Origin of the sequence: Luteipulveratus mongoliensis (genome assembly GCF_001190945.1) — a bacterium.
Lineage (GTDB): Bacteria > Actinomycetota > Actinomycetes > Actinomycetales > Dermatophilaceae > Luteipulveratus > Luteipulveratus mongoliensis.
Window position 1 is genome coordinate 2,714,057 of record NZ_CP011112.1, and the last position, 55,160, is coordinate 2,769,216.

General features: G+C 67.6%; 60 protein-coding genes, 2 tRNA genes and 1 pseudogene (2 of these 63 running past the window's edge). 35 read left to right on the top strand and 28 right to left on the bottom strand.

Translation table 11 applies throughout. From position 1 onward, the window contains the following. Both scpA and meaB read left to right on the top strand, forming a co-directional pair. On the top strand, window positions 1-1,208 hold the 3' portion of the coding sequence (scpA, locus tag VV02_RS12940) for a methylmalonyl-CoA mutase (protein ID WP_083450136.1). It extends 1,024 nt beyond the left edge of the window; 1,208 of the gene's 2,232 nt are visible here — the last part of the coding sequence; its start codon lies beyond the left edge, outside the window; it ends in the stop codon at window positions 1,206-1,208. After that, a complete protein-coding gene (gene meaB / locus VV02_RS12945; protein WP_052592005.1) occupies window positions 1,205-2,185 on the top strand; it encodes a methylmalonyl Co-A mutase-associated GTPase MeaB in 981 nt (326 codons plus the stop codon). Before scpA ends, meaB begins: the two co-directional genes overlap by 4 nt. Before the next feature lie 7 nt (window positions 2,186-2,192). Here the strand turns inward: meaB and VV02_RS12950 are convergent, their stop codons facing one another. The 3 genes from VV02_RS12950 to VV02_RS12960 all read right to left on the bottom strand — a co-directional run bounded on the left by VV02_RS12950 (window position 2,193) and on the right by VV02_RS12960 (window position 5,355). Beyond that, a complete protein-coding gene (locus tag VV02_RS12950) occupies window positions 2,193-3,002 on the bottom strand; it encodes a maleylpyruvate isomerase family mycothiol-dependent enzyme (protein WP_052592007.1) in 810 nt (269 codons plus the stop codon). Between the two features lie 70 nt (window positions 3,003-3,072). Next, entirely contained in the window at window positions 3,073-3,723 is a 651-nt protein-coding gene (locus VV02_RS12955) for an alpha-ketoglutarate-dependent dioxygenase AlkB (protein ID WP_052592011.1), read from the bottom strand. A 54-nt stretch (window positions 3,724-3,777) separates the two neighbouring features. Beyond that, on the bottom strand, window positions 3,778-5,355 hold the full coding sequence (locus VV02_RS12960) for a phytoene desaturase family protein (RefSeq protein WP_052592013.1): 1,578 nt from the start codon (window positions 5,353-5,355) through the stop codon (window positions 3,778-3,780). A gap of 76 nt (window positions 5,356-5,431) precedes the next feature. On the opposite strand from VV02_RS12960, the gene recO reads away from it, so the two are divergent. Both recO and VV02_RS12970 read left to right on the top strand, forming a co-directional pair. Beyond that, entirely contained in the window at window positions 5,432-6,223 is a 792-nt protein-coding gene (gene recO, locus VV02_RS12965; protein WP_052596964.1) for a DNA repair protein RecO, read from the top strand. After that, window positions 6,220-7,032, top strand: a complete 813-nt coding sequence (locus tag VV02_RS12970) for an isoprenyl transferase (protein ID WP_169787686.1) — start codon at window positions 6,220-6,222, stop codon at window positions 7,030-7,032. Before recO ends, VV02_RS12970 begins: the two co-directional genes overlap by 4 nt. Before the next feature lie 40 nt (window positions 7,033-7,072). Here the strand turns inward: VV02_RS12970 and VV02_RS12975 are convergent, their stop codons facing one another. Genes VV02_RS12975 through VV02_RS12995 form a run of 5 tightly spaced genes read right to left on the bottom strand, consistent with a single transcriptional unit; the run spans window position 7,073 to window position 10,633 of the window. Then, the gene (locus VV02_RS12975; RefSeq protein WP_052592017.1) at window positions 7,073-7,489 is read right to left on the bottom strand and encodes a Fur family transcriptional regulator; all 417 of its coding nucleotides are present in this window, start codon (window positions 7,487-7,489) and stop codon (window positions 7,073-7,075) included. Then, entirely contained in the window at window positions 7,486-8,478 is a 993-nt protein-coding gene (locus tag VV02_RS12980; RefSeq protein ID WP_052592019.1) for a metal ABC transporter permease, read from the bottom strand. Before VV02_RS12980 ends, VV02_RS12975 begins: the two co-directional genes overlap by 4 nt. After that, window positions 8,471-9,289 carry a metal ABC transporter ATP-binding protein gene (locus tag VV02_RS12985; RefSeq protein WP_052592021.1) on the bottom strand — a complete coding sequence of 273 codons (819 nt, stop codon included), beginning with the start codon at window positions 9,287-9,289 and terminating at the stop codon, window positions 8,471-8,473. The genes VV02_RS12980 and VV02_RS12985 overlap by 8 nt, the downstream gene beginning before the upstream one ends. Continuing rightward, a complete protein-coding gene (locus VV02_RS12990; protein ID WP_083450137.1) occupies window positions 9,286-10,254 on the bottom strand; it encodes a metal ABC transporter solute-binding protein, Zn/Mn family in 969 nt (322 codons plus the stop codon). Before VV02_RS12990 ends, VV02_RS12985 begins: the two co-directional genes overlap by 4 nt. A 43-nt stretch (window positions 10,255-10,297) precedes the next feature. Next, on the bottom strand, window positions 10,298-10,633 hold the full coding sequence (locus VV02_RS12995) for a DUF6703 family protein (protein WP_157063396.1): 336 nt from the start codon (window positions 10,631-10,633) through the stop codon (window positions 10,298-10,300). Window positions 10,634-10,791: 158 nt separating this feature from the next. Here VV02_RS12995 and VV02_RS13000 point away from each other — a divergent pair, with 158 nt between their 5' ends. The 7 genes from VV02_RS13000 to VV02_RS13030 all read left to right on the top strand — a co-directional run bounded on the left by VV02_RS13000 (window position 10,792) and on the right by VV02_RS13030 (window position 18,255). Then, window positions 10,792-11,961, top strand: a complete 1,170-nt coding sequence (locus VV02_RS13000) for a S1 family peptidase (protein WP_052592027.1) — start codon at window positions 10,792-10,794, stop codon at window positions 11,959-11,961. A gap of 172 nt (window positions 11,962-12,133) precedes the next feature. After that, window positions 12,134-13,075, top strand: a complete 942-nt coding sequence (locus VV02_RS13005) for an ABC transporter ATP-binding protein (protein ID WP_052592029.1) — start codon at window positions 12,134-12,136, stop codon at window positions 13,073-13,075. Window position 13,076: 1 nt separating this feature from the next. Continuing rightward, entirely contained in the window at window positions 13,077-13,877 is an 801-nt protein-coding gene (locus VV02_RS13010) for an ABC transporter permease (RefSeq protein ID WP_052592031.1), read from the top strand. 28 nt (window positions 13,878-13,905) lie between these two features. Continuing rightward, window positions 13,906-15,201: a sensor histidine kinase gene (locus tag VV02_RS13015; RefSeq protein ID WP_052592033.1), complete on the top strand. Its 1,296-nt coding sequence runs from the start codon at window positions 13,906-13,908 to the stop codon at window positions 15,199-15,201. Beyond that, a complete protein-coding gene (locus VV02_RS13020; protein ID WP_052592035.1) occupies window positions 15,198-15,806 on the top strand; it encodes a response regulator transcription factor in 609 nt (202 codons plus the stop codon). Before VV02_RS13015 ends, VV02_RS13020 begins: the two co-directional genes overlap by 4 nt. A 46-nt stretch (window positions 15,807-15,852) precedes the next feature. Next, window positions 15,853-17,136 (top strand): tRNA dihydrouridine synthase DusB, encoded by a 1,284-nt coding sequence (dusB, locus tag VV02_RS13025; RefSeq protein WP_052592037.1) that lies wholly within the window; start codon window positions 15,853-15,855, stop codon window positions 17,134-17,136. 231 nt (window positions 17,137-17,367) lie between these two features. Beyond that, the gene (locus VV02_RS13030; protein WP_083450138.1) at window positions 17,368-18,255 is read left to right on the top strand and encodes an endonuclease domain-containing protein; all 888 of its coding nucleotides are present in this window, start codon (window positions 17,368-17,370) and stop codon (window positions 18,253-18,255) included. A 162-nt stretch (window positions 18,256-18,417) separates the two neighbouring features. Here VV02_RS13030 and VV02_RS13035 read toward each other — a convergent pair whose 3' ends face one another. Then, window positions 18,418-19,281 (bottom strand): sulfurtransferase, encoded by an 864-nt coding sequence (locus VV02_RS13035; protein WP_052592041.1) that lies wholly within the window; start codon window positions 19,279-19,281, stop codon window positions 18,418-18,420. Between the two features lie 93 nt (window positions 19,282-19,374). On the opposite strand from VV02_RS13035, the gene VV02_RS13040 reads away from it, so the two are divergent. From VV02_RS13040 to VV02_RS13075, 8 genes are all read left to right on the top strand, one after another. Next, window positions 19,375-19,650: a DUF2277 domain-containing protein gene (locus tag VV02_RS13040; protein ID WP_052592043.1), complete on the top strand. Its 276-nt coding sequence runs from the start codon at window positions 19,375-19,377 to the stop codon at window positions 19,648-19,650. Window position 19,651: 1 nt separating this feature from the next. Beyond that, window positions 19,652-20,074 carry a DUF3806 domain-containing protein gene (locus VV02_RS13045; protein WP_052592045.1) on the top strand — a complete coding sequence of 141 codons (423 nt, stop codon included), beginning with the start codon at window positions 19,652-19,654 and terminating at the stop codon, window positions 20,072-20,074. Beyond that, a complete protein-coding gene (locus VV02_RS13050) occupies window positions 20,071-20,562 on the top strand; it encodes a hypothetical protein (protein WP_245633069.1) in 492 nt (163 codons plus the stop codon). The genes VV02_RS13045 and VV02_RS13050 overlap by 4 nt, the downstream gene beginning before the upstream one ends. Beyond that, entirely contained in the window at window positions 20,559-21,800 is a 1,242-nt protein-coding gene (locus tag VV02_RS13055; protein ID WP_052592047.1) for a deoxyguanosinetriphosphate triphosphohydrolase, read from the top strand. The genes VV02_RS13050 and VV02_RS13055 overlap by 4 nt, the downstream gene beginning before the upstream one ends. 10 nt (window positions 21,801-21,810) lie before the next feature. Then, window positions 21,811-22,839 (top strand): NAD(P)H-dependent flavin oxidoreductase, encoded by a 1,029-nt coding sequence (locus tag VV02_RS13060; RefSeq protein ID WP_245633070.1) that lies wholly within the window; start codon window positions 21,811-21,813, stop codon window positions 22,837-22,839. A 26-nt stretch (window positions 22,840-22,865) separates the two neighbouring features. Continuing rightward, complete coding sequence (gene dnaG, locus VV02_RS13065; protein ID WP_052592048.1) at window positions 22,866-24,758, top strand: DNA primase; 1,893 nt, start codon at window positions 22,866-22,868, stop codon at window positions 24,756-24,758. Window positions 24,759-24,801: 43 nt separating this feature from the next. Then, window positions 24,802-25,323, top strand: coding sequence for a hypothetical protein (locus tag VV02_RS13070; RefSeq protein ID WP_052592049.1), 522 nt, complete (start codon window positions 24,802-24,804; stop codon window positions 25,321-25,323). Window positions 25,324-25,421: 98 nt separating this feature from the next. Further along, window positions 25,422-25,494, top strand: a tRNA-Asn gene (locus tag VV02_RS13075). An 85-nt stretch (window positions 25,495-25,579) separates the two neighbouring features. On the opposite strand, the gene VV02_RS13080 is transcribed toward VV02_RS13075, so the two are convergent. Together VV02_RS13080 and VV02_RS13085 are read right to left on the bottom strand one after the other, a co-directional pair. After that, window positions 25,580-26,746, bottom strand: coding sequence for a tyrosine-type recombinase/integrase (locus VV02_RS13080; protein ID WP_052592051.1), 1,167 nt, complete (start codon window positions 26,744-26,746; stop codon window positions 25,580-25,582). Window positions 26,747-26,777: 31 nt separating this feature from the next. Beyond that, window positions 26,778-27,260, bottom strand: coding sequence for a hypothetical protein (locus tag VV02_RS13085; RefSeq protein ID WP_157063397.1), 483 nt, complete (start codon window positions 27,258-27,260; stop codon window positions 26,778-26,780). A gap of 190 nt (window positions 27,261-27,450) precedes the next feature. Between VV02_RS13085 and VV02_RS13090 the strand changes: the two genes are divergently transcribed. From VV02_RS13090 to VV02_RS13100, 3 genes are all read left to right on the top strand, one after another. Beyond that, complete coding sequence (locus VV02_RS13090; protein WP_052592055.1) at window positions 27,451-27,642, top strand: hypothetical protein; 192 nt, start codon at window positions 27,451-27,453, stop codon at window positions 27,640-27,642. Window positions 27,643-27,680: 38 nt separating this feature from the next. Next, the gene (locus VV02_RS13095; protein ID WP_052592058.1) at window positions 27,681-27,953 is read left to right on the top strand and encodes a hypothetical protein; all 273 of its coding nucleotides are present in this window, start codon (window positions 27,681-27,683) and stop codon (window positions 27,951-27,953) included. Window positions 27,954-28,900: 947 nt separating this feature from the next. Further along, entirely contained in the window at window positions 28,901-30,064 is a 1,164-nt protein-coding gene (locus VV02_RS13100) for a hypothetical protein (protein ID WP_052592060.1), read from the top strand. Window positions 30,065-30,473: 409 nt separating this feature from the next. Here the strand turns inward: VV02_RS13100 and VV02_RS13105 are convergent, their stop codons facing one another. Further along, complete coding sequence (locus tag VV02_RS13105; RefSeq protein WP_157063398.1) at window positions 30,474-30,755, bottom strand: hypothetical protein; 282 nt, start codon at window positions 30,753-30,755, stop codon at window positions 30,474-30,476. A 518-nt stretch (window positions 30,756-31,273) separates the two neighbouring features. Further along, window positions 31,274-31,903, bottom strand: a complete 630-nt coding sequence (locus VV02_RS13110; protein WP_052592064.1) for a hypothetical protein — start codon at window positions 31,901-31,903, stop codon at window positions 31,274-31,276. Window positions 31,904-32,405: 502 nt separating this feature from the next. Between VV02_RS13110 and VV02_RS27345 the strand changes: the two genes are divergently transcribed. Then, the gene (locus tag VV02_RS27345) at window positions 32,406-32,540 is read left to right on the top strand and encodes a hypothetical protein (RefSeq protein ID WP_281177306.1); all 135 of its coding nucleotides are present in this window, start codon (window positions 32,406-32,408) and stop codon (window positions 32,538-32,540) included. Between the two features lie 64 nt (window positions 32,541-32,604). On the opposite strand, the gene VV02_RS13115 is transcribed toward VV02_RS27345, so the two are convergent. Beyond that, a complete protein-coding gene (locus VV02_RS13115) occupies window positions 32,605-33,294 on the bottom strand; it encodes a hypothetical protein (RefSeq protein ID WP_052592066.1) in 690 nt (229 codons plus the stop codon). 201 nt (window positions 33,295-33,495) lie between these two features. Further along, a complete protein-coding gene (locus VV02_RS13120; RefSeq protein WP_052592067.1) occupies window positions 33,496-34,023 on the bottom strand; it encodes a hypothetical protein in 528 nt (175 codons plus the stop codon). Window positions 34,024-34,128: 105 nt separating this feature from the next. Here VV02_RS13120 and VV02_RS13125 point away from each other — a divergent pair, with 105 nt between their 5' ends. From VV02_RS13125 to VV02_RS13140, 4 genes and pseudogenes are all read left to right on the top strand, one after another. Then, window positions 34,129-34,329, top strand: coding sequence for a hypothetical protein (locus tag VV02_RS13125; protein ID WP_052592068.1), 201 nt, complete (start codon window positions 34,129-34,131; stop codon window positions 34,327-34,329). Between the two features lie 27 nt (window positions 34,330-34,356). Continuing rightward, window positions 34,357-34,680: pseudogene (locus VV02_RS13130) on the top strand (recombinase family protein); the annotation flags it as partial. Between the two features lie 63 nt (window positions 34,681-34,743). Beyond that, window positions 34,744-35,301 carry a hypothetical protein gene (locus tag VV02_RS13135; RefSeq protein WP_052592070.1) on the top strand — a complete coding sequence of 186 codons (558 nt, stop codon included), beginning with the start codon at window positions 34,744-34,746 and terminating at the stop codon, window positions 35,299-35,301. Further along, entirely contained in the window at window positions 35,285-35,578 is a 294-nt protein-coding gene (locus VV02_RS13140; RefSeq protein ID WP_157063399.1) for a hypothetical protein, read from the top strand. Before VV02_RS13135 ends, VV02_RS13140 begins: the two co-directional genes overlap by 17 nt. Here VV02_RS13140 and VV02_RS13145 read toward each other — a convergent pair. Beyond that, on the bottom strand, window positions 35,531-36,535 hold the full coding sequence (locus tag VV02_RS13145) for an IS481 family transposase (RefSeq protein WP_052592074.1): 1,005 nt from the start codon (window positions 36,533-36,535) through the stop codon (window positions 35,531-35,533). The two genes, VV02_RS13140 and VV02_RS13145, sit on opposite strands and share 48 nt — an antisense overlap. Before the next feature lie 178 nt (window positions 36,536-36,713). Between VV02_RS13145 and VV02_RS13150 the strand changes: the two genes are divergently transcribed. Further along, window positions 36,714-37,259, top strand: a complete 546-nt coding sequence (locus VV02_RS13150; RefSeq protein WP_052592076.1) for a hypothetical protein — start codon at window positions 36,714-36,716, stop codon at window positions 37,257-37,259. A 102-nt stretch (window positions 37,260-37,361) separates the two neighbouring features. Here the strand turns inward: VV02_RS13150 and VV02_RS13155 are convergent, their stop codons facing one another. Then, window positions 37,362-38,243 (bottom strand): hypothetical protein, encoded by an 882-nt coding sequence (locus VV02_RS13155; RefSeq protein WP_052592078.1) that lies wholly within the window; start codon window positions 38,241-38,243, stop codon window positions 37,362-37,364. 463 nt (window positions 38,244-38,706) lie between these two features. Between VV02_RS13155 and VV02_RS13160 the strand changes: the two genes are divergently transcribed. Further along, entirely contained in the window at window positions 38,707-39,015 is a 309-nt protein-coding gene (locus VV02_RS13160; RefSeq protein ID WP_052592080.1) for a hypothetical protein, read from the top strand. A gap of 90 nt (window positions 39,016-39,105) precedes the next feature. Here the strand turns inward: VV02_RS13160 and VV02_RS13165 are convergent, their stop codons facing one another. The 4 genes from VV02_RS13165 to VV02_RS13180 all read right to left on the bottom strand — a co-directional run bounded on the left by VV02_RS13165 (window position 39,106) and on the right by VV02_RS13180 (window position 42,446). Next, window positions 39,106-40,023 carry an amino acid ABC transporter permease gene (locus VV02_RS13165; RefSeq protein ID WP_083450140.1) on the bottom strand — a complete coding sequence of 306 codons (918 nt, stop codon included), beginning with the start codon at window positions 40,021-40,023 and terminating at the stop codon, window positions 39,106-39,108. Further along, window positions 40,020-40,700, bottom strand: coding sequence for an amino acid ABC transporter permease (locus VV02_RS13170; protein WP_052592082.1), 681 nt, complete (start codon window positions 40,698-40,700; stop codon window positions 40,020-40,022). The genes VV02_RS13165 and VV02_RS13170 overlap by 4 nt, the downstream gene beginning before the upstream one ends. 81 nt (window positions 40,701-40,781) lie before the next feature. Continuing rightward, window positions 40,782-41,621, bottom strand: a complete 840-nt coding sequence (locus VV02_RS13175; RefSeq protein ID WP_052592084.1) for a glutamate ABC transporter substrate-binding protein — start codon at window positions 41,619-41,621, stop codon at window positions 40,782-40,784. 24 nt (window positions 41,622-41,645) lie between these two features. Next, entirely contained in the window at window positions 41,646-42,446 is an 801-nt protein-coding gene (locus tag VV02_RS13180; RefSeq protein WP_083450141.1) for an amino acid ABC transporter ATP-binding protein, read from the bottom strand. A gap of 191 nt (window positions 42,447-42,637) precedes the next feature. On the opposite strand from VV02_RS13180, the gene VV02_RS13185 reads away from it, so the two are divergent. Beyond that, window positions 42,638-42,711, top strand: a tRNA-Ile gene (locus VV02_RS13185). Here VV02_RS13185 and VV02_RS26035 read toward each other — a convergent pair. After that, a complete protein-coding gene (locus VV02_RS26035) occupies window positions 42,709-43,227 on the bottom strand; it encodes a hypothetical protein (protein WP_083450142.1) in 519 nt (172 codons plus the stop codon). The genes VV02_RS13185 and VV02_RS26035 overlap by 3 nt on opposite strands. A gap of 393 nt (window positions 43,228-43,620) precedes the next feature. On the opposite strand from VV02_RS26035, the gene VV02_RS13190 reads away from it, so the two are divergent. From VV02_RS13190 to VV02_RS13200, 3 genes are all read left to right on the top strand, one after another. Continuing rightward, window positions 43,621-44,079, top strand: coding sequence for a hypothetical protein (locus VV02_RS13190; RefSeq protein ID WP_157063400.1), 459 nt, complete (start codon window positions 43,621-43,623; stop codon window positions 44,077-44,079). Between the two features lie 1,437 nt (window positions 44,080-45,516). Further along, window positions 45,517-46,977 (top strand): serine/threonine-protein kinase, encoded by a 1,461-nt coding sequence (locus tag VV02_RS13195; protein WP_052592090.1) that lies wholly within the window; start codon window positions 45,517-45,519, stop codon window positions 46,975-46,977. Between the two features lie 147 nt (window positions 46,978-47,124). Next, on the top strand, window positions 47,125-47,640 hold the full coding sequence (locus tag VV02_RS13200; RefSeq protein ID WP_083450144.1) for a DUF3145 domain-containing protein: 516 nt from the start codon (window positions 47,125-47,127) through the stop codon (window positions 47,638-47,640). Window positions 47,641-47,718: 78 nt separating this feature from the next. On the opposite strand, the gene VV02_RS13205 is transcribed toward VV02_RS13200, so the two are convergent. The 6 genes from VV02_RS13205 to VV02_RS13230 all read right to left on the bottom strand — a co-directional run bounded on the left by VV02_RS13205 (window position 47,719) and on the right by VV02_RS13230 (window position 54,399). Further along, complete coding sequence (locus VV02_RS13205; protein WP_179945361.1) at window positions 47,719-49,170, bottom strand: acyl-CoA carboxylase subunit beta; 1,452 nt, start codon at window positions 49,168-49,170, stop codon at window positions 47,719-47,721. Further along, window positions 49,170-50,414: a beta-ketoacyl-ACP synthase II gene (fabF, locus tag VV02_RS13210; protein WP_052592092.1), complete on the bottom strand. Its 1,245-nt coding sequence runs from the start codon at window positions 50,412-50,414 to the stop codon at window positions 49,170-49,172. Before fabF ends, VV02_RS13205 begins: the two co-directional genes overlap by 1 nt. Before the next feature lie 91 nt (window positions 50,415-50,505). After that, window positions 50,506-50,754, bottom strand: coding sequence for an acyl carrier protein (locus tag VV02_RS13215; protein ID WP_052592094.1), 249 nt, complete (start codon window positions 50,752-50,754; stop codon window positions 50,506-50,508). Between the two features lie 110 nt (window positions 50,755-50,864). Next, window positions 50,865-51,899, bottom strand: coding sequence for a beta-ketoacyl-ACP synthase III (locus tag VV02_RS13220; RefSeq protein WP_052592097.1), 1,035 nt, complete (start codon window positions 51,897-51,899; stop codon window positions 50,865-50,867). Window positions 51,900-51,902: 3 nt separating this feature from the next. Continuing rightward, entirely contained in the window at window positions 51,903-53,078 is a 1,176-nt protein-coding gene (locus VV02_RS13225) for an acyltransferase domain-containing protein (protein ID WP_052592100.1), read from the bottom strand. Window positions 53,079-53,172: 94 nt separating this feature from the next. Then, the gene (locus VV02_RS13230; protein WP_052592102.1) at window positions 53,173-54,399 is read right to left on the bottom strand and encodes a PucR family transcriptional regulator; all 1,227 of its coding nucleotides are present in this window, start codon (window positions 54,397-54,399) and stop codon (window positions 53,173-53,175) included. 75 nt (window positions 54,400-54,474) lie between these two features. Here VV02_RS13230 and VV02_RS13235 point away from each other — a divergent pair, with 75 nt between their 5' ends. After that, entirely contained in the window at window positions 54,475-54,879 is a 405-nt protein-coding gene (locus tag VV02_RS13235) for a hypothetical protein (RefSeq protein WP_157063401.1), read from the top strand. A gap of 2 nt (window positions 54,880-54,881) precedes the next feature. Continuing rightward, window positions 54,882-55,160: the 5' portion of a hypothetical protein gene (locus tag VV02_RS13240; RefSeq protein ID WP_052592106.1), read on the top strand. Its footprint extends 231 nt past the window's final position; 279 of the gene's 510 nt are visible here — the first part of the coding sequence; it begins with the start codon at window positions 54,882-54,884; its stop codon lies beyond the right edge, outside the window.

Consider the following 55,160-nt stretch of genomic DNA (forward strand, 5'->3'; position numbering starts at 1 on the left):
GGTCGCTCACCGCGCAGGACCCGTTCAACAACGTGGCGCGCACGTGCATCGAGGCGATGGCCGCGACGCAGGGTCACACGCAGTCCCTGCACACCAACGCCCTCGACGAGGCGATCGCCCTGCCCACGGACTTCTCCGCGCGCATCGCCCGCAACACCCAGCTCCTCCTGCAGCAGGAGAGCGGCACGACCGGGATCATCGATCCGTGGGGCGGCTCCTACTACGTCGAGCGGCTGACCCACGAGCTGGCGGACCGTGCATGGCAGCACATCGAGGAGGTCGAGGCCGCGGGCGGCATGGCCAAGGCGATCGAGGCCGGCATCCCCAAGATGCGGATCGAGGAAGCGGCGGCCCGCACCCAGGCTCGGATCGATTCGGGGTCCCAGGTCGTCGTTGGGATCAACACCTACGTCAGCGATGAGGCTGATGAGGTCGAGGTGCTGCGCATCGACAATGCCTCGGTGCGTTCGCAGCAGATCGCCAAGCTTGAGCGCCTGCGCCGCGAACGCGACAACGATGCGGTCGAGACGGCGCTCGCACACCTGACCCGATCAGCAGCCGAGTCCTCAGGCGCTGCAAGCGATCTCACCGACAACCTGCTCGCGCGCGCTGTCGAGGCGGCGCGCGCCCACGCCACGGTCGGTGAGATCTCCGACGCCCTCGAGAAGGCGTACGGCCGTCACACCGCAGTGATCCGTACGATCTCAGGGGTGTACCGCGACGAGACACGCCAGTCCGGCGGCGAGGACGCCGTACGCCGGGTGCTCGAGGCCACCTCGAGGTTCGCCGAGGCTGAGGGCCGGCGGCCACGGATCCTGGTGGCCAAGATGGGCCAGGACGGTCACGACCGCGGTCAGAAGGTCATCGTCACGGCGTTTGCCGACATGGGCTTCGACGTCGACGTGGGCCCGCTGTTCGCCACGCCGGAGGAGGTCGCGCAGCAGGCGGTCGACAACGACGTGCACCTGGTGGGCGTCAACTCCCTGGCCGCAGGCCACCTGACTCTGGTGCCGGCCCTGCGCGAGGCACTCGCCGCGGCCGGTCGGCCCGACATCATGATCGTCGTCGGCGGGGTGATCCCGCCGGCCGACGTCCCGTTGCTCGAGGAGATGGGCGCGGCGGCCGTCTTCCCGCCCGGCACGGTGATCGCCGAGGCGGCGATCACCCTGTTGCGCGACCTGGCTGCCGCGCACGGACACGACGCATGACCCCGACCGCCGAACCGGAGGCGCTCTTGGCCGCCGTCCGGTCCGGGGACCGGGCGGCGCTGTCGCGAGCGATCACGCTCATGGAGTCCACGCGGGCTGACCATCGGGCACGTGCCCGCGAGCTGGTCGCGGGTCTGACGCCTGGTGCGACATCGGTGCGTCTCGGGATCTCGGGTACGCCTGGGGTCGGCAAGTCGACCTTCATCGAGGCCCTCGGTACTCACCTTCTCGAGCAGGGCCACCGCGTCGGTGTGCTGGCCGTCGACCCGTCGAGCACCCGCACCGGAGGCTCGGTCCTCGGCGACAAGACGCGGATGCCGCGTCTTGGCACCAGCACCGATGCCTACGTCCGACCGTCTCCGACCTCGGGCACACTCGGCGGAGTCACGCGTGCCACCGCGCAGACGATCCCGGTGCTGGAGGCGGCCGGCTACGACGTCGTCCTGGTGGAGACCGTCGGAGTCGGGCAGTCCGAGACGGCGGTCGCCGGCATGGTCGACACCTTCCTCCTGCTCGGTCTGGCGCGATCAGGCGACCAGCTCCAGGGCATCAAGAAGGGCGTGCTGGAGATCGCGGATGTCCTAGCGGTCAACAAGGCGGACGGCGACTACGCCGATCAGGCGCAGTCCGCCGCCAAAGAGCTTGCGGGCGCGGTCCGCCTCGTCCATCCCCGCGGAAGTCGTTGGGTACCACCGGTGCTCACCACTTCCGGGCTCACCGGAGATGGTGTGGCGGAGGCGTGGGACGCCGTACGCCGACACCGTGAGTCGTTCGGTGAGGACGGGCTGGCACGCAAGCGCGCGGAGCAGCAGTGGGAGCTCGCAGAGCTGTTGGTGCGCGATGAGCTCGAGCAGCGCTGGCGTCGCTCGGCGGCCGTCCAGGCGGCCACACCCGACCTGCGCCAGCAGGTGCTCCACAAGAACCTGCCAGCCGTCGCCGCGGCCGACCGGCTGCTCGCGGCGTACGACTCCGACTGATCGGCGCCTAGCTCACGCCCCGCTCGACGACCGCGTGGACCGCGGCCAGTGCCGCAGCGTTGCCGTCGATGTCGACCTCTTCGGATGTCGGTCGGCCCCACAACCACAGGTCGAGGTCTGCGGCCTTGCCCGAGACGGTGACCCCGGGCGAGGCGGCGCCGTCCTCGACGAGTCCGAAGCGGTGGTCGTCGGTGGGCTCGCCGCCCCACGGCGGTTTGCCCGTGAAGCGGCCGATGGACACGTCCCACGTGCTGTCGGTGTCGGTCGCGTGGAAGCGCGCGGTGTGCTCGCCGGCCGCGAACGTCCCCCAGTCGGGGTGCTCGCCGTGCATGATCCGCAGGGCCTCGTCGACACCGTCGGTAGCAAGGTCCGCGTCGATGGGCGCCCGGTCGGTGCCGGCGGTGAGCTCGGCGTCGATCCGGTGGATGAGTGCCTCGTGAGCCTGCCGGCGACGGATGTAGGCGACGGTGTGGAGCGCGGGATCGGAGACCCACATCCACCGCGGCTCGCTCGGGTCGGCTGCGGCGGCCGACTCGCACAGGTGCGGGCTCCACCGGTCGTAGAAGCGCAGCAGCCCGGCGTGGTCCTCAGGGCGCTCCGGGTCGGCGAGGTCCTCGATCTGCTGGACGGTCCGCAGGTCCTCGCTGAGGATCGAGCCCCAGAACCACTGGACCTCAGCCAGATGCCAGAGAAGGTCGTCGGTCTGCCATCCCGGGCACGTGGGAACCTCCGCGTCACGCGGCGCCAGGCGGATCGCGTCGTTGAACCGGACGGACTCGCGCGCCAGGTGCTCCAGGAAGGGCAGCTCAGAAGTCATGGGACGGCACGGTAGTAGGGGAGCGCGTCGGGCACGAACCGGTCCGTCCGGTCGACCAGCGTCCGAGACATCATCGGACACCCCTCGGCCGCAGCTGGATGCTGATCCGCGGTCCGACCGGCTTGCTGGTCTTGGGGATCGCGTGCTCCCAGGTGCGCTGGCACGAGCCGCCCATGACGAGCAGATCGCCGTGGCCGATCACGAGGCGTACGGACTCGCCTCCGCCGCGTGGTCGCAGGGCCAGCGTGCGCGGCGAGCCGATCGAGATGATGGCGACCATCGTGTCGTGAGTGTTGCCCCGGCCCTCCCGGTCGCCGTGCCAGGCGACCGAGTCCCGACCGTCGCGATAGAGACACATACCCGCGGTGCGGAAGGGCTCACGAAGCTCGGCTCGGTAGTAGTCGGACAGCTGGTCGCGCGCCTGCTCCACGACGGGGTCCGGCCACGGCTCTCCCTCGCCGTAGAAGCGCAGCAGGCGCGGGGTGTCGACCTCGCGGTCATACATCCAGCGCCGCTCGCCGCGCCACTCCACTCCGGCTGACCCCCCGAGAGTCAGCCGGGTGAAGAGCTCGTCCGCGCCGGTCAACCAGCCTGGACGCATGTCGACCCACGCGCCATGTGTCAGCGGCGTCCGGCGAACCGCACCGTTGAGTGGGCGCAGGCCGACGTCGTCGACCTGGTCGAGCAGTGATCCCTGGAGTGCGGCGTGAAGCTCGCTCATGCCGAAACTATAGAACACATGTTCGAAGACGATCAAGGGGTCATGTCGTGCCGATCAGGGACGTACGGACTCCAGGACCGCCTGCGCGGCGTGGTAGCCGCCCAGTCCGCTGACCCCGCCACCGCGATGGCTGCCCGCGCCGCAGAGCAGGACACGGTCGTACGACGTTGCCACGCCCCAGCGTTGTGCCGGCGTCTCGAGCGGCTCGTCGTCCTCGGCGAAGGGCCAGGCGAGTGGCCCGTGGAAGATGTTGCCGCCGGGCATCGAGATATCGCGCTCGAGATCCAGCGTCGTCTTGGTCTCGATGCAGAGGTGACCTTCAGACGTACGCATGATCACGTCTTCCACCGGCTCGGCGAGGACCGAGGAGAGGGAGTCGAGCACCGAGCGTTCGAGCTTGGACCGCTGTTCATCGTGTCGCGCCGGATCGATCAGCCGATGCGGTGTCTGCAGCGAGAAGACCGTCAGCGTGTGGGCTCCCGAGGCGCGCAGCTCGGGGCTGAGGATGGTCGGATCCGTGAGCGAGTGGCAGTAGATCTCGGCCGGCATCGGATCAGGAACGCGCCCGGATTTCGCTGTGGCATAAGCAGATTCGAGCTGGCTGTAGAGCTCGTTGATGTGGAACGTCCCTCCGAACGCGGCCGCCGGGTCGACGCCTTGCTCGCGCAGCCGTGGCAGCCGGCTCAGCAGCAGGTTGACCTTCACCTGGGAACCCTCGGCCGCTGGTCGGTCCGCGGTGTCGCCCATGAGGTCCGCGAGCACCCCGGGCGCGGCACCACACAGCACATGGTTGCCATGGACCTGATGACTGCCCGCCGCGTCGTCGTACGCCACCTGTCCGTCACCGTCGATGGACCGTACGGTTGCGCCCACCTGGATCGTCGCCCCCGCCTCGCGAGCGGCGCGTTCGAGGGCGCCTGAGACCTCGCCCATTCCCCCGACCGGGACGTCCCAGGCCCCGGTGCCACCGCCGATCACGTGGTAGAGGAAGCAGATGTTCTGCTGAAGATCGCGCTGATGGGCCTCGGCGAAGGTGCTGATCAGGCCATCGGTGAGGACGACGCCGCGGACGAGGTCGTCGCGCACGCTCGACTCGATGACCTCGCCGAGCGGCCGCTCGATGTAGGCGTCCCAGGTGCGGTCGTCCCCGAGCAGCGCTCGCGCCTGGGCGCGGCGGGGGAGTGGCCCGGTGACGGTCGGCCACAGGGCGGCGGCGAGCTGTGCGGTGCGCCCGTAGAACTCGGTGAAGCCCGCGGTGTCCTCGGCGGCGCCGATGGCGGCGAACGACGCGTTCGTCGCTGCCGCGTCCTGGTTGTCGACGAGCAGTCCCGTGTCCGTGCCGGGGCGTGGCGTGTAGGACGCAAAACGCCTGCGCCGCAACGTGATTGACAGACCAAGGTCGTCGATCACCTGTTGTGGCAGGAGGCTGACGAGGTAGGAGTAGCGCGACAACCGGGCGCCTGTCCCGGGGAAGGCCTCGGCAGACACGGCCGCGCCGCCCACATGGTCCTGCCGCTCCAGCACCAGGACGGAGAGGCCGGCGTGCGCCAGGTAGGCGGCCGCAGTCAGACCGTTGTGCCCCCCGCCCACGACCACGACGTCGTACGAAGAGCGGTCAGCCTGGAGGGACATGCTCGGGAGCCTAGTTGGCGCCGTCTGGGTGCGTGTCGAGACGCTGGTGTCGGTGGGGTGGCGCACAATGGAGCGGATGCCCCTCTACCGAGATGCCGCGATCGTGCTGCGGACGCACAAGCTGGGTGAGGCCGACCGCATCGTGACGATGCTCGGCCGCAACCGCGGCAAGGTGCGTGCCGTGGCCAAGGGCGTACGGCGTACGCGCTCTCGCTTCGGCGCGCGTCTCGAGCCGGGCATGGTCGTGGATCTGCAGTGCTACGAGGGCCGTTCGCTCGACACGGTGACCCAGGCGGAGTCGCTGGCGCCCTACGGCGAGCACATCTCTCGCGACTACTCCGCGTGGACGGCGGCGACAGCGATGCTCGAGACCGCCGACCGGCTGACTGAGGAGCATGAGCCGATCACCGCCCAGTTCACCTTGCTGGCGGGTGGGCTCAGCGCGCTCGCCGGCCGCCAGCACGACTCCTCCCTGGTTCTCGACTCCTACCTCGTGCGTGCCGTGTCGGTCGCCGGCTGGGCACCGACGTTCAGCTCGTGCGCCGGTTGCGGCGCACCGGGTCCGCACCGCGGGTTCAACCTCGCCAGCGGAGGAGCGGTGTGCGCCCTGTGCCGCCCGCCGGGGTCGGCTGCGCCGCGACCGGAGACCTTCACGCTGCTGTCCGCTCTGCTCGTGGGCGACTGGGCAACGGCCGACGACAGCGACCCTCGCGCCCGAGAGGAGGCCAGCGGACTGGTGGCCGCCTACCTGCAGTGGCACCTCGAGCGCGGTGTGCGATCGTTGCGCCTCGTGGACCGCGCCGACTCCTCTGCACCGCACCAGCACACCGCGCAGGATGACCTGCCCGCCGCCGAGGCGGCCCGGTGAGGGGCCGTCGTACGCCGGTGGTCCAGCGCGAGGTCATCGCCCCACCGGCGCACCCGAGTGGGGCGCGGCCACCGGAGATCCCCGCAGAGCTGGTGCCCCAGCACATCGCGATGGTCATGGACGGCAACGGTCGCTGGGCCAACTCGCGCGGGCTGCCCCGCACCAAGGGCCACGAGGCCGGTGAGGCCCAGCTCATCGACGTGATCGCCGGTGCCATCGAGCTCGGTGTGCCCAACCTGTCGGCCTACATGTTCTCCACCGAGAACTGGAAGCGTTCGCCCGACGAGGTGCGCTTCCTGATGGGCTTCAACCGCGACGTGATCCGGCGACGGGTCGACATGCTCGACTCCTGGGGAGTGCGCTGTCGGTGGTCCGGGCAGCGGCCGCGGCTGTGGCGCTCGGTGATCAAGGAGCTCGAGTCGGCCGAGGAGCGCACTCGCGACAACACCGTGATGACTTTGCAGATGTGCGTCAACTACGGCGGCCGGGCGGAGATCGCGGACTCGACGCGAAGGATCGCCGAGCTGGTGCAGGCCGGCAAGCTGCGCGCCGACAAGATCGACGAGCGCACGGTCGCTCGCTACATGACGTGGCCGGACACCCCGGACGTCGACCTGTTCGTCCGGTCCTCGGGCGAGCAGCGGACCAGCAACTTCATGCTCTGGCAGTCGGCCTACGCCGAGATGGTCTTCCTGGACACGCTGTGGCCGGACTTCGACCGACGCCACCTGTGGGAAGCCGTACAGATCTATGCCGAGCGCGACCGTCGCTATGGCGGAGCGATCGATCGATCGGGACGATCAACCTGACATCACGTGCCCTCCAGGGCACCAGATGTCGCAACGATCGTCAGCGGCGCTGGCAGGCTTGGCAGGTGCCGAAGAGCTCGATGGTGTGCGTGACGTCGCGGTAGCCGTTCTCGACACCGATGCGCTCGGCCCACCGCTCCACGGTCGGACCATCGACCTCCACGGTCGCACCGCAGTCGCGGCAGACCAGGTGATGGTGATGGCCGGTGCTGCACTGTCGGTAGACGGCCTCGCCGTCATCGGTGCGCAGGACGTCGACCTCGCCGTCGGCGGCCATGGTCTGCAGCGTGCGGTAGACCGTGGCGAGCCCGACCGCATCGCCCTGTGACCGCAGCCGGGCGTGCAGGTCCTGCGCCGACGTGAAGTCATCGAGCTCGGAGAGCATCCCCGAGACGGCGGTGCGCTGTCGGGTCGGGCGTCGGGTCGGGCCCTCGTTGCCTGCGGGCTGCGCGGTCATCGTTCCTCCTTCGGTCCGGCGGGGACGACGTGGTGCTCGTCCCAGTGGTCGGCGTGTGCGGCGTGGCGCTCACCATCGTGCAGGTAGTCGACATGGTCACCATGCCGGATGGTCGGATGACCGCAGCCGGTGCCGTGCTCGTGCTGGTGCTCGTCCTTGCCCTCATGAGAGCGAGCGCGGGCTCGGGCGACCACGCCGGTGCCGATCGTGGCGACCAGGAAGATCGCGATCGTCAGCAGCACGATCGTGCCACCGGAGGGAGTGTCGGCGTAGTACGAGGTCCACACGCCGCCGACGCTGGACACGACGCCGATCAGCACGGCCAGGCGCAGTGCCGACCGGAAGCTCCCGCCAAGCAGCTGCGCGGCCGCGTTGGGGACGATCATCAACGCGCTGATCAGCAGCAGACCGACCACCCGCATCGACACCACAACGGTGACGGCCGTCAGGACGGCCAGCGTGATGTTGAGGGCGGTGACCCGCATACCGGTGGCCCGGGCGTACTCCTCGTCGTTGGCTACGGCGAACAGCCGCGGCCGCAGCACCCATGTGGTCGTCACGATGACGGCTGCCAGTGCGGCGAAGACCCAGACATCGGTCGAGCTCGTGGTGGTGATCGCGCCGAAGAGGTAGGAGTCCAGGTTGGCGGGCGCACCGCTGCCCGCTCGGCTGATAAGGACGACACCCAGGGCGATACCGCCGTAGAACATGACAGCGAGCGCCACGTCACCGCTGGTCCGACCGCGCGCTCGGACGAGCTCGATGAGCACCGCCGCCGCGACCGCGAAGATCAGCGCCGTGCCCACCGGCTGGTTGCCCGTGAAGACGCCGACCGCGACGCCGGCGAGGGAGACGTGACCCAGACCGTCGCCGATGAGCGACAGCCGGCGCTGGACGAGAAAGATGCCGACCATCGGCGCTGCGAGGCCGACGAGGAAGGCCGCGATCAGCGCGCGCTGCATGAAGTCGTACGAGAGCAGCTCAGGCATGTCGAGACCCCCGGTCATCGAGCGGCCCGACGGCGCCGACCGCCGGAACGTGCGGATGGTCCTCGTGGTGGTGGCCGCCGGAGACCGCCTCGAGCTCTTCGCGCGCCCGCTGCTCGGCGTACGCCGCAGGTGAGCCGTCGAAGCGGATCCGTCCGGCGGTGAGGAACACGATGCGGTTGACGACCCCGCGCAGGGCGGCGAGCTCGTGCGTGACGATCACCATCGTGGTGCCGCGCAGCGTGAGCCGGCGCAGGACGTCGGCGAGGACGATCTGACTGGTCTCATCGACGCCGGCGGTGGGTTCGTCCATGATCAGCACGTCCGGCTCGGACGCCAGCGCTCGCGCGATCAGCACCCGCCGCTGCTGCCCACCGGAGAGCGTCGAGACGTCCTCCTTGGCGCGGTCCAGCAGACCGACCAGCTCGAGCGACTCGTGCACGAGCTGCTTGTCGTGGCGGCTCTGTCGGGCCAGCAGCGACTGATGGGGGAGCCGGCCGGTCGCGACGATCTCCTCGACGGTCGCGCGGACCGAGGCCGACAAGGTGTGCCGTTGCGGCACGTAGCCGAGGCGGTAGCGGTCCTTGAACCGGTCCAGCGGCTCGTCGAACAGCTGGACCTCGCCACCGAGGTGCTCGTTGAGGCCGAGCAGCCCTCGCACGAGGGTCGACTTACCGGAGCCATTGGGTCCGAGCAGCGCGACGACCTGACCACTCCCGATGGTCAGGTCAACGCGGCGCACAATCGCCTGGTCGGCGTACCCGAAGGACGCCGACTTCAGCGAAATCACTGTGCTGGCAACGGGATTGGTCACGAACAGCCTTGCCCCTTCTTCAGGGCGGCGAGGTTCGAGCGCATGATCTCAAAGTAGTCCTTGCCGGCCGACTTGTCCGTGACGCCCTCGATCGGGTCGAGCACGGCGGTGGTGGCGCCGGTGGACTTGGCCACGGTGTCGGCGAACGCGGGCGAGACGAGCGTCTCGGTGTAGATCGTGGTGACGTGATGCGCCTTGGCGTAGGTCGCGATCGAGGCGAGCTGCGAGCCCTCCGGCTCCGACTCGGGCGACAGGCCGGCGATCGGAACCTGGGTCAGACCAGTGCGTGCCGCGAGGTATCCGAAGGCTGCGTGGCTGGTCACCACGTCCTTGCGGGAGCAGGACTTCAGCCCGGTGGTCAGGTCCCCGGAGAGGGTGTTCAGCTTGCCGCCGAAGGCCTTGGCGCCCGCGTCGTAGTCCGCCTTGTGCTCGGGGTCGACCTTGCTCAGCTGGGCAGCGATCGCGTTGCCCACCGACTGATAGCGGACGGGGTCTAGCCAGAAGTGCGGGTCGGTCGCGCCGGCCTCGTCCTCGTGCTCGCCTTCGGTGGAGTGCGCCTCGGCGACCGGTGAGGTGAGCTTGAGGTCCAGATGAGCGGCCGGGCCCACGTCGTACGACGTCTTGCTGGCCTGGTTCTTGGCGGTCTGGTCGACGGCGCCGGAGATGCCCTTCTCGAAGACGAAGAGCTTGGCGTCGCTGACCTTGGCGACGTCCTTGGGCGTGAGCTCCAGATCGTGGGGCTCGACACCGGGCTTGGTGAGGCTGCTGACGTTGACGTGCGAGCCACCGATCTGCTGGATCGCGAACTGCAGCGGGTAGAACGACGCGATGACGTCGACCTGCCCACCCTTGCTGCCTGACCCGCCTGACCCGCCTGACCCGCCGGTGCCCTCCGAGCCGCAGGCAGCGAGTGCGGTCGTGGACAGCAGGGCGGTGGCGACAGCAGCGCCGAGTCGAAGGCTCATGGCAATCATTCTCAACTGAAGTGAGAATGATTGTCAAAACAAGCTATCGAGGCAGCGCGGTCACGACGGTGAGAACGGCCGTCAGGAGGAGCAGGGCCAGGCGCATCATCCGCTCGAGCCGGGCCAGCCTCGGCCACGCCAGGTAGAGCAGCCAGGCGACGAAGACCGTCAGGAGGCCATAGCAGACCGCCCCGATCCAGCCGCGGACGAGAGCGCCGACGACGGCGAGCACGACGAAGGCAACGGCGGGCGCAGAGCGCGGCAGTCGGGCGAGCAGCTGCAGGACCGGATGGCTGGCGTGCTCGATGCGGCTTCGCACCAATCCGGTGCGAACGGACGGTTTGGCGGAAGGCTGAGGAGCGGGTGAGGGGGAGGCCACTCGCAGAGGGTAGTCGGCGGTCCCAACACCTTGACCAAGTCTTGACCATCACCGGTGCAACCTGGCACCGCTGCTTGGAATGGCGCAGGTCGGTGGCCCTTTACGTTTCGTGACACCGGGTCAACATCAACGGCCCCCGTGCACGCAGGAGACCAGGCATGCGGCTCAACCCCTCGACGATTGCCACTGCTGCTGCCTCCGCTGGACTGCTCGTCACCGCGCTCGCCACGTCCCCGTCGGCGGGCGCCGCGACGCACGACCCGACGCCCTCGACCGAGCGCAGCGTCAACGTCCCTGAGATGACCGCTCGCTGGCTCGCCCAGGACCGTGGCATCAGCCTCACCGAGGCGCGTGACCAGGTCGCGGCGCAGCCTGGTCAGACCGCCACAGCAGACACCCTTGAGCGGTCACTAGGCTCGTCCCGCTCAGCCGGCTCCTACGTCGACGCTCGCGGCATGCTCGTCGTCAACGTCAAGGACGCCTCGGCTGCCGATGCCGTCCGCGCCAAGGGTGCGACCCCGCGCCTCGTCAAGCGCTCGGGTGCCGACCTCGCGACCATCGAGCAGACCGTACGCCGGGTGCTCGGCACCGGCTTCGTCTCGATCGGCAGCGAGCCGGTGAGCAACGCGGTGAAGGTGGTGGTGGCGGGCAGCGACCTCGCCGCTGCGAAGGCCGCGCTCGCGGATGTGAGCGGTGCGCTGGTGCGCGGCACCACGGCCAAGGTCAGCACTCAGGCCAACGTCTACGGCGGGCAGCAGATCGAGTTCAGCGGCTATGTCTGCTCGCTCGGGTTCAACGCTCGTCAGGGCTCGACGCCGGTCTTCGTCACTGCCGGTCACTGCGGCGAGGGCTACCAGACCTTCCGCAAGAACGGCACCACGCTCGGCGTCACGAAGGCGTACTCCTTCCCGGGCAACGACTACGCCTACGCCACGCTCTCCTCGGGCTGGACCGGCATCGGCGCGGTCGACCTCTACAACGGGACGGCCCGCTCAGTGAAGGGCTCGTCCAACGCCGCTGTGGGCACCGCTATCTGCAAGTCCGGTCGCACCACCGGCTGGACCTGCGGCTACGTCAAGGCCAAGAACCAGCAGGTCAACTACGGCAACGGCGACGTCGTCTCCGGGCTCACCCTTACCAACACCTGCACCGAGGGTGGCGACTCGGGCGGCTCGTGGATGGCAGGCAGCTACGCGCAGGGCGTGACCAGCGGTGGCGCGTCCATCAATGGTCGCTGCCTCGAGGTCTACGGCCGGGAGAACGTCGCTTACTTCCAACCGATCGGAGAGATCCTGTCGGCCTATGGCCTGACGCTCACCACGAGCTGACCGGCCGCCGGCGGTGACGCCGGCACCCAGACCGCCGTCACGGCGTACGCAACCCCCCTCGGCATCTGCAACTCAAGTCCGGAAGCGGCCTTCCTGGACATGACGGATGTCATGCGTACGCCGTGACGTGCGTGTGGGGGACGTGTGGCGCTGGTCCGCCAGAGTTCAAGGCATGACGACACAGATACACATGGTGGAGGACGCAGCCTCAGGGCCCGCGGAGCCGGCGATCCGGTTGGAGGGTCTGCGCAAGTCGTTCGGCTCAGTGCAGGCGGTCAAGGGCATCGACCTCGACGTGCAGCCCGGCGAGATCGTCGCGTTCCTCGGCCCGAACGGCGCAGGCAAGACGACGACGATCGACATGATCCTGGGCCTCGGGCAGCCGGACGACGGCACCGTCGAGGTCTTCGGGTACGGCCCGCGGGACGCGATCGAGCGGGGCCTGGTCTCCGCGGTCATGCAGACCGGGGGACTGCTCAAGGACCTCACGGTCGCTGAGACGGTCGAGCTCACCGGCTCACTCTTCGTGCACTCGCGCACGGTCGACGAGGTGCTCGAGCGCGCGGGCATCGCCGACATCGCCAAGCAGAAGGTCGGCACCTGCTCCGGCGGCCAGCAGCAGCGGCTGCGGTTCGCGATGGCGCTCATGTCCGACCCGGCGCTGATCATCCTGGACGAGCCGACCACGGGTATGGACGTCACCGGACGGCGCGACTTCTGGTCCGCCATCCGCGCCGACGCGGCACGCGGGCGCACGGTGCTCTTCGCGACGCACTACCTCGAAGAAGCCGACCAGTACGCCGACCGCATCGTCCTCATCCGCAGCGGCGAGATCGTCGCGGACGGCACCGCGGCGCAGATCAAGGCGCATTCGAGCGGGCGCACCGTGCGGGCCACCCTCCCGCACGCCGATGCCGAGACGCTCCGCGGCCTGCCCGGCGTACAGGGCATCGACCTGCGCGGCGACTCCGTCCTGGTGCACACCACCGACTCCGACGGCGTCGCCCGTCACCTGCTCACCCAGACCTCGGCCACCGACCTGGAGATCACCGCGCGTGGTCTCGAGGAGGCCTTCATCGCCCTGACCGGCGCCACCGACGACGAAGGAGCCTGACATGACTGCCATCGCTACAGAGGGCCGCATCGACGCGGCCTCCCGCACAGTCCCGAAGAGGGGCGGGTTCAACAAGACTCTGCTCACGATCGAGATGAAGCGCATCTTGCGCAACAAGCGCACGGTGATCTTCACCTTGCTGATGCCGATCGCCTTCTTCTTCGCCTTCGGCAACGCCGACTGGGGCAACGACCAGATCGGCTCGGGCAACTACGCCGCGTACTCCGTGATCTCGTTCGCCCTGTACGGCGCGATGGTCGCCACCACCTCGGCTGCGGCTTCGGTGTCGGTCGAACGTTCGCAGGGGTGGTCACGACAGCTGCGACTCACCCCGCTGTCCGGGCTGGCGTACATCAGCGTCAAGGTGATCGCGGCGATGGTGCTCGGCGTCATGCCGGTCGTTCTGGTCTACCTGGCCGGCCAGACCGGCAAGGCTCAGATGCCGACCGACGCGTGGATCAGGTCTGCGGTGCTGGTCTGGATCGGCGCGCTGATGTTCGCCGCGTTCGGTCTCTTCATGGGCTACCTGCTGCCGACCGAGAATGCGATGCAGGTGATCGGCCCTGTGATGGCCTTCCTGGCCTTCGGCGGCGGCATCTTCTACCCCTTCCCGGCGATGAGCAATGTCATGCAGCACGTCGCGCAGCTGACGCCGATGTGGGGCGTGAGCATGATGGCCCACCTGCCGCTGACCGCCGAGGGCGTCCCTGCGTGGCAGTGGATCCTCAACATCGTGGTGTGGCTCGGGATCTTCATCGGCGGCGCCGTCTGGCGCTTCCGCAAGGACACCAAGCGCGTCTGATCAACAGGTCAGTGCGACAGTGACTCTCATGAGCAGCGAACCTCGAGCGTCCGACGACGAGCAGTCGTCGGACGCTCGATCCTCAGCGCGTCGGTCGTGGTTCTTCGAGCCCGAGCCACGCGAGGGAGAGAACCGCCGGGCGTGGTTCTTCTCGGCCAAGCCGAACGATGACGAGACCGGCTCCGGCGAGGAGCGCGGCATGTCCAACCTGTTGGCATCCGTGCTCTTCGCCGGCGTGTGGCTGGTCTATCTGGCCCAGCCGGTCTCGACGGCCTGGAAGATGCCCAACCACGTGCGCGGCGTGGCCGGTGTCATCGCGACTATCACCTTCGGCGCGCTCTACATTCTGCATTTCAACGCGGCGCGGATCGGCGCGTTCGGGGTCACCGGCCGTCAACGGACCGAGTTCGCACGGCGACTCATGCTGTACGTCCCGCTCGCCACCGCGGCGCTGGTCACCACGCTCCTCGTGGGTCAGGACGGCACAGCCACCTGGGTGTTCCTCGCGGTGGCGGGTTGCTGGACCTTCCGGCTCTCGATCGCGATCGCCATCGGCCTCGCCCTGATCGTCGCGTATGAGCTCTTGGCCTGGCTCGACCCAGGTTGGGACCGTGACGCCTCGCTCGCCGGAGCGATCCTGCTCGCGATGATCGCGGTCTCCGGCGCCATGCTCGCCTCGCGCCGACAGCGTGCCTTGGTCGATGCTCGGCGCGAGAACGCTCGTCTCGCCGTGCAGGAGGAGCGCAACCGCGTGGCTCGGGACCTGCACGACATCCTCGGCCACTCGCTGACGGTCATCACGGTGAAGGCGGAGCTGGCCGGCCGACTGTTCGACGCGGATCCGGAGCGAGCGCGCCGCGAGGTCACCGACCTTGAGCGGCTCTCGCGCGATGCTCTGGTCGACGTACGACGAGCGGTCGAGGGCTACCGAGAGATCTCGTTGGCCGGCGAACTGGCCCGGGCCCGTGAGGGATTCGCGGCTGCCGACATCGAGGCCGACGTCCCCAAGGCGATCGACGAGGTGGAGTCGGACCTGCGCGAGCTGTTCGCGTGGACCGTGCGCGAAGCCACCACCAACATCATTCGGCACAGCGCCGCACGGCATGCAACGATCACGGTCGGACCCACCAGCATCTCGATCCAGGACGACGGACACGGTCCGCAGGGAGACGCCTCGGGCAACGGTCTGCGGGGTCTGCGCGAGCGAGCGGTTCAGGCGGGCGCGGTGCTGACCACCCGCGAGCTGAGTCCCGGTTTCGAGCTGCTCGTGCAGACAGCCGACCGTCCCGTGGCGCGCCCCACCGACCTGCAAAGGACCCCATGACGATCTCCGTGATGCTCGCCGACGACCAGGCTCTGGTCCGCGGCGCGCTCGCTGCGCTTCTTGACCTCGAGACGGATCTGCACGTGGTGGCCGAGGTCGGCCGCGGCGACGAGGTCGTCGAAGCGGCGCTCAAGGAGCAGCCCGACGTGGTGCTGATGGACGTCGAGATGCCAGGCATGGACGGGATCGCGGCGACGGCCGCCCTGAAGGCCCAGCTGCCCGGCGTACACGTCCTGATCGTCACGACGTTCGGGCGCCCGGGTTATCTGCGGCGCGGGCTGCAGGCAGGCGCCGACGGTTTCGTGGTCAAGGACACGCCGGCCCGCGAGCTGGCCAACGCCGTACGTCGGGTGCACCAGGGTCTGCGTGTCGTCGACCCCGCGCTCGCCACGGACAGTCTGGTGGCGGGCGAGTCGCCCCTCACCGAGCGGGAGACGCAGGTGCTGCGGTCGGCGCTGGACGGCGGCACGGTGGCCGATATCGCCCGCGAGCACTTCCTGTCCGAGGGCACGGTGCGCAACCACCTGTCCTCCGCGATCGGCAAGACGGGCGCGCGCACCCGGGCCGAGGCGGCGCGTATCGCCGTCGACAACGGCTGGCTCTGACCAGGTTGATCGGGCATGCCGATCGGGCTGCGAGAATGTCCGGGCTATGACTGAGGTTCTTCCCGCGCCGAACCCCGTCCTGCCTCCGCTGCAGGTCGGGCGCCACACCATCGACTCACCCGTCGTACTCGCTCCGATGGCCGGCATCACCAACCGCGCGTTCCGCCGGCTCTGTCGGCAGTACGGCAACCGCGGCCTGGCCGCCGGAGGCGCCTCGGGCGCCTCCTCGCTGGCTGAGTCCGATGAGCGCGTGTCCTCCTCCGACCACGCTCACAGGCTCGCGCGGGGCGGCATCGTCAACGCGCTGTACGTCAGCGAGATGATCACCTCGCGTGCGCTCGTGGAGCGGACGCCGATCTCGATGCAGCTGATCGAGCACGACGCCGACGAGAACCCGCGCTCGATCCAGCTCTACGGCGTGGACCCGGCGACGGTCGGGCGTGCGGTGCACATGCTCGTCAGCGAGGACCGGGCCGACCACATCGACCTCAACTTCGGCTGCCCGGTCCCCAAGGTCACGCGCAAGGGTGGGGGAGCGGCCCTGCCGTGGAAGACCGACCTGTTCCGCGGGATCGTGGCCGCGGCGGTGCGCGAGGCGACGCCGTACGACGTGCCCGTCACCGTCAAGATGCGCAAGGGCATCGACCCCGACCATCTGACCTTCCTGGAGGCCGGCCGGATCGCCGAGGGTGAGGGCGCGGCGGCCGTTGCGCTGCACGGTCGTACGGCTGCGCAGGCGTACTCGGGCACGGCGGACTGGTCCGCCATCAGGGCGCTGAAGCAGACAGTCACCAGCATCCCGGTGCTCGGCAACGGCGACATCTGGTCTGCGGAGGACGCGGTCCGGATGGTGCGCGAGACCGGTTGCGACGGCGTCGTCGTCGGACGCGGGTGCCTCGGCCGGCCGTGGCTCTTCACCGACCTGGCCGCAGCGTTCGCGGGTTCGAGTGCGCGGGTCGAGCCGACGCTCGGCGAGGTCAGCGAGACCCTGCGGCTGCACACCGTCTATCTCGCGGAGTTCCACCAGTCCGAGCAGAAGGCGTGCCGCGACATCCGCAAGCACATCGCCTGGTACCTCAAGGGATTCCCCGCCGGGTCACACGTACGCTCCCGCCTGGCCACCGTCGAGTCGCTCGCCTCGTTGGACGACCTGATCGCGACGTTGGACCTCGACCAGCCGTGGCCGGGCGAGCCGGCCGAGGGCCAGCGTGGACGAGCCGGTTCCGAGCGCCACGTGGTGCTGCCCGAAGGCTGGTTGGACTCGCAGGTGCTCGACGGCGCCGCGGCCGAGGCCGTGGCGCAGGCCGAGCTCTCCGTCTCCGGAGGCTAGCTCGCAGGTCCGCCGCCCACCTGCCCGCCTGTAGCGCGGCCCGCGTCAGGTGCTGCCTGCTCGGCGAGTGCGCGCGAAGGGCTCGTACGCAGCCTGTCCGGGATCCGTTCGCGCGCAGTGAGTGGCCGCTCATCGCCGTTAGCGCGCACTGAGCAGCCACTCAGGGCTTGCGCGTCCGAGGCCTGTGGATGACCGCGGAGGCACCACCTCGAGTTCGGGCAATGTCTGGCCATGCCTCGTTCGCCCGCGCCGCTGCCCGAGTCCCTCCGGGGTCGGGCGTTCGCGCTACCCGAAGCAGCCGAGGCGGGTCTGCCAGGACGGCTGCGCGGTGACCATCTGAGTCAACCGTTCAGAGGCGTGCGGAGCGATAGCCCGTGCGACTCGCTCCTGGAGCGTGCATCCGCACTCGCGTGTGTGCTCCCGAAGCAATCCGCCTTCGCCGGGCCGACAGCGGCTGCGCTGCTCGATCTGCCATTGCCGCGCGACTACGAGGCAGCCGATGCGGACCTGCACGTCATCACCAAGACGGGTAGCCCGGCGATCCGCAGACCAGGCGTCGTGGCGCATCGCGGGGTGGACCGTCGGACGACGCTCATCCACCGCGGCCTACGCATCACCACACCGACCGATGCCTGGCTGGACCTCACGCAGCTGCTCGTGCTCGACGACCTGGTCATCCTCGGCGACGCGATCGTGGCGAAGAACCATGAGCTGCTCGGCTCACTTCGCGACGGCCTGGCAGCACGGCCTGGCCAGCGCGGCGTCGTGCTCGGTCGGTCCGCGCTCGACCTCATCCGGCCCCGTTGCTGGTCGCCCATGGAGACCCGATCCCGGCTGCTCCTGGTCAGAGCCGGGCTGCCGGAGCCCGAGCTGAACGCCGAGGTCCATGACCATGCGCGCACCTGGATCGCGACGGTCGACATGGTCTGGCGGGACCGCAAGGTCATCGTCGAGTACGACGGTGGTGGCCATCTCGAACCGAGCCAGCGTCGCCTCGATCTGACCAGGCGACGCCAGCTGCGCAGCGAAGGGTGGACCGTGATCGAGATCTCTGCGGATGACGTACTCCGCTGGCCCGAGCAGCTCGTCGACCTGGTGCGCGCTGCACTCGCCACCTGATGTGCGCGGCGCCGGCTCAGCCCTCGAGTGAGTCACCACTCAGCGCGCGTCAACGGCTCGTACCCCGTGGGTCTGGAAGCCTTTCGCGCGCACTGAGTGGTGACTCACCGCCGAAAATGCGCAGTGAGCAGGCGCTCATGGCGGAGGACTCGCGAGAGCGGGTCAGCCGGCGGGCGCGTGGCGGGGTGAGGTGGCGACGGGGCGGTCCGGGTCGGTGATCCAGTGCGACCAGGACCCGACGTAGACGGCGGTCTGTGCGCCGATACCGGAGGCCTCCAGCGCGAGTGCGGTGTGCATCGCCTGCACGCCTGATCCGCAGTAGACGCCGACCTGGGAGTGCGGCCCGATGCCGTACGACGTGAAGCGCATCGCGAGGTCGTCACCGGTCAGGAAGCGACCGTCGTCCTGCAGGTTGGCGAGGGCGGGCGAGCTGAGCGCACCGGGGATGTGGCCGGCCACCGGGTCGATCGTCTCGTTCTCGCCTCGGAACCGGTCGGCAGGGCGAGCATCGATGAGGACGCTGCGCCGGGCGTACTCCGCGGCGTCGTCGGCATCGAGCACGTCGCGGCTCGGTGGCGTCGCCACGAAGTCGCCGCGCTCCGGGGCGACGGGGTCGGAGCTGAGCGGCAGTCCGAGCGACTCCCAGAGTGCCCGTCCGCCGTCGAGCACCTGGACGCACTCGTGCCCGCAGTACTCCAGCAGCCACCAGCACCGGCTGGCCGCCAGCGCATTGCCCTGGTCGTAGACGACCACGGAGCTGTCGTTGCTGACGCCGGCCGCGCGCATGGCCTCCTCGAGCGTGGCCAGGTCCGGCATCGGATGGCGCCCACCGTCGCCGGGTGCCCCGGACAGCACGGACTCGAACTCCACCCAGGCGGCGCCCGGAAGGTGACCGGCGTCGTACGCCGGCCGCATCGACGGCTGACCGAGCTGCCAGCTGACATCGAGCAGAACGACCGGCTCTCCCCGGTCGAGACGAGCGTGCAGCTGCTCGGCGCTGATCAGCGGTCCACAGGGTCGGTTCATAACCCTGAGAGTAGGCCGCTGACGTGTCTCATGGGAGGGGTCCGATCGCCGCTCCGGCACACCTCTCCCAGGTCGTTGTGCCAGGCTCTTTCCATGTGCCGCAACATCCGCCCCCTGAACAACTTCGCACCCCCGGCGACCAAGGATGAGGTTCGCGCCGCAGCTCTGCAGTACGTCCGCAAGATCAGCGGCGGCACCAAGCCCTCACAGGCCAACCAGGCGGCGTTCGACGCTGCCGTTGACGCCGTCACCGAGGCCAGCCGTGAGCTGCTGGACGCCCTCGTGACGACGGCGCCTCCCAAGGACCGCGAGGTCGAGGCAGCCAAGGCTCGGGCACGGTCCGCGCAGCGCTTCCCGAACGCGGGCTGACTTGTCCGAGCAAGAGATTCGCATCTCCGCAATCGGTTACGACGAGCGCGAGGTGCTCCAGCAGTGGTTGCGTGACGCCCGCCAGTGGGGGATCGATCCTGACGACCTGGACTCGGTGGCTCGGGCCTACGACGGCTATGTCGCCCGCGTGCTGGCGACCGATCCCGACGACCGCGAGGACCCGACGGCCGTCTGCACGATGATCGGTCTCGCGATGGGCGAGCACATCGCGCGCAACAGCCGGCTCCAGTGGCGGATCGTGACCGACGCCGAGGGCACTGACCTGGCGCTGTCGACGCCCGAGGAGAACGCGGTTCTCTACCCCGCGGATCCGGTCATCGACGCCTGGTCCGAGCAGCGCACCGGCTGGCTGTCGGGGTGGGTTCGTGACCTGCTGCGTGGCGTCAACGGAGCCACGGCGTGAGCATCGCCGCGCTGCTGCCGAGCGTCCGCCTGACCAAGCCGCAGCGGCTGCGTTCGGTGGCCAACTGGGTCAACGGCTCGACCGCGTTCGGCCTCGTGGTCGCCTCCGCTGGCCACTGCCACATCCGACGCGGCCCGCGCGGCCTCTGGCTGGCTGACGGCTATCGCTTCGGCTTCCCAGTGGCCGGTGCGTTCACCGTCGGCAACGTGCTCGTCACGGCGCACGAGTGGCCCGCACGCGTGGAGAAGTATCCCGACCTGCTGGGCCATGAGGAGCGCCACTCCTGGCAGTACGTCGTGTGTGGCGGTCTCCCGTTCATCCCGCTCTACCTCGCCTCGATGGGCTGGTCGGTGCTGCGCACCGGTGACCGTGCGGCGCGCAACGTGTTCGAGCGCGACGCCGGCCTGGCAGCGGGAGGCTACGACGACGCGCCCGTACGTCCGCTCGCCGTCTCCATGCGCGCGCTCCTGTCGAGTCGCCGCAGATGAGCGGACCGTACGACGCCCGCTCGCGTGAGCGGTGGGTCCAGGAGGACCCCGAGCTCAAGAGGGCGGACCGCGACGACTTCGCGCGTGACCGGGCTCGGCTGGTGCACTCGGCAGCCCTGCGCCGGCTGTCCCAGAAGACCCAGATGCACCAGCCGACCGTCGACGACTTCGTCCGCAACCGCCTGACTCACTCCCTCGAGGTCGCCCAGATCGGGCGCGAGTTCGGGGCTGCGCTCGGCTGCAACGCCGACGTGGTCGACACGGCGTGCCTCGCTCACGACCTGGGCCATCCGCCGTTCGGGCACAACGGAGAGACGGCGCTGGATGCCCTTGCGGCCGACTTCGGCGGCTTCGAAGGCAACGCGCAGACTCTGCGGCTGCTGACGAGACTCGAGGCCAAGCGCGCCCACGCCGACGGGCGGTCAGCCGGGCTCAACCTGACCCGCGCCAGCCTCGACGCGTCGATCAAGTATCCCTGGGCTCGCGGCGAGAGCCCCACTCCCACAAGGAAGTTCGGCGTCTACGCGGACGACGTCGACGTCTTCTCATGGGTCCGGGCGGACGTACCCGCAGATGCGCCGACGCGGCGTTGCCTCGAGGCTCAGGTGATGGACTGGTCCGATGACGTCGCCTACTCCGTGCACGACGTCGAGGACGCGATCGCCTCCGGCCTGGTCGACCTGCGAGCGCTGCGCTCCGGCGCTGTGGTCGAGGAGATCGCCGGGATCGCTCAGCGGCTGCATGCTCCTGAGATCGAGACCGAGGCTCTGACGGCAGCCCTCGGGCGAGCCCTCGAAGCCGGAGCGATGCCGAACGTGCACGACGGCACCCGCGGCAGCCTCGCGGCGCTGAAGGACACCACCAGCCGACTGATCGGCCACTTCGTGCAGACCGTCGAGGAGGCCACGCGCGAGCGGTTCGGCGGTGGTTCGTTGACGCGCTACGACGCCGACGTCGTCATCCCGGACGATGTCTGGGCCGAGTGCGTGATGCTCAAGGCCGTCGCGGCGCACTTCGTGCTCCTCACCGACACGCGTCAGCGGCTGCACGCCGACCAACGGGATGTCGTGATCGCGCTGTTCGGCGCCTACCGCGACCGACCAGAGCGACTGGACCCGATCTACGCGATGGACTTCGCTGACGGTGCAGACGATGCGGCACGGCTGCGGGTCGTGGTCGATCAGGTCGCATCGATGACCGACGGCCGGGCCATCGAGCTGGCGCAGGCCTGGACCTAGGCTCCGGGACGTGGAACTCAGCAACCTGACGCACCCGGTGATCGCCGCGCCGATGGCCGGCGGCCCGTCCACCCCTGCGCTCGTCGTGGCGGTCAACGAGGCCGGTGCCATGGGCTACCTCGCGGCCGGCTACAAGACCGCGGACGCTCTGAGTGAGGAGTTCGATCAGACCCGCGGTCTCACCGACCGTCCGTTCGGCGTCAACGTCTTCGTGCCGGCCCGACTCAACCGGGCACGCGACGAGGCGGCCGTGGACGCGTACCGTCGCCGGCTCCAGCCCCTGGCCGACAAGCTGGACGCGGTCATGCCCGAGCCGCGCTGGGACGACACCGACTCCTACGAGGCCAAGATCGCCCTCCTCGAGGAGGCCAAGGTCGACACGGTCTCCTTCACGTTCGGATGCCCGGCGCCCGACGTCGTACGTCGTCTCCGCGCCTCGGGCGCACAGGTCGTCGTCACCGTGACCGACACTGACGAGGCACTTGCCGCCGTGCGCGGTGGCGCGGACGCCCTGTGCGTCCAGGGTTCGCAGGCGGGCGGTCATCGCAGCACGCATCGCGTCGACGCGATCCCTAACGACCTGTCATGGCTCGACCTGGTGCGTGAGGTCCGCAGCGTGACCACCGTGCCGCTCATCGCGGCAGGCGGGATCGCCGACGCCCAGGACGTACGACGAGCTCTGGGTCTCGGGGCCGCCGCAGTCCAGGTGGGTACGGCTTTTCTGCTCTGCGACGAGGCCGGCACCAGCGCCACGCACCGGGCCGGACTGCAGGAGGCCACCCTCGAACGGTCCGCGGTCACGCGAGCCTTCTCCGGGCGGCCCGGCAGGGGAGTGCGCAACGCGTTCGTCGACGAGTACGACGCCCACGCGCCGAGCGTCTTCCCGGTGATCGACCAGCTGACCAAACCTCTCAGAGCCGCGGCGGCAGGCCTGGAGGACTTCCATCTGGTCAATCTCTGGGCCGGGACCCGTTGGCGTCAGGCCGAGCCAGGATCGGCGGCCGAGGTCGTCGGCCGCCTCGTCGGCAGCACGACCTAGACTCTCGCTCACCGGGAAGGAGGGCCGTGGCCGGTCGTATCAAGCTCGACGACATCGCGCTCGTCAAGGAGCGCGCCTCCCTGGAGGACGTCGTCCGCGAGCACGTGACGCTTCGCGCTGCCGGTCCTGGGTCCCTCAAGGGGCTGTGCCCCTTCCACGACGAGAAGTCGCCGTCGTTCAACATCCGCCCGGCCGTCGGCGCCTATCACTGTTTCGGCTGCGGCGAGGGTGGCGATGTCATCGAGTTCGTGATGAAGGTCGAGCACCTGTCCTTCACCGAGGCGATCGAGCGACTGGCGGGCAAGGCCGGGGTCGAGCTGCACTACGAGGACGGACCGCGCCCTCGTGAGGAGTCGATCGGGCGGCGTTCGCGCCTGGTCGAGGCGCACCGGGTCGCGGGGGAGTTCTTCGCTGCTGCGCTGATCGACTCCCAAGAGGCGAGGATCGCTCGCGACTTCCTTCGCGACCGCGGCTTCGACCGGGTTGCGGCTGAGACTTTCGGTGTCGGTTACGCGCCTCAGGGATTCGACCACCTCGCCAATCACCTTCGGAGCAAAGGGTTCTCGGCCGACGAGATCGTGCTCGGTGGTCTCGCCGGTCGCGGTCAACGCGGGCTGCTCGACCGCTTTCGCGGGCGCCTGATCTGGCCGATCCGCGACATCACGGGCGACACGATCGGCTTCGGCGCGCGTCGGCTCTTCGACGACGACCGGATCGAGGCGAAGTACCTCAACACCTCCGAGACGCCGATCTACAAGAAGACCCACGTCCTCTACGGCCTGGACCTCGCCAAGAAGTCGATCGCCAAGGACCGGCGTGCCGTCGTGGTCGAGGGCTACACCGATGTGATGGCCTGCCACCTCGCCGGCGTCGAGCAGGCGGTGGCGACGTGCGGCACGGCCTTCGGCGTCGATCACATCAAGACGCTGCGCCGCATCATGCGTGACGAGGCCGACCTGGCGCCGGCCCGCACGGTGTTCACCTTCGACGGTGACGCTGCCGGTCAGCAGGCGGCCATGAAGGCGTTCAAGGAGGACTTGCGCTGGGCCTCCCAGTCGTACGTCGCCGTCGCGCCCGGTGGCCAGGATCCTTGCGACCTGCGCAAGTCCGCGGGCGATGCAGCGGTGGTTCACCTCATCGAGGACGCCGTGCCGATGTTCGAGTTCGCGGCTCGCACGACGATCGCCCGGTTCGACCTGGAGACGGTGGCGGGACGGGTGGCTGCGATGCGTGCCGTGGCTCCGATCATCGCCGGCATCCGCGACAAGGCGCTGCACCGCGGCTACACGCTTGAGGTCGCCGGCTGGCTGGGCGTCGAGGACGACCAGCTCGCCCTGGAGGTGAGTCGCGCGGAGCGAGCACCGCGGCCCGAGCCGACCGACCGTCGTACGCCTGCCGAGGCGCCGCCGCCGGTCTCGGGACTCGAGGCTCCTGACCTGCGAGACCCGATCGTCGCGCTCGAGCGCCAGCTGCTCCAGGCGGTCCTGCAGTTCCCGTCGGCGTTCCCGTCTGATCAGCTGGAATCTATTGAGGCGCAAGCGTTCTCGGCGCCCGCGCACCGTGCGGTCTACGACGGGATGCTGGTCGCACGGACGTCCAACACCCCGGACCGGTCGGTCGCCTCGTGGGTCGACGCGGTGATCTCGGCGGCCACCGAAGTGGTGACTCCGCTCGTACGCGAGCTGTCCGTGGCGCCGCTGCCGACGCGCCTCAACGAGGGCACGGGCCGGCCCGATGACCGTTATCTCTCGTCGCTTGTCACTCGGGTCCAGGAGATCGGGCTCAACCGGCAGATCAGCGACGCCATGAGCACGCTTCGTCGAATGGATGGCACCGACCCTGATCGCACGCGAGCCATCTCGCACGCCCTCAACGACCTGCAGGTGCAGCTGGCGCGCTTGCGTGCCAACCAGACCTGAGCCGCGCTCAGGGGAGAGCCGGGCGACGTCGTACGGTGGCGGCATGAAGTTGCTGCCTGGTCGCCGTACGACACTCCCGGACCCTGTGGAGCGCGGCCTGGACCTGGGACGAGGAGATCGGCCCATCGCATGGGCGATCGATGACAACACCGATGTCCATGTGATCGCGACGACGCTGCACATCGCGTCCGTAGCGGCCGACGGCACACAGCGGGTGAAGCGGCCGTGGCACCTCGTGGACGCCGGTCAGTGGAATGCCGACACCTGGACGCTCTCGGTCACCTGGATCGACAAGGCCCGGGCGGCGCAGTGGTCGTTCCGCGAGCAGGACACCAGGCTCCCGGAGGCCTTCCGCGAACGTGTCCAGGCAACCGTGGTGGTCTCGGAGCCCTTGGGGCTGACCGGTGCTCGTCGATCGGGCCGGGTCGTGCTGCGCCGCGACCTGTCGACGCAGGATCTCCTGGTACAGCCCGTGCTCGGTCGCGGCACGCCGGCGGACGACCCTGAGGTGCAGGCCGAGGTCGCTCGGATCAGTGCCTATCTCAAGGAGCAGGCGGGCCTCTGACGGGCCATCGCGGACGTCGGTCGACGGCCGCCGATCTCGGTTTCATCGGACCCCTGGTCCTTTGCTACAGTTGCCGTCGCGCCTCAGCGAGGCGCCCTTCCCCTGTAGCTCAATTGGCAGAGCATTCGGCTGTTAACCGGAGGGTTGTTGGTTCGAGTCCAACCGGGGGAGCAGAAACGGCCTCTGACCTGCGGAAACGCGGTCAGGGGTCGTCTCCGTTTCTAGGGCGTTACCAAGATTGTTACCGAGCTCGTGCCTAGAGCAGCGCAGCAAGGTCGGCCTTGTCTCCGTGCAGCGACCGACCCAAGTACGTGCGAGCCGTGAACGCTGCGTCCTTGTGGCCCAGTTGGTCAGACACCCGCTGCACAGGCTGGCCCGCCTCGGCAAGGCGCGTCGCGACGGTCTTGCGCAGGGAGTGCGAGCGTGCCCACGGATGGCCCGCCCGGCGCATCAAAGTGGTGAAGGCCTTTGAGCAGTTGGACGGGTCCCATGGCGCCTCCGGCTCGTCCAGTCTGGGCGCTGAGAACACCAGGCCGACTGTGCCCTCGCGCGCCGCGCGCTCGCTCATGCGCTCCCTGAGCCAGTTCGGCAGAGTGAGCGTTCGCTGTGCTGCATCAGTCTTTGTGCCTGGCACCTCAACGCGGCCGGTCTTCAAGTCCACGTGTTCCCAGCGGATCGACAGGGCCTCGCCGATGCGCACGCCAGTGCCAGCGAGGAAGTGCGCGAGGTCGGAAACGGATCGACGCAGGCGCTCCGTGCCGTAGTGCAGGCCGGGCGCCGCTGCATAGCCATCGCTGTCCGCGAATGCGAGCACCGCCGCTTGCTCCTCGGCGGTGAACGCGCGGGAGGTGTCGCGGTCAGTCTCACGCTTGGCGCGGCCGGACGTCACAGGCTCGACCTGTCGCAGCTCGTTCGTTGGCAGCACGCGATAACGAACGCCGCGCACGAGGACAGCGGACATGACAGCCTTGGCGTGCTTGACTGCCGAGACTCCGCGCTCATCTGCGACCCATTGCAGCCACCGCTGCAAGCGCTGTGCGTCGTTCACCTGTACCAACGTGAGCGCGCGAATGGGGGAGTCCTCACCTGCGACACAGCGACGGTACGCACCCTCGTACTCGGCAACCGTGCGCGCGGACAGGCGTGCACCCTCGCGGCTCATCTCGTCCAACCACTGACGGCAGGCGTCGACGACCAACGTGCGGCCAGTCAGGTGCGCGCTCTCGCCTGCCAACCGTTCTCGTATCTCCTGGAGCGCAGCGCGTTCTGCGGCGATCTTGGTCGGTGCACGCTTGGAGACCTCGCCGATCACGCCACTGTGGTCTCGGTAGCCGATGCGAGCGCGGTAGCCGTCCACCTTGCGCGTGCCCTTAGGTAGCGTCCGCCACTTGCCGTCGACGTTCCGCAGCGGCGTCGTCGTCACCTCGCCATGCTCCCCAGGCGCAAGGGCACGCCTACTCATCGTCGCCCGACTGGGCGAGACGCTTACGTGCACCGGCGGCGCGCGCCTTGCGCAGTTCGTCCATGCGGATTGTGTCTAGGTCGCGAGCCTTGGCGAGACGAGACTTGGCGGTGCCCTTGGGGATGCCCAGCCGCTCGGACAACACGTTGAGGGGTTCGTCCTCGCGTGCTCGCACAAGGGCACGAGACGCCCGGAGAAGATCTCGGTAGTAGTCATCGTCCCCTCTCGGCTGCCGTCCTATGAGTGCGGCCACGGCTCGCTGAGCGTCCGCCTCTGCCTGCTGTCGCCACTTGGCGAATCTTCCTGTGCCGTCTACCTGTTCGAGCAATCCGCCGAGGCGAGACTCTATGCGTCGCATCACGCCGGAGTTCACCCCGCGACGTCGGACGTCGTCCGGTGCATCGTCCGGGACGGTCACCGTTAGAGACGTAATGACGGGTGCCTCGCCGTCCCGCGCGTCCACGGTCACGCTCACGTCGAAGTCCAGTACGCGCTCACTCAAGTTCCGTTTAGCCATGCCCAGAGCATAGCAGGCCGATCGGACAGGACCGACCAACTCGGCCAGGTTGACAGATGGTTCGATTACATGGCACTGTTCGGCTGTCGGGATCACCGGCACCACACAAAGGGAGGCGAAAGCCCAACTGAGAGAGAGGAACTGACACATGGAAGAGAGCAATCGACACCTGCGACCGGCTGACCTGGCGACGCGCTGGGCGTGCTCGGTCGCCACGCTGGCGAACAGGCGCAGTGCAGGCAACGGACCGACATACCTGCGGATCGGCGGCCGCGTCGTGTACCGGCTGGCTGACGTGCTGGCGTACGAGACGGCCAACGCCCGCGAGGCCGTCGCGTGAGCGGCCCGTCGTTCGTCGCAGCATGGAGACGCGTGCTCATGGACCACGGCGTAGGGACCGGCCTGCGCTGCGGCGACGTGAACGTCGGACTTGCCCTGGCGAAGACCGCTGAGCCCGAGGATGGCACCCGCGCGCGGCTCCGAGGACGTGCCCTGGAGTCGTTTGAGAACACGCAGCTTGATGTTGCGGAGTCGCTTCGGAACCTGGTTGCGTCTGGCTGGGCCGAGAAGGTCAACGCGACGAACCCCAAGGTGACGGCCCGCCACAACCTCACGGTGCCAGCGTCGATCCTTGGACGGGACGCTGCGTGAATGACTTTCAGCGGCAAGAGAACCCGCGCGCTGAGCGGCAGTCGAACCTGCGCTCAAACCCGCGCGCGGAACCAGACGACGATCGGAACCTGCGCGCGAATCGGGACCCGCACGCGGTCATGCTGCCGCGCTGGCTCTGTTGCAACCCGACGGTCTGGCTGTCGGCAGTGGAGGAGAGCATGGCCCACCCGTCGCGGAAGCGGCTGGCCGCATCCTTCGTGTCTGGAGCCTTCGACGCTACGGGCTTGCAGGTCCGTGGCAAGGCCGCATCAGTCATCGCTAAAGACGCTGGACAGTCCGAGGCGTCAGCCAAGCGGTTCCTTTCGTGGGCTCGCCAGTCTGGGTGGATCGCTCGCACCGGACACGGCGTCGTGTTCAACGAGGGGATGCGAGCCACACCGCTCTATCAACTCCGGACGCCAGGCGACGTGCGCGCCGTCCCTAGGGAGCTGTTGGAGCAGTTCGCCTGGACTTTGAGCGCGAACTGGAGGGCGAACGCGGGCTGGCGAACTACTTCAGCGACGCCACCACCGGAGTGGGTAACACCAAAAGTGACCCATACATCTCTAGTTACCTACGAAGCCCTGGACGCGGCCTAGCGCGCCGAATCCAGTATCAGCCTCCCGCGCACCGAGTGGGCTCCGCCCACCACGTGCAACGGGACAGCTCACGCAACAAGCCGATGCGTCGGGCGAGGTCAAGGGTCAGGGCACTGCTGCAGCGCTCTGACCCTTCAACCTGCCGCCGCCAACATCGGGCCGGAAGGCCCGCCATGCACCCGCGTTCGGCATCCTCACTCTGCCGCTGCGCTGGCGAGCGGAGTCGTTCGAGTGGGTGACCGGAGGTCACATGCGCGCGGAGAGCAGGACCAGCAAGTCAGCAAGGAACCAACACCCAAGGGCGACGTCACCAGGGTGTCGCCCGTCTCATAGATAGGAGTCCATCAGATGGCTACCAAGAGCAAGACCGAGCAGCACATCGACGCGGTCCGCAAGGCAGACGCGGACCTCGCAGGACACAACGCCAAGGCGGAAGCCATCGAGCAGGACGCGCGCAGGCGCGCCCACGACCTGCGCCGGGCTCACGACGACGCAGCCGTCGCCGTTGAAGAGATCAAGTCCGCTTTCCTCAGCGGCGACGACAGCCACAGCGCAGCCGACTTCACCCAGGCCAAGTCCGAGCTCGACCGCTGGTCCCTGCTCGCTCAGGGCCACGAGAGCCGCGCCAGCGCCTACGTCAAGCGGCGCAAGTGCACCGACCGCGACGTTGCCGAGCAGATCGCAGACGCGTTGGCAAAGGTCTATGACGGCAAGGTCGCCACGGTCGGAACCGCAGCCTCAACGTCAGCACCGGAGACCGCGGCGCTGCCTCTGATCGTCGTGCAGCAGACGGCGCCGACCGCAGTGCACTTCAACCCGCTGGGCCTTGAGGTTGCAGGGCTGGCAGAGACCAGCATCGAGGTCAGATATCACCGCTCGCCGCTGTTCGCAGCCTTGAGCATCGATGCCATCGCTGAGCCGCTCGCCGACGCTGGGGTCTTTCCCAAGACCGCTGGCCAGGGCTGGGTGCCAGTCAGCGTCTCGACCTCGGGGGACAGCAACGGCAACGTCGTTGACTCAGTCAGCCTGTCCGTCGTCGCAGAGCCGACTATGCCGACCATCCGCGAGATCGACCTCGACGCGATCAAGCGCGAGGGCATGAGCGTAGCCATCGGCAACGCCCTGATCGACGCCAAGGTGACGCGCCGCACGGGCTCGGTGGACGAGGGCGCCAAGATCGTCTCCGAGACGTTCGACGGCGACCAGCGCACTGCCGTCGTCAAGGTCTGGTGTGAGATGCACTACCGCAGCGCACAGCCCGACTACGGCAACAGCTCAGGCAACGTGTCGGTCGAGTACCTGCGCCGCGCCAACAACGGCTCTCTCAAGGAGTATCCCGGTGGTCTCGGCGCGCTGGCAGCCGACGCCGCGCTCAGGATGCCGGGCATGTTCGTTGCCGGTGGCGGTCGCATCGCAGCGGCCAAGCAGGCAGGTGTCAAGGGTGGCCCACCCAGCCACAGCTACGGGCACAAGATGGCGTTCGAGATGACGTTAGTCAGTCGCACGAAGTAGGACACTGCCCCGACGGGGCACCACCAGCGCCTGCGCCATCACGTCGGGTCGCACGTCCGCTGCAACACGTCGAAACGGTGCCCCTTCGGGGCACGCGACACCGCAGAACCCAGCACGCGACGACAAGAGGCCTCCCCTTCGGGGGAGGCCCTTTCGTCGTTTCGGAGCAGGACCCTTTGGCACGTGCCGAAAAGGCCATGTCTTGCGCCCAGGAATGGCCGATTGTGAGCAGTCGATGCGAGCCAGGTTCCGCGGAACGGCGCGGCTCAAGCCCCTGAGTGACGCTCACAGACGGACCCTGGAACCTGCGCGCAATCTCAGCCGCTATACCCAGGCGGTCCGGGAAGCCGAGGGCGAGGGGTCACCCCCCCACCCCGGCTGACGCGCAGTAGCGCTGGACCGGCGCGGTTCAGTCCGACACGGTGATCAGGTGTGACCGTGATCCCTGAGCCACCTGTTCCAGGATCTCCGATTCATTGTCCGACGTAAGGACACGGTCAAGGACGAGCAACGCGGGAGGCTCGTTGTGCAGCTCTGCGTAGGCCGCCAGTTCGTCGCCGACCGTGGTCGACGTCACGGGACCGAACGAACCGGTCACCTCCACGCCTCTTAGCGCAGCCACGACCTGAGCAAAGCGCGGTCTGTCAGCGCATCTCAGCCGCTCGATCTCTACTTCGGGTATGCCGGTCACGCACGCTGCGAGGGTCAGAGAGAAGTTGTACGAGGACCCTTGCGGACAGATGTAGAGAGTTTCCATTTCGGACCGAATCGCGACCCGCTTAGCGAGGATCGAGGCCGATTCGACGGTCCGTAAACGGGATGTGCGGGACTGCCCAGAATTCGTCGTAAATGTGCATGTAGCCATTGGTTCCCTCTCGCTCGGTGATCGTGCGTGGAGGGTGCGATCGTGCTGGAACGAGCTGGCAAATACCCAGAACTGCTCGTACCGAGTCCCGACCGGCGTAGGCCATGCTGGCTGTCAACCGACTCCTCGTGTTGGAGCCAAGTTCATGGGTCCTAGCAGCCGGCCAGGTCATGGGCGCCGTGGACGAACGCGGACCAAGGAACGCGTGTGCCGATGAGCGACGGAAGCGGGCGGAAGTGACAAGGAGTCCCTAGGCGGTACGGACCACGGTTGTGCGCCGCCCAGCCAGAGCGCAATGCTGGTGGGCCGGATCGAATCGGACTGGGCCGCAACAGGATTAGCCGCTAGGGATGGATAAGTTGGCGGGCCAAGCGCTCGAACGTGGCAAGCTTAATGGCGAGGTCGGCGCGCGCGTGTGTCAATTGCTCCCCAGTGACTGCCATCTCCTTCGGCACTGCCTTGCCAGACGTCTCTATCGCGAGCGTCATGACGCGGAACAAGCAACGCGTCGCCAGCTTCATGCCGTCTGTGGCGACTTCATGCGCAGCTAGAGCGGCTCCTTCGTCCGCGAGGAGCGCAACGACAGCCGCAAGTTCCGACAGTCGCCGACCAGTCGCCCAGGGGCCGTACACCTCCTCGATCTCGGCGGGCGCAGGAATGACGCCGACGCCGAAATGCGAGGCGGCCGGCCTTGTGCCGATCTCCTCGGCTCTGGCCAGGACGCCCGTAACCTCCCTTGTGAATTCGTTGATGGCGGCGACTCGCTTCTCGCGCAATAAATCCTCGACCTCGTGGGCATGCGCATTGTTCGCAGCAACATGTGCCGCTTGGGCTGACATCTCAGCAGTCCTGAGTGTCGTCTCCGCCGACTTCATCGCCGATCGGGCGGACGCTCGCGCTGCAAACAATGCGCCGACCGCGCCAAACACGCCGCCGCCCCAGCCCGCCAGTACAGCTGCCCACCCTGCGTCCATCTCCGCATCCTGCCGCACGTCGCGGTGTACGCGCTCGGTGGTTCGACGAAGCCCGACCGCAGAGGGTGGGCTTCGTCATGCGTCGGGCGAGGGCTGGTGCCGAGAGTTGTAGCCGTCAGGCCCGGACTCCTCTTTCAAGGGCGTGACGACCCTCGCATCGGCGAGCCAGGAGGTCACGGCCTGGAGGCCGGTCCACCGTGTCAGCTCATCATTGCTGAGGACGCCTTCGCGCCGACGGACATCATGACCCGCGACCGACCGTCGATGCTGGGATGATCCGGCTCTCTACCGACAAGGCCCGGCACGGCACCCGCAGGAGTGGCAGGTGCTCGAATTGTCCAACGACAAGAAACTCGACCCGGAAGGCCCACGGCCCAGACCGACCCGCGCCGCTCGCCGGACGGGGTCGCTGAGGTGGCCGACATTCAGAGGGCCTGGGCAAAGGCGCTGCTCACGCAGGGCCAGCCAGGCGGTGCTCCTCCGCTATGGCTTGGACTCCACAATGGAGGAAGGCGCCAACACCCTCGGCATCGCCCGGCAGGTATTCGCGCGCACGGCTCACCGAGGCATCGATCTGCTCGGTGAGTTCCTGAACGGAAGGCCCTACGCGGAGGCCGCCGAGTCCGGCGCCGCATGACCTAACAACTGCAAACGCACTATGCCCCTGGCTCCTCATCTGGAGTCGGGGGCTCTTTGCGTTCCTAGAGCGTCAACAACACACCGAAGGCTAGTGCGATTGCGCTTATGGCCATGCCCACGGTCATCCTCTGGAGGTATTTATCGTGAACGAAGGCATACCGCAAGATGGCTCGGGGGCTGTTCTCGGGCAGGTCTTGACGACAGCGGAAGTCGGCGATCCGGTCGACCGTCTCGATCCTCTCCGGCTTACCACTGGTCACGAGCCGGATGGAAATGGACTCACCAGTCTTGAGCAGGAGCGGCGACAGACGGACTGATCGAGCCTGTCGGTTCAGCGTCGCCACGGCGGCGGGCTCGGCAATCCAGATGGCCTTCTTTCCCAGCTCTGGTTGCGTCGGCAGCGTCACGCCAGGCGGAAGGTCGTAGCCAACGATGGCGATTGGGTTGCAGCCCTCAAGGCTCCAGCTGATTTCTCCCGACCTCGCGAAGTGCTCTGGCGATAGGTCGCGGTTCCGGCCCGAGTTGCGAAGGCGGATCTCAACGAGCCACGGGTTGGCGACAGGCGCCTTGTTCACGATGACCTCAACCTCGACTTCACCGCTTGAGGCAGCCGCCTTGTCCACGATCGCCGACACCTTGGTGGTGACCGCCAGCCGCCCATGATCCTTGCGCCGCATCTGCCAAACGGTGAAGGCGATGCCAAGCACACCGATCGCCAGGCCCGCCCACCCCAGCCACTCTTGCACGCCCACGCGAGCACCCCCTGACCCGCTAAATGCGAGTAGCGAAACTCTAGCGTCGGGACACGGCGAGCCGCACCGGAATGCCGAGCGGCAAGGTGCAGTAGTGCGATCCGTCTCATGCCGTGGCTACACGCTGGACTGCAAACGCACTATGCCCCTGACTCCACTCCTGGAGCCGGGGGCTTCTTGCGTTTCCCACGAGGGGCTTCTCTAGTCGATCGTCTTCTTCTCTGCCGCGCGCGCATCCAGAACGCTCCGCACCTGGGCGCGCGCCTCCTTGCCTGGCGGCCCGTCAATGCCCTTGGTCCTTGGCATCCTGTCCAGGCCGCGGAGCGCCTCCTGGGCCAACTGATCCCTCTCGAACAGCCACGGCCAGTCTGGGGCGATCTGGCCCTTCGCCTCGGCCTTTGCGTCGTTCAGCCGCATGTCCACAAGGCTCAGCAGGCCGTGACAGGCGGCAAGCCGCAGGCTCCTGTGGCGCTTGCCGAGGGCCGCGAGGAGGCAGATGTAGGCGGTTTGCTCGCCCGTCGTCACCCGCCCCTCGCCACCGATCGCGACCCGCCCGTAGGCGTGCGCAATGAGTAGCTCGAACTGCTTGGTCGTCTCAACGTCTCTTCGGAGTCGGAAGTCTCGAAAGGCGACCCAGGCAGTGAAGGCGACGCCGAGCACGGCTATGGCGGCGACGATGATCGGCGTTAAGTCGATGCCCCACGCCTGCGATATCGCCGTCAGGTCCATGCCTCGCAGTATGGCGATCTGTCGCACGGTCCCGCCTACGGTTGATGGAATGAGCCACGCCTTTAAGCTCCACAGCCCGCCGCCGCGAAGCCCGCACCGCGCCAAGTGCGACGGCAGGTCCGAGCGGTCAACGCACGCCGCGCCAACGAGGCGGTGCGGGAGGAGGCCCTGCGCAAGGTCGACGGCGACAAGAGCCGGCTGTGCATCGAGGACGAGCACACGGTCTGGATCGGTAGGAAGCGCTGCGTCATGGCGATGCCCGCACGAATGGCACGGACGTGCCGCGATCTACGCCACGACCGCTAGGGCCGATCGCAGACAAGTCATGGGCAGTTCTCCCGGTGCCGCGAGGTGTGCACCAAGAACGGCTGGGGCGTGGTCGCGCTGGAGTCCGATGACGGTGTCGCGTCGAACGCTCACAAGCCTGGGCTCGACCGCATGCTCGACCTGGCGAGAGCCGGTGAGATCGACCTCGTGACGATGGAACTGGGTCGGCTGACCCGCGACCTGGCCGACCTCGGTCACATCGTGGACTTCGCCAACAACACCGGTGTCACGATCGTCTTCGCAGTCAACGGGCTCGACCTCAGCTCCGAACAGGGCAGGGCCGACACCATCCGCCTCCCGGGCATGGCGACCGCGCTAGAAGACACGTAGCCCGCCAGGTAGGTAAGAATCGGAGGGCGGCCATGCCGCGTGCCGCGACAGGGAGGGCTGAGAATGGGCCGGTTCGAGGAGTACACGCAGGCTGAGCTGGAGCAGCGTGAGCGTGACCAGAAGGACCCGGCCTTCCGGGCTTGGCTCGGTCAGATGGACGACGAGCTCAAGGTGTTCTTCGAGCAGGACGTGCCGGACATGCCCGCCGACCCGTGGACTGCCGAGGGCTTGAAACATGCGGAGCGCGCAGCCATCTCGTACTTCTGGGCGCAAGACCTGGACTGGCCCGAGCGCGAGGAGCGCTTCGCGCGGTACCTGGGCGAGGTGTTCGTCCGCAACTTCGAGGGCTCGTGGCGCTGGATCGCGATGCGCCCGCAGAAGTCGCCAGGCAAGGAGCCGGTCGTTCGGCAGCCGGCGACGCCGAACTACCTCGTGGTCCGGCGACACGTTAAGGCGGCGCTGTCTGAGCGCTCGGGCGAGAAGTGGGCGCGCTTGTTTGGCCGTGCGCAGAGCAACTATGACGCGTGGGTCGAGGCGGGCCGACTGCCTCCGCAGGAGTGGGAGGACTACCGGCTCGCGCAGACCAAGAAGCGGCTCGGCGTCGGTGATGGCACCGACTGAGGCGGAGTTCGTCGCGTACGTCGCCCGCAAGGAGGCGCGCGGCGAGGTGCCGCGTGACTTCGACGGCTACAGCGAGGCGCTCGAACGGTGGGCGCATGCGCAGCAGGTGGGCGATGCATGGGCCGTGCGCATCCAGGCCGGACTCGACTGCCGAGACGATCGCGGCTACGACCGAGAGGTCTACTACTCGACCGACATCGGCCGACGCTTCCACGACATCGGCGTTGAGCTAGATGTTGCTGCGCATGAGGTTGGTGACACGGGCTGGGAGGCGTGAGGCTGGTGGCTGGTCTCCGGCGGCGGTGTGGGGCCGATGGTAGTTGTAGTGGACCTGCCACACCCGAAGCCGATCGCGGCGGTGCTGCTCGGACTCGAACACGGCGGCGTACAGGAGCTCGCGGGCCAGGGTCTGTTGGTAGCGCTCGACCTTGCCGTTGTGCTTAGGCGTGAAGGGTTTGGTCCGTTGGTGCTTGGCGGCGAAGGAGTGCACGGCGCGGGTGAAGTCATGCGCGCGGTAGCAGGCGCCGTTGTCGGTCACGATGCGGGTGAAGCGGGTGATGCCGTGCGCGGTGAAGAACACCCGGGCGCGGAACATGAACCCGATGGCGGTGGCAGCCTTCTCATCGTCGTGGGCCTCGGTGTAGGCCAGCCGGGAGAAGCCGTCCACGGCCGAGTGCAGGTAGGTGTACCCGATCCGTTGGCCCTTCTTACGGGCCCGGTCAGAGGCCTTGGCCTGGGGTGAGTGCTTGCCGTGAGCTCGCCAGCCGCCGCCGTCGGGGATGCGTCCGACCTTCTTCACATCCAGGTGGGTCATGTGACCGGGGTAGCGAGCGATGATCTTTCCCGGTGCTCGTAGTGGTTCGCCATCGACGTCGAGGTGGCGTAGACGATTCAGGCCGTGTCGGACCAGGATCCGGCTGATCGTGCAGACCGCGACGTCGGTGCCTTCCTGGGCCAGCTCGAGATGGATCCGGCGCGCGGACCACTTGCGTTTGCGTAGCTCGATGATCTGCTCGATGACCGCCTTGGGTGTAGCGGTCGGTGAGTGCTCGGGGCGGCTGGTCCGGTCGTGCAGGCCAGCGTCGCCGTGGCGCCGCCAGCGGGCGTACCACTTGGACAGGCACTGACGAGAGACCGCGGCCTCGGCCGCGACGTGCGCGATCGGCCGGTGCTGACAGCGGCGGACAAGACGACGGCGGCCCTCGAACGACAGGGCGGCACTACCGTGAGGCATAGGGCAGGTTCCTTCGGCTGACTCGACGTGATGAACGGCTAGACACCTTCATCCTGTCGCCGCAGGGACCTGCCCGTCCTTAACCCGCCGGCCGTGTCACCAACCTCATGACCCGCAACAGCTAGAGGAGCCGCTGGCGATCGAGGCCAAGGCTGGCGGAACGAATGCGGATCATGCGTTGCTCCAGTTGGAAAAGGACGAGCGGCTGCTTGAGGACGACGGGACCATGTTGTGGCTGGTGCGCGACATGGACAAGATGCCGCCAGCGGTGCGGCGCCGAATGGACGAGCTACGGCAGGAGTACCCGGACACGTTCGTCGTGCGCGAGATCACCGAGGCCAACGAGGACCGGGTGTTCGAGGAACTGCGAGAACTGTTGCGTACCAAGGAACTTGAGCACTGGAGCAATCGCGAGGCCGACCTGGAGATGACCGCTGCACGTGCCGGGCGCGACGGCCTGACCGAACGTGCCAGCGAGGCAGTGGCAGAGCTGACCGTCGTGTCAGCGCAGCGCGAGGAGATCGCACGCGACCTCGTCACAGTGCAGGCGCAGCGTGCCGACCGCGCGCAGTGTGAGAACGCGGCAGCGCTGAGTGCACGCATCGCTGCGCAGCGCGCACAGGGTGTGAGTGCGAGTCAGTATGCCGATGGCTCGACGTACCAGGCGCGCATCGCTCGCGAGGAGGTCCACACTTCGAGCCGAGGACGTGGGTACGAGCGCTGAGCACGTCTGTCAGACGACCTCCTAATCGTCTAGGACTGCCCTCCCGGTCGTGGCACGACAGCGTCGCCGTCGCTGCGCGCAGACGTCGGTGGCCCACCCGTATTACGTTGACGCGTCGCCAACGTGCCGCCCTGTGGAGTCATCGGGCCGATCCAGCATGATCGTTGCCATTGTGTTCTGAACCTGGGTGACGAGTCCGTCCAGAAGATCGCTGAGGTCGTACGACCTTTCGTCGATGTCGACGCGGGCAGCGAGAGGCAGCGCGCCAGTTGCCTCCAATGAAGCAATCGGGCGGTCGCTCTCCAGTCGTACGATCGGCACGCCGTCGCGCAGCGGCGCATCCGAGATGTACGCCGGCTGGAAGGTGCCGCCACGCGACTCGTCTTTGAACTTGGCCAAGACAGACGGTGTGCCGTTGGTGTGGAGGCGGACACGCACCGAAGACCGGTGCTTGTCCAAGTTGTCCAGCTTGCTGATAAGAGCGAGAGCCACATGTGGCTCATCGTGAACGCGTTGGTATGGCTGGGCGTCCTTGATTCGCTCCAGTGCATCGGCAGGCACGCTGGCGAGCCACTTGTCCCAGCGGCGTTCCTTCCAGTCATCGGGCTCTGTGCAGATCGGGAACGCGACTCGCGTCGGATACTCCGGCTGCCGCCCGTCGTACGTAGCCAGTTCCCACGTAAGTGCGTCCAACGCCGCCCGTAGGTTGTGGACGAAGTCGCCGAAGAGCAGAGACCACTGCAGCACGGCAGGGGCTTCATCGACTCGAAGTAGCAGATAGGCCGTGTTGGCATCTCCGCCCTCGGAGAACTCCGTACGTACGTTCGCGGCTTGCCACCAGAGGTTGACCGCCGCCCCAAGCTCGGCTGCAAGCTGCTCGGCGCGGCGGACCTTCAGAGCTGGCCACACGCTCAGTTCGACACCCATCTCGTACGACGTCGTCGAGCGGTCGTCGGGGCGCTGCGGTCCATCGTTCTGTGCCATGGCGAAGATCGTGCCACCGCCCTGCGTCAGAGCATCGCGTTACACCAGGCTGCGGCGGTAGACGGACAGCGGTGGAGGCCAGCGGGGTCCGAGCAACATGCGGCATCGGACCTACCGTTACCGTCAGAGTTACCGGTATTGAGATGAGTTACCACGATTCGCGGTGATCGTTCGTGACGTCCCGGACGGTACGGAAAGCCTGTTGACCTGCGTAAACGTATGATCTTGTGGCCTCGCGGGAATCCGCGTGAATCCGTTCTCAACGAACCGGAGGGTTGTTGGTTCAAGTCCAACCGGGGGAGCACGACGAAGCCCCTGACCGCGCAACCGCGGTCAGGGGCTCTTTCGTTGCCCGGGCACGACCACCGTTGACCAACGATGGTCCGACCCGACAGGCTCGACCGCGAGGGCCGCGCAAGGGGGTCCAGCCGTCCAGCACGAACTCAGGCACGGAAGGCGAGCTATGCCAGTGGTGAGAATCTCCCTCGGCCGCTTCGAGGCGGACCAGTACGAGGCTGTCCGGAGCCTGCTCGATGAGAGTCAGCAGACCCTGATTCCGGCCATTCGTGCGTTGAAGGGCAATCGAGCGTTCTATGCCGGAGTCGACAGCGAGAACAATGCGATGACGAACGTCAGCGTGTGGGACACCCGCCAGGACGCCGAACAGATGGACTCGCTGAAAGCGATGCTTGAGCTCGCTCGCACCTTCGTCGATGCGGGAGTGCAGTTCGAGCGGCCCATCACCAATCACGAAACGCTCTGGACGGTGTGACCGCAGAATCGGGCCCCGTCACGGCAGCGGTGCGCAAGAAGCCCCCAACCGCAGACGCGGGTCGGGGGCTTCTTGTCGATGGCTCTGCAGCTAGTTGGCCTGGGTGTTGTGGGTCATGCTCGGTCCGCCGACCGGTCCCGCCAGCCCGCCGCCCTGTGCAGCGTCCGGTCCGGCGACCGTGCGGCCACGCTGGGCGAGACGACGCTCAAGTAGCGCCGCGAGCTTGGTGATCAGGTAGTTGACGATGATGTAGATGACCGCGACCACAATCATCATCGGCACGATGTTGCCAGCCTTCACGGAGCCTAGCTTGGCCGAGTACAGCAGCTCGTTGTAGAGCACGTTGTAGCCGAGCGCGGTGTCCTTCAGGATGACGACCAGCTGACCGACCAGGGCCGGCAGCATCGCGGTGACCGCCTGCGGAAGAAGGATCGTCCGCAGCGTCTGCTGCTGACGAAGGCCGATGGACAGGCCGGCCTCACGCTGACCGGACGGCAGCTGGTCGACGCCGGAGCGAACGACCTCACAGATCACCGCGGAGTTGTAGAGCACCAGTCCGGTGACCGTAGCCACCAGGGCCTTGTTGTCCGCGCTCACGAGGGTGGAGTCCGCAAGCGCGCCCTGCGTCAGGGCGCCGTAGGTGAACAGCATCATCAGCAGGACCGGGATCGCGCGGGTCAGCTCGACCCAGACACCACACACCCAGCGCAAGGGCGCGATCTCCGACATCCGCCCCAGCGCGAGCAGGCCACCGAGCACCGCGGCGATGACGATACTGATCGCAGCCGCCTTGACCGTGCCCCACAGACCGGTGAGCAAGGTGTCCTGCCACATCGAGCTGGTCGTGAACGGCTTCCACATCTCGGAGGTGAACTGGTGCTTGTCGTTCAGCCGCATCACGACGAGCGCGAGGATGCCGAGGAAGATCAAGCCACCGATGCCAGCAAGGATCTGGTGACGACGTCGTGCCTTCGGACCGGGCGCGTCGAACAGGACTCCGGCGCTCATCGTTTCACCGCCAGTCGCTTGCCGAGCCGACCAATCAAGAGGCCGACCGGGAGGGTGAGCAGGACAAAGAGAGCCGCGCTCACGAAGAACGCTTGATTGAGCTTGCCAGGGTCGTCCTCGGTGACTTTGGCAAGCACCGCGGCCATCTCGGCGACACCGATCGTCACGGCCACGGTGGTGTTCTTGGTGAGCGCGATGAGTGTGTTGCCCAATGGCACGACCGACCCGCGGAACGCCTGAGGGAGGACGACCTCGCGCAGGCTCTGCCTGAAGGTGAGCCCGATGGAGCGAGCGGCCTCGGCCTGGCCCAGCGGGATCGTGTTGACGCCCGACCGCAACGCCTCGCAGACATAGCTCGCGTGATAGATCGTCAGACCAACAAGTGCGAGCCGAAAGTTGTTGATGTCAAAGAACTTCGGGTCCTTGTCGTCCGCGAGCGTGACCCCGAGCTTGGCCCAGAGGACCAAGTTGCAGGACAAGATGATGAGCGTTAGGGGCGTGTTACGGAAGACGTTGACGTAGGACGTGCCGAGGAAACGGAGCATCGGGACCGGTGACAGTCGCAGGACCGCAACCAAGGTTCCGATGACCAGGCTGCCGATGGCCGCGAGGACCGTCAGCTTGATGGTCATCCAGAAGGCGGACCAGACCTCGAACTCGCTGAACAGCTGTGACATTGCCGACCTTTCGTGCCGGTCACACCGCCGCGGTACGACGCAAAGTGAGGTGCGTCGTACCGCGGCGACTGGCCATCCCGATCAGGCGCAGGCGTCCTGCTTGGGCGGGTTGGTCGTGGTGTTGTACTTGTAGTCGGTGCCGAGGTTGGCCTCGACGGCCTTCTTCCATTCGCCACTGCTGATCATCTTGGCGATCGCGGTGTTGACCTTGGTGCAGGTGGCGGTGTCGCCCTTCTTGAGGCCGACGCCGTAGCGCTCCTCAGAGAACGGCTCGCCCACCAGCTTGAACTTGCCCTTGTAGGTGTCCTGGTTGGCGTAGCCGGCGAGGATCGCGTCATCCGTCGTCATCGCGTCGATGACACCGTCCGCGAGCGCGGAGGCGCAGGCGGAGTAGTCGTCGTACTTCTGCGGGACGAGGTTGGGCTGCTGCTTCTTGAGGTTGTCCACCGAGGTCGAGCCCGTGACGGAGCAGACCTTCTTGCCGGCGAGGTCCTTGATGCCGGTGATCCCGCTGTCGCTCTTGACCAGAAGGGACTGTCCCGCAACGAAGTACGGCCCCGCGAACGAGACCTCCTTCTTTCGCTTGTCGGTGATCGAGTAGGTCGCGAAGGTCATCTTGACGGTGCCGGCAGCCAGCATCTTCTCGCGCTGCTTGGACGGTGAGACCTTGAAGTCGATCTTGTCCGCGCTGTAGCCAAGCTCCTTGGCGACGTAGGTGGCGACCGCCACGTCGAAGCCGGTGAACTTGCTGCCGTCCTTGAAACCGAGGCCCGGCTGGTCGTACTTGATGCCGATGGCGATCTTGCCCCCGGCGCCGCCCCCGGTCGAACCCCCGTCGTCCTTCTTGTCATCCCCGCACGCGGCGAGCATGAGCGCTGCGGCCGCAACGACCGCGACCCCGCTCATACGACGAATCTGCATGTCATTCCTCCTGATTGGGTCGTACTAATGAGTGAGGATCTTGCCGAGGAAGTCCTTGGCTCGATCAGTCTTGGGGTGGTCGAAGAACTCCTGCGGAGTGCCCTGCTCGAGGATTGCGCCGTCAGACATGAACACCACGCGGTCGGCCGCCTTGTGGGCGAACCCCATCTCGTGGGTGACGACGATCATCGTCATGCCTTCCTTGGCGAGCGAGGTCATGACGTCGAGGACCTCGTTGATCATCTCCGGGTCGAGCGCCGAGGTCGGCTCGTCGAACAGCATGACCTTGGGCTCCATGGCCAGTGATCGGGCGATGGCCACCCGCTGCTGCTGACCACCCGACAGCTGTGCAGGGTACTTCGAGGCCTGGTGGTCGACGCCGACCCGAGCCAGCAGCTCCATGGCGCGCTCTTCGGCTTGGTCCTTCTTCTGCTTGCGAACCTTGATCGGTCCGAGCGTGACGTTCTGCAGGATCGTCTTGTGCGCGAAGAGGTTGAAGGACTGGAAGACCATGCCGACATCAGCCCGCAGCCGAGCCAGGTCCGCACCCTCGTCGGGCAGCGGCACACCGTCGATCGTGATGGTGCCGGTCTCGTAGGTCTCCAACCGGTTGATCGTGCGGCACAAGGTCGACTTGCCGGAGCCCGAGGGCCCGATCACGATGACGACCTCGCCCTGATGGACGGTGAGGTCGATGTCCTTGAGCACGTGCAGGTCGCCGAAGTGCTTGTTGACGCCATCGAGCACGACCAGCGGCTCTCCAGGCGCAGCCTGGACCTCAGCGACGTCATCGTCGGCGGGCATGGCAACAGAGGGGTCGCTCATGGATGGACCCTATAGTCCCGGGGATCTGCAGCGCGGCTACTCCGCCCCGACGTGACCGGACTGATGCACAAGTGACGCGCGGGACGCCCGAGGTGCGTCCGTCGTACGCCGCCTGTGGCTCGGCCTGTATCGCACCGCGCGGGGCGGGTAACCTCGCTCGGTGCGTCGGTCAAAGGCGACTCGGCGCGCTGGGGGCGGTAGCTCAGCCGGTTAGAGCAGCGGACTCATAATCCGTCGGTCGTGGGTTCAAGCCCCACCCGCCCTACGAACGTTTGACCAGGTCAGAGGCCTGCGCCGTGTTCGTCGCTGGTGTCTTGCGGCGGTCAACCCCTCCAGAAGCCCTCCGCCGACGGACGGTGGAGCGACCTTTGTGTGTGCCTAGGTCGTCTCGTGCTGCCCGCTGGTACTCGTTGCGGGCCGCGTCGTAGGTGGTCCAGTTTGGACTCTTGAACCCCCAACCCTGGACTGTGCCAACGAGGGTGCGGCCAGCATCCGTGACTGGTTTGCTCCCGAACAGCTCGACGTCAGCCTGCGGGGACTCAACGCTCTGTCCGTAGTCCTCCGGGATCGGCTCGCGGTTGCCCTCCCACTCCGATCGCATGACGAACTGGGCGTGATGATCCACGGCGACGAGCAGATCCCGATAGACGTCGGCGCGACGTTCGCGGACCCATCGTTGGTGAGCCCGACGGTCGGTGAGCACCCCAGCCATGATCTGAGCTAGGCCGCCAAGAATTGCACCGACCACGACGCCGGTGAGCGCCCACGTACTATCCGACATCGCTGTCTCCCGCGCTAGTGCCGACCATCGCTGCAAGTTACCCGCAGCGGGGTTGTGAACCTCGTCACTCCGTATCGACGCGCCTGTCGATGGGCAGGGGCGCTGTCATACGGCTGTGGACAATGGTGTAGGAGGTCGCGCGTCGCGCGGCCCGCCCTCAAGGAGGTCCTCGTGACCCACAAACACGCCTTGTTCAGGTCGGTCGTGACGGCATGCCTTTGCTGCGGTCGTCCGGTTGAGTTCGAGTTCAAATCTGCAAGTGACCACGTCGTTTGCGAACCATGTACCGGGCACATCGGAGATGCGCCGTCACGGCAGCATCAGCGCGAACGGGAGCACACCCGGTGGTGGCAGCAGTACGAGACGCATCTGCTCACAGAGCACGGTCGCGAGATGAGCGACCTCCGAGCCGAGCATGCGGAAGGCGTGGCTCGACTTAAGACGGACCTCACCACGGCCCGGACATTCGCCGCTGCCTTGGAGTCGTCCGTCAAAGACGGGTTCAAGCTGCACAACCCCGTGGTCGCCACTTGGTTGGACGAGGAAGCGATCAAGGAGGCAGACCAGCGGACCGAGAAGGCGCGGAACTATATCAACCACTTGCACCGCGTGCTCTGGCGCGTGGACGAGCAGCACCACGTCCCAGAGGACGCACCAGAGGACGTCTGTAGGTGCGGGGTCGCCGCGGATGAGTGCCCTACCTTTCGCGCACTCGATCAGGTGCGCGAGAAGCTGTACAAGTGGGAGCGAGAAGAACTGGAGCGGCTCAAGAAGGGCTGGCAGCACAACCTGCCGAAGGAGCACCCCGAGGTGCCGAAGTATGACCACTCCGACTGGAGGCGGCCAGCCTGACGTAGTCGGGTAAGGCAGGCCGGGAGCCCGCGACGTTCCGAGATGACGCAAACACCTCGGAGCAGAGCGGGCTCTCTGTTGTGAGCATGACAATGTTCGGTGCGCTGGTGTCGTTTGCGGCCTTTGGGCATGACCAAGTGGGATCGCCCGCAGCGAGAGTGGCGCTCAGCACGCATCAGTTCGAGTGAGGCGGACCGCAGGTAACTCATGTTCTTGGTCCACGTGACTACAATCACGCAGACCGAAACAGGGAGCAAGCCCTCCAAGGGGCTCACAAACAGCCGCCGCTGCGGAGTGTTCAACTATTCGAGTTAAAGAAGAGCGCCGAGAGAATGCACGCGCTACCGTTCGGCGAACGGAGATGGTGTCCCGGGACCACTCCCGGGATCCCTAAATGGCCGCACGGATAAGAAGTCGCCATGGAGGTCACACAATACGGCGCGATATTTCGCCTTGCGATGAAGGGTGGCTAGGCGGTCGCCCTCTCCGTCATTGGAGAGGGCGACCACGCCGTGCATCACCCGGGTCGCAGCCAACCAAGTCGACTTGTGTTGCGCCGCGCTGCACGCCCGCAAACCAGGATTCTTCGGGCGGAGCCGAAGCGCCTGCGTTATCCGAGATGCCACCAAAGCAGAGTGTTGGAGTCATCGCATGATCGGACGGACGCATAGTCATAGTTAGCCGTCAAGCACAGACCCGTCCCGGCGTTCTTCCATAGGTATGTATCATAAAGCCGGTACCAGTGCTGTCGAGAGTTTCCAGACACACAGCCGAGAATCACTGCTACGTTGTCATTCCTCACTGTTAGACAGTTGTTGCTAGACGTGCTCTGAATCCATGTCTTGGACACCCCAAGAGTGTATCTCCAGGTGGAACAAGAAGACTCACTCAGTCTGACGCCGCCCGAATTGATTAGGCAATCTCCGGTTCTTCCTTGCCACATTGTGCTCGTGGTGGCCGCCTCGGCCTGGCCGATCATTCCGACGCTAAGGCCGACTGCACAAGTAGCGGCCGCCAACACTCTGGTCATTGTCTTCATTGCCCTGTCCTCTCGAGAATTTCACTTTATGGCCGACTCGCTCCCCTGCGTCGGCTGTTACGCACATCGGAGTCGTCAAACCTAAGTAATAACCTAAAACCTGATTTGGCTAAAGGACTCCGCAGGTAGAGGGTACCCGCACATGTGGGATTCTGCTGCGTGGTCTAAGTGATCTTCGATGGTTCGGACTACGTACTTCGGCACCTCGTGATGTCCTGAAGTCACGAGGCGCCGCATCTGCGAGACATGCGAGTCCAGCTACGTGGATGGGCGGCATACGGCATCATCACGGGCGGACTGGCACCACAAGTCAGTCACAAGGGCGGAGAGGTCGTACCGATGCAAGGCATGCAGACGAGGGGGAGCACGGACGTGCGTTGCAGAGTCAGGGTCGCGCGATGACAGCTGCGCAGGAGGACGCCGTCCTCGGTGGGCGCTACACGCTGCGGATGCGCATTGCCGGTGGCGGTATGGGCGAGGTGTGGACGGCGTGGGACAGCATTCTCAGCCGGACGGTCGCGCTCAAGGTCGTCAAGCCTGGGCTCAGCGACGACGCGGACTTCTCGACCCGCTTCCGCAACGAGGCGCGGCTCGCCGCCCAGCTCACCCACGGCAACATCGCCCAGGTCTACGACTTCGGCGAGGACGACGGCACGGCGTACCTCGTCATGGAGTTCGTCCCGGGCCGTTCGCTCGCGGACGTCATCGACACCTCACGTGGTCTGCCGGCTGATCGGGCAGTCGCGCTGATCACCCAGGCAGCCGACGCACTGCAGACCGCGCACGAGGCGGGCGTCGTGCACCGCGACGTCAAGCCGGCCAACATCCTGGTGACGCCCCGCGGCACCGTGAAGCTCACCGACTTCGGCATCGCTCGCGCGCTCGGCGAGGCCAAGGTGACCCGCACCGGTGAGGTCATGGGCACCGCTCAGTACCTCCCGCCGGAGGCCGCACTCGGCCGCGAGGTCACCGCTCAGGCCGACGTCTACTCGCTCGCCGTGGTCACCTACGAGCTGCTGACGGGACAGCGGCCGTTCCAGGCGGACTCGGCCGTGAGCCTGGCGATGAAGCACGTCAATGAGGCGCCTCCGCCCCTGCCCGAGCACCTTCCGTGGGGTCTGCGGCAGGCCGTCATGCACGGGCTCGCCAAGGATCCGAGGCAGCGACAGCCAGGCGCGGAGGCGTACGCCCGTTCGCTGCGCCAGGTCGGCCACGCTCCGGCGGCCGCGCCGTACGTGCCGTCGCCGCAGCCTGTGGCAGCCCGCCCCTCGGCAGCGTGGACGTCGGGTCCTCAACCGTCCCAGGCCTATTCGCAGCCGGTCGCCTACACCGGCCACCATCCGATGCAGGGGTCGTACGCCGCCGGCCAGTGGCCATCGGGTCCTCAGCCGGTCGGTCGCCGACCGGTCACGACGGCCATGCGCACCGTGGGGTGGGCGTGGGTGGCGGCCGGGCTGCTGACCTGTGTCTTCCTGTTCCTGCCGTTCGCGCACCTGCACGCCACGGAGGATCATCCCGCGAGGCAGTGGAACGCCTTCGGGCTGGGTGTTGCGGAGCGGACGTACGCCCCGGCCGAGACGACGGGTGACGGTGTCGGGTGGGTCCTGCTCGTGGTGGCGCTCATCATCGTGGCGCTCGGGCTGCCTCAGGCACTGGGCCGGCCGCACGTCTCCTTGCCGATCATCGCGGTCGTGCTCTGCTTCATCGGCGGCTTGATCTGGGTGGCGTGCCTGGGGGTCATCACGGGTGGCGACGACGACCACAGCGAGCTGGGGTTCGAACCCGGTATCTGGTTCACAGGGCTGGCTGGAACGGCGATGATCGCAGCGGTCATCACGGCAATGTCCAAGCGCCGCTAGAGAATTCGGCGCGCCGACCCGCCCTCAGGGATGGTGCTGGCGTGACTGATGGTGCAGACTGTGCCCGACAACAGCAGAACGTGACAGTTCCGGCTCCCGTGCGAGGTCGTTGGGGAAGACGTCCCTCGCAGCCTGGAGGAGGTCCGGATGTCTGTCGCGATGTCGCGTGCCGTCACGCGAGGCGTGGTGTACGTACACTCCACGCCTACTGCGTTGTGCCCGCATGTCACCTGGGCCTTGGAGTCCCTGCTCGAGGTGCCTGTGCGGTTCGAGTGGACCAAGCAGCCCATCGCACCGACCATGGTGCGCGGCGAGCTGTCCTGGGCTGGCGAGCCCGGCACGGGTGCTCGCATCGCCAGCTCGCTGCGCGGCTGGGAGCACCTGCGCTACGAGGTGACCGAGGAACCGAGCCCTGGCTGCGACGGCTCACGCTGGTCACACACGCCTGATCTCGGCATCCATCACACCTGGACGTCCGCCAGCGGCGACGCGATCGTCAACGAAGACCGACTGCGCTCGGCACTTGCGGCGAGCCAGGGCGACCCGGAGCAGTTCCGGGTCGAGATGGCCGAGCTGCTCGGTGCCGCATGGGACCAGGAGCTCGAGCCCTTCCGCGTCGCGGGCGAAGGCGCCACGGTGCGCTGGCTGCACCGCGTCTCCTGACCAGCCAAAGACTCAAAAAGGTCCTGGGAGGTGCGCGCTCGAGCGCGCACCTCCCAGGACCGTGATCGTGGCCTGCGTTCAGAGCGGGATGTTGCCGTGCTGGCCTCGGGTCTGCGGCGCGGAGGCGATCGCCGCAGCCAGAGCTGATCGCGTCGCGGTCGGTTCGACGATCTCGTCGATGACCCCGATCTCCAGCGCCCGCGGCAAGCCGCCGGCCAGCTTGGCGTGCTCGTCCGCCAGCTCGTTCTCGACCTGCGTGCGCTCGGACTCGTCGACCTCGGCGAGCCGACGGCGGTGCAGGATGCGCACCGCAGCGACATGACCCATCACGGCGATCTCGGCCTTGGACCAGGCGAAAACCTTGGTCGCACCCAGGGACCGCGAGTTCATCGCGATGTACGCGCCGCCGTAGGTCTTGCGGGTCACCAGCGTCACGCGCGGCACCTTCGCCTCGGCAAAGGCGTGCAGCAGCTTGGCACCGCGGCGTACGACGCCGTCCCACTCCTGGCCCGCGCCCGGCAGGTAGCCGGGCACGTCCACGAGCACGATCAGTGGCACACCGAATGCATCGCACATCCGCACGAACCGCGCGGCCTTCTCGGCCGATGAGGAGTCGAGACAGCCACCGAGCCGCATCGGGTTGTTGGCGATCACTCCGACGGTGCGCCCACCGAATCGACCCAGAGTCGTGACGATGTTGGGCGCCCAACGCGGGTGCAGCTCAACGGAACTCGCCACATCGTCGAGGACGTTGTCGACGAGCGGATGGACGTCGTACGCCCGCTTCGCCGACTCGGGGAACGTCGCCGCAAGGTCGCGGTCCTCCACAGCGGCCGGGTCGAGCTCGCCCTGATCGGCGAGCAGCGAGGACAGCTGGCGACCCCGCTCGAACGCCTCCTCTGTCGTCTCGGTGACCACGTGCACGACGCCTGAGCGGCGCCCGTGCGGCTCCGGCCCGCCGAGTCGGAGCGCGTCGACGTTCTCGCCGGTGACCGACCGGACAACGTCGGGTCCGGTCACGAAGATGCGGCCGTCCGGACCGAGGATCACGATGTCGGTCAGTGCCGGACCGTACGCCGCGCCACCGGCGGCTGGGCCGATGACGACCGAGATCTGCGGGATGACACCCGACGCGCGAGTCATGATGGCGAAGACTTCGCCGACTGCATGCAGCGACACGACGCCCTCGGCCAGGCGCGCGCCGCCGCAGTGCCACAGACCCACGATCGGTACGCCGTCAGCGATAGCACGCTCGTACGCCGCCAGGATCACCTTGCAGCCCTCGACCCCCATGGCGCCGCCCTGGATCGTGGCGTCAGAGACGAAGACGACGACCCTGGAGCCATCGGCGGTGCCGATGGCCGCCAGCATGCCGCTCGCGTTGTGCTTGGTGATGAGCTCCATCGAGCCGTCGTCGAGGAACTCCCGCAGACGGTTGACGGGGTTGCGAGGATCGTCCGCCGAGCTCACCTTCGGGCGCAGCGAGGCCGAGACCAGCGCAGAGGCGGCGCTCGGCGGACGGGACGACATCAGATGCTCTTCACGACGACAGCGATGTTGTGGCCGCCGAATCCGAAGGAGTTGTTGAGCGCCGCGATGTCGCCGTCCGGGAGCTTGCGGTGGTCACCGGTGACGACGTTCAGCGGGATGGCCGGGTCCTGGTCCGTCAGGTTGATGGTCGCGGGGATCAGCCGCTCGTGCACCGTCTGGATCGTCAGCACCGTCTCGAGCGCGCCCGCCGCACCGAGCAGGTGACCGGTCATCGACTTGGTTCCTGTCACCGCGATGTCATCGACGGCGTCGCCGAACGCGCGCTGGATGGCGTTGGACTCGGCGAGGTCACCGACCGGGGTCGAGGTGGCGTGCGCATTGATGTGGATGATGTCCGCAGGCTTGAGACCGGCCCGCTCGACCGCCTCGAGCATCGCCCGTGCAGCGCCTTCGCCCTCAGGCTCGCCAGCAGTGATGTGGTACGCGTCGGAGGACATCCCGATGCTCGCCAGCTCTGCGTAGATCTTGGCGCCGCGAGCCTGCGCGTGCTCGTAGGACTCCAGCACGATGATCGCCGCGCCTTCGGCGAGTACGAACCCGTCGCGGTCCGTGGCATAGGGGCGGGACGCGCCCGCCGGGTCGTCGTTGCGGGTCGAAAGTGCTTGCATCGCAGCGAAACCCGCGATCGGCAGTGGGTGGATCGCAGCCTCGGTGCCACCGGCGACCATGACGTCGGCGCGGCCCTGGCGGATCATCTCCGCGGCGTAGCCCATGGCCTCCGCGCCGGACGAGCAGGCAGACACCGTGGTGTGAGCCCCGGCGCGCGCCTTGAGCTCGAGCGAGACGTTGCCGGACGCCGTGTTGGGCATCAGCATGGGCACGGTCAGCGGGTAGACGCGACGCGGCCCCTTCTCCTTGAGCACGTCGTACTGCGCCAGAAGGGTGTGCACGCCACCGATGCCCGTACCGATCGCGACGCCGAGGCGTACCGGATCGATCTCCGGGGCACCGGCATCAGCCCAGGCCTCGCGGGAGGCGATCATCGCGTACTGCGCGGACGGGTCCATGCGACGGGTCTCGACGCGCTTGAGCACATCGGCCGGATCCTGCTTGATGGTGGCGGCGAAGGTGACGGGCAGGTCGTACTGCTCTACCCAGTCGAAGTCGAGGGGACGGGCGCCGGAGGTGCCCGCGAGCAGCGCGTCCCAGGTCTCGGTGGCGCTGCCACCGATCGGCGTGGTGGCGCCAATACCGGTGACGACGATGCGCTGGTCAGCGCTCATGTGGGGTGCTCCTAGAGATCGGTGGCAGGCGGCGGGTCCGCCGCGGTGGGGCCGTACGTCATTGGGCGGCCCCACCGCGGCAGTCGTGCGGTCAGCCCTGCGCGCCCTTGATGTAGCTGACGGCGTCGCCGACGGTCGACAGGTTCTTCACGTCGTCGTCGGGGATGCGGACGTCGAACTTCTCCTCGGCGTTGACCACGATGGTCATCATCGACAGCGAGTCGATGTCGAGGTCCTCGGTGAAGGACTTCTCCGGCTGGACCTCCTCGGTCGCCAGACCGGTCTCCTCGTTGATGATGTCGGCAAGGCCGGCCAGGATCTCCTGCTCGGTCTGGGCCATCGTTGACTCCTTCTCGGTTGTACGTCGAGTCTCGGTTGCGAGCACGTCGCTCGAACCGCACTGCTGTGCTGCGGGCTGACCCGGATTACCCGCCGGGTCGACGGGAGCTATCAGGGCAAGACCACGACCTGCGCGGCGTAGACGAGGCCGGCGCCGAAGCCGATCTGGAGGGCTAGTCCGCCGCGCGGCACCTCACCCTCGCGAAGCATCCGCTCGGTGGCCAGCGGGATCGATGCGGCCGAGGTGTTGCCGGTGTCGGCGATGTCACGCGCGACCGGGATGTCCTCGGGCAGCTTGAGCTGCTTGAGCATCGCGTCGATGATCCGCATGTTGGCCTGGTGCGGGATGAACGCGTCCAGGTCGGCCGCCGTGATGCCGGCCTTGTCGATCGCCTGCTGGCAGACCGGAGCCATGCTCCAGACGGCCCACCGGAAGACGGACTGGCCGGCCATCAGCAGGCTCGACGGCTCGAGCTCGGAGTCCTCGACCTTGCCGTTGGTGATGTCGGTCCAGGACTCGCGCTGCCGGATCGCGTCCCACTTCTCGCCGTCCGAACCCCAGACGGTCGGGCCGATGCCCGGGACGTCGGAGGGCCCGACCACGGCCGCGCCGGCGCCGTCGGCCAGGATGAAGGACGTACCGCGGTCGCGTTTGTCGGTGATCTCGGAGAGCTTCTCGACACCGATCACGAGGACGTACTCGGCGCTTCCGCCGCGCACCATGTCGCTCGCGAGGGCGATGCCGTGGCAGTAGCCGGCGCAGGCTGCTGAGACATCGAAGGCGGGTACGCCGTTGGCGCCGAGCCGGGTTGCGAGCAGGGGAGCGGCGGCTGGGGTCTGGTAGGGGTGCGTCACCGTCGCGACGATGATCGCGCCGAGCTGCTCGGCAGAGATGCCGGCCATCTCGAGTGCGGGGTGAGCGGCCTGCTCGGCCATGTCCACCACGGTCTCGTCCTCGCGGGCCCACCGTCGGGTCACGATGCCGGAGCGCTCCTGGATCCACTCGTCCGAGGAGTCGATCCAGGTGCAGACCTCTTCGTTGGTGATGACCCGCTCGGGTCGGTATCCACCGACGCCACGGATGCGCGAGTGGCGCGCGCCGTCACCTGAGACGAGAGTCCCGGTTCCCTTGGGTGCCAACGACATTGGTCACGCTCCTTGCGGGTGTAGACGAAGCAGGGGCTGGCCGGGGGAGACCGGATCGCCGTCCTCGACGAGCCACTCGATGACGCGGCCGCCGTGCGCCGACGTCACGGTGAAGCGGTCACGCAGGGTGGCGATCTCTGCGACCACGCTGCCCGGCTCGACGACGGTGCCCTCGACGGAGTGGTCGAAGGAGACCACGCCCTTCGACGGCGCGATCACCAGACGCCAGGTCGGGTCCATGGCCGTCTCGGTGCTGCCGTGCTCGCGCACCATGCGGTGAGCGGTCTCGAGATCGTCCGGGGTCTTGAGGGCCAGCAGCTCGACGCCGGGAAGGGCGCGCTTGGCCAGTCCGGTCAGGGTGCCCGCGGGCGGGATCTCGATCAGACCGGTGACACCCATCGACTCGAAGGTCTCCATGCACAGGTCCCACCGGACCGGGTTGCTCACCTGCGAGACCAGACGCTTGAGCACGGTGCGGCTGTCATGGACGACCTGGCCGTCGGCGTTGCTGACCAGAGGTACGCGTGGGTCGTGGGTGCTGATCGCTCGCGCATAGCCGCTCAGGACCTCGACGGCCGGCGCCATGTGCTCGGTGTGGAACGCACCTGCCACCGGGAGCGGGATCACGCGGGCCTTGGTCGGCGGATCGGCCTTGAGCGCGTCGAGCTGCTCGAGCGTGCCGGCCGCGACGACCTGACCGGCGCCGTTGATGTTGGCGGGAGTGAGACCGTGCCGCTCGATGACGGCGACCACCTCGTCGGCGTCGCCGCCGAGCACGGCGCTCATGCCGGTCGGACGGGCTGCGCTGGCGGCGGCCATCTGGCGGCCTCGCTCGCGCACCAGCACCATGGCCTGCTCGGCGCTCATGACGCCGGCGGCGGAGGCTGCGGTGATCTCGCCGACCGAGTGACCGGCGCCCGCGCCGACACTGCGGAAGCCGTCGGCCGGGTGCTCGAACAACGAGAGCAGGGTGAGCAGGCCGGACGCGACGATGAGGGGCTGCGCGACGGCGGTGTCCTTGATGGTGGCCGCGTCAGAGGTCGTGCCGTGGGTGACGAGGTCGATCTCGGCGACGGCCGACAGCCAGCTGAGCCGGTCGCGGAAGCCCGGGACCTCCAACCAGGGAGAGAGGAAGCCGGGAGCTTGGGAGCCCTGTCCAGGGCAGACGACAACGAGCACCTGTCCACTCTTTCCCGACTCGCGCCCTCGCGCCCTGAACGAGTCGCACGACGCTGATGACTTGGACTTGGAGGAATCCTACAAAGAGAGGCGACTAGCCCGTCGGCCGCCCGACCGGAGCGTCGTCCGATTCATGGTCCTCGCTCGGTCGCCGCCAGCGACGAGGCTCATCGAGGAGGGCGAGAGCCAGCCCGATGCGTACGGTGAAGGCGTCGTGAGTGACCGTCAGGTCGTAGCCCGTGAGCTCGGCAATGCGACGGAGCCGGTAGCGAACCGTGTTGGGGTGCACGAACAGCAGCCGCGCCGTGGCCTCGAGCCCGCCGGTGTCGAGGAACGCCGTGGCCGTCTCCAGCAACGAGGCTCCGGTCCCCGCGAGCGGGCGCTGGATGCGGTCGACCAAGGCACTGTGGGCGCGGCTGTCGCCGTTGAGCGCGCGCTCGCCGAGCAGCTCATCGGACAGACACGGGCGGGGAGCATCCGGCCAGGCGCGGGCTGCAGCCAGACCCGACAGTGCGGCGCGCGCGGACCGGCCGGCGGCGTACACATGAGGCACGACCGGGCCCACGACGATCGGTCCCGGGCCCCACCTGGCCTGCATCTGCGACACCACGCCGAGCGGGTCCTCGATGCTCCCGAGAACTGCCATCAGCCGATGCCCCTGCACTGCGGCCAGGCCCTCCACACCACGCCGATCTGCCTCGGAACGCAGGGCATCCACGACTCCGGCCTCGCTACCGCTCGGCGCCTCACCGGCCACCACGACGATGTTGGAGACCGTGCCCCAGCCCAGTGCGGCGACGCGTGACTGCAACGAGTCGTCGGCCTCGCCGCGCAGGATCGCATCGACGACCAAGGACTCCAACCGAGCGTCCCAGGCGCCACGTTCCTCGGCGGCCTGGGCATAGACCTGAGCGGCCGCAAAGGCGATCTCGCGAGAGTAGTGCAGGACCGCCGCCTGGAGCTCGGCTTCCTCGCCCGGGGCCGCGATCTCATCGACGTGGGACTCGACGACATCGATGACGGTGCGCACCAGGTCGAGCGTCTGCCGGAGGCTGATCGAGCGGGTCAGCTCGCGCGGAGCCGAACCGAAGACGTCGATGGTGCCGGCGGGTGTCGTCGTGGGATCGCGCACCCAGGAGATGAAGGCGCCGATACCGGCCTGCGCGACCAGGCCGACCCAGCTGCGGTCCTCGGCCGACAGCGCTCGGTACCAGTCGTGGGTCGCCTCCATGCGCTGGGCCGCGGCGGTCGACAGGGTGCCCGCGTGCCGTTCGAGGCGCTGGCGAGTTGCTGCCGAACCGAACTCCGTGGGGCCGCTCATAGGTCTCAGGGTAGGCACCTCTTTGTGGGGAAGGCACAGATAGGGCCCTGACCGACGTGATGTATCACACGCCACATGGCCCGGCTCCTGGGTTGCATCGGGACCATCGAAGGTTCCGCCGTTCCGGGGGGAGACGTGATGTCAAACGACGAATCACTACCAGAGCTGGATCCGAACGACGGTTCAGAATCACCGCCTGGCTCGACCGAGGGGTCTGAGACGGAGTCGACTGAGGTTGAGGCTGAGTCGACTGAGGGGTCTGAGGCTGAGCCGACCGAGGTTGAGGGCGAGTCGACCGAGGTTGAGGGCGAGTCGACCGAGGGGTCTGAGTCGGAGTCGACTGAGCCTGCCGAGGGCGAGGAGCTGCACGCGGAGTCGCCAACAGTCGGCGACCTGGAAGGCGGATCGGACGATCTGCCATCGGAGGTGCTGGCGTTCAACGACTTCGACACCAGCTGGATCGATGAGGGGGTGGCCTAGCCATGGGCGACATCGGCGAGATCGTGAACACCACGACTCAGATCTTCAAGATCCTCGACAACAACGTCACCACCAGCATGGGCAAGCTCGCAACCGCGCTACCCAAGGACGTGGACGCACTGGCCACGGACGGCAACTGGGTCCGGCGCGATCACGCCATGATCCTGCCGTTGGTGTGGCCCGCGAAGTACCCCGAGCTGAATGACGACGATGTCGTGAACCTCGGCCTGATCTGGACCTACGGCGGCAGTGTCAACGGCGAGGGTCGGTACATCAAGGAT

Coding starts and splice junctions, on each gene's coding strand:
- meaB (WP_052592005.1), top strand. CDS start 1,205: ATGACCCCGACCGCCGAACCGGAGGCGCTCTTGGCCGCCGTCCGGTCC.
- VV02_RS12950 (WP_052592007.1), bottom strand. CDS start 3,002: ATGACTTCTGAGCTGCCCTTCCTGGAGCACCTGGCGCGCGAGTCCGTC.
- VV02_RS12955 (WP_052592011.1), bottom strand. CDS start 3,723: ATGAGCGAGCTTCACGCCGCACTCCAGGGATCACTGCTCGACCAGGTC.
- VV02_RS12960 (WP_052592013.1), bottom strand. CDS start 5,355: ATGTCCCTCCAGGCTGACCGCTCTTCGTACGACGTCGTGGTCGTGGGC.
- recO (WP_052596964.1), top strand. CDS start 5,432: ATGCCCCTCTACCGAGATGCCGCGATCGTGCTGCGGACGCACAAGCTG.
- VV02_RS12975 (WP_052592017.1), bottom strand. CDS start 7,489: ATGACCGCGCAGCCCGCAGGCAACGAGGGCCCGACCCGACGCCCGACC.
- VV02_RS12980 (WP_052592019.1), bottom strand. CDS start 8,478: ATGCCTGAGCTGCTCTCGTACGACTTCATGCAGCGCGCGCTGATCGCG.
- VV02_RS12990 (WP_083450137.1), bottom strand. CDS start 10,254: ATGAGCCTTCGACTCGGCGCTGCTGTCGCCACCGCCCTGCTGTCCACG.
- VV02_RS13000 (WP_052592027.1), top strand. CDS start 10,792: ATGCGGCTCAACCCCTCGACGATTGCCACTGCTGCTGCCTCCGCTGGA.
- VV02_RS13005 (WP_052592029.1), top strand. CDS start 12,134: ATGACGACACAGATACACATGGTGGAGGACGCAGCCTCAGGGCCCGCG.
- VV02_RS13010 (WP_052592031.1), top strand. CDS start 13,077: ATGACTGCCATCGCTACAGAGGGCCGCATCGACGCGGCCTCCCGCACA.
- VV02_RS13015 (WP_052592033.1), top strand. CDS start 13,906: ATGAGCAGCGAACCTCGAGCGTCCGACGACGAGCAGTCGTCGGACGCT.
- VV02_RS13020 (WP_052592035.1), top strand. CDS start 15,198: ATGACGATCTCCGTGATGCTCGCCGACGACCAGGCTCTGGTCCGCGGC.
- dusB (WP_052592037.1), top strand. CDS start 15,853: ATGACTGAGGTTCTTCCCGCGCCGAACCCCGTCCTGCCTCCGCTGCAG.
- VV02_RS13030 (WP_083450138.1), top strand. CDS start 17,368: ATGCCTCGTTCGCCCGCGCCGCTGCCCGAGTCCCTCCGGGGTCGGGCG.
- VV02_RS13035 (WP_052592041.1), bottom strand. CDS start 19,281: ATGAACCGACCCTGTGGACCGCTGATCAGCGCCGAGCAGCTGCACGCT.
- VV02_RS13040 (WP_052592043.1), top strand. CDS start 19,375: ATGTGCCGCAACATCCGCCCCCTGAACAACTTCGCACCCCCGGCGACC.
- VV02_RS13055 (WP_052592047.1), top strand. CDS start 20,559: ATGAGCGGACCGTACGACGCCCGCTCGCGTGAGCGGTGGGTCCAGGAG.
- VV02_RS13070 (WP_052592049.1), top strand. CDS start 24,802: ATGAAGTTGCTGCCTGGTCGCCGTACGACACTCCCGGACCCTGTGGAG.
- VV02_RS13090 (WP_052592055.1), top strand. CDS start 27,451: ATGGAAGAGAGCAATCGACACCTGCGACCGGCTGACCTGGCGACGCGC.
- VV02_RS13095 (WP_052592058.1), top strand. CDS start 27,681: ATGGACCACGGCGTAGGGACCGGCCTGCGCTGCGGCGACGTGAACGTC.
- VV02_RS13100 (WP_052592060.1), top strand. CDS start 28,901: ATGGCTACCAAGAGCAAGACCGAGCAGCACATCGACGCGGTCCGCAAG.
- VV02_RS13110 (WP_052592064.1), bottom strand. CDS start 31,903: ATGGACGCAGGGTGGGCAGCTGTACTGGCGGGCTGGGGCGGCGGCGTG.
- VV02_RS27345 (WP_281177306.1), top strand. CDS start 32,406: ATGGAGGAAGGCGCCAACACCCTCGGCATCGCCCGGCAGGTATTCGCG.
- VV02_RS13120 (WP_052592067.1), bottom strand. CDS start 34,023: ATGGACCTGACGGCGATATCGCAGGCGTGGGGCATCGACTTAACGCCG.
- VV02_RS13135 (WP_052592070.1), top strand. CDS start 34,744: ATGGGCCGGTTCGAGGAGTACACGCAGGCTGAGCTGGAGCAGCGTGAG.
- VV02_RS13145 (WP_052592074.1), bottom strand. CDS start 36,535: ATGCCTCACGGTAGTGCCGCCCTGTCGTTCGAGGGCCGCCGTCGTCTT.
- VV02_RS13155 (WP_052592078.1), bottom strand. CDS start 38,243: ATGGCACAGAACGATGGACCGCAGCGCCCCGACGACCGCTCGACGACG.
- VV02_RS13160 (WP_052592080.1), top strand. CDS start 38,707: ATGCCAGTGGTGAGAATCTCCCTCGGCCGCTTCGAGGCGGACCAGTAC.
- VV02_RS13165 (WP_083450140.1), bottom strand. CDS start 40,023: ATGAGCGCCGGAGTCCTGTTCGACGCGCCCGGTCCGAAGGCACGACGT.
- VV02_RS13170 (WP_052592082.1), bottom strand. CDS start 40,700: ATGTCACAGCTGTTCAGCGAGTTCGAGGTCTGGTCCGCCTTCTGGATG.
- VV02_RS13175 (WP_052592084.1), bottom strand. CDS start 41,621: ATGCAGATTCGTCGTATGAGCGGGGTCGCGGTCGTTGCGGCCGCAGCG.
- VV02_RS13180 (WP_083450141.1), bottom strand. CDS start 42,446: ATGAGCGACCCCTCTGTTGCCATGCCCGCCGACGATGACGTCGCTGAG.
- VV02_RS26035 (WP_083450142.1), bottom strand. CDS start 43,227: ATGTCGGATAGTACGTGGGCGCTCACCGGCGTCGTGGTCGGTGCAATT.
- VV02_RS13190 (WP_157063400.1), top strand. CDS start 43,621: ATGAGCGACCTCCGAGCCGAGCATGCGGAAGGCGTGGCTCGACTTAAG.
- VV02_RS13195 (WP_052592090.1), top strand. CDS start 45,517: ATGACAGCTGCGCAGGAGGACGCCGTCCTCGGTGGGCGCTACACGCTG.
- VV02_RS13200 (WP_083450144.1), top strand. CDS start 47,125: ATGTCTGTCGCGATGTCGCGTGCCGTCACGCGAGGCGTGGTGTACGTA.
- VV02_RS13205 (WP_179945361.1), bottom strand. CDS start 49,170: ATGTCGTCCCGTCCGCCGAGCGCCGCCTCTGCGCTGGTCTCGGCCTCG.
- fabF (WP_052592092.1), bottom strand. CDS start 50,414: ATGAGCGCTGACCAGCGCATCGTCGTCACCGGTATTGGCGCCACCACG.
- VV02_RS13215 (WP_052592094.1), bottom strand. CDS start 50,754: ATGGCCCAGACCGAGCAGGAGATCCTGGCCGGCCTTGCCGACATCATC.
- VV02_RS13220 (WP_052592097.1), bottom strand. CDS start 51,899: ATGTCGTTGGCACCCAAGGGAACCGGGACTCTCGTCTCAGGTGACGGC.
- VV02_RS13230 (WP_052592102.1), bottom strand. CDS start 54,399: ATGAGCGGCCCCACGGAGTTCGGTTCGGCAGCAACTCGCCAGCGCCTC.
- VV02_RS13235 (WP_157063401.1), top strand. CDS start 54,475: ATGGCCCGGCTCCTGGGTTGCATCGGGACCATCGAAGGTTCCGCCGTT.